The 40444-nt window shown below is 67.6% G+C and carries 25 protein-coding genes; 6 read left to right on the forward strand and 19 right to left on the reverse strand.

What is annotated here, in order from left to right:
- Window positions 1-410 precede the first annotated feature (410 nt).
- The 16 genes from SPK54_RS11065 to SPK54_RS11140 all read right to left on the reverse strand — a co-directional run bounded on the left by SPK54_RS11065 (window position 411) and on the right by SPK54_RS11140 (window position 29532).
- Window positions 411-3188: a DUF499 domain-containing protein gene (locus tag SPK54_RS11065; protein WP_330947957.1), complete on the reverse strand. Its 2778-nt coding sequence runs from the start codon at window positions 3186-3188 to the stop codon at window positions 411-413.
- Window positions 3189-3738: 550 nt separating this feature from the next.
- Window positions 3739-4791: an AAA family ATPase gene (locus tag SPK54_RS11070; RefSeq protein ID WP_330947958.1), complete on the reverse strand. Its 1053-nt coding sequence runs from the start codon at window positions 4789-4791 to the stop codon at window positions 3739-3741.
- A 10-nt stretch (window positions 4792-4801) separates the two neighbouring features.
- Window positions 4802-7720, reverse strand: a complete 2919-nt coding sequence (locus SPK54_RS11075; RefSeq protein ID WP_330947959.1) for a DUF1156 domain-containing protein — start codon at window positions 7718-7720, stop codon at window positions 4802-4804.
- A 17-nt stretch (window positions 7721-7737) separates the two neighbouring features.
- A complete protein-coding gene (locus tag SPK54_RS11080) occupies window positions 7738-9402 on the reverse strand; it encodes a hypothetical protein (protein WP_330947960.1) in 1665 nt (554 codons plus the stop codon).
- Window positions 9399-12158, reverse strand: a complete 2760-nt coding sequence (locus SPK54_RS11085; RefSeq protein WP_330947961.1) for an NERD domain-containing protein — start codon at window positions 12156-12158, stop codon at window positions 9399-9401. The genes SPK54_RS11080 and SPK54_RS11085 overlap by 4 nt, the downstream gene beginning before the upstream one ends.
- A complete protein-coding gene (locus tag SPK54_RS11090) occupies window positions 12155-15673 on the reverse strand; it encodes a helicase-related protein (RefSeq protein WP_330947962.1) in 3519 nt (1172 codons plus the stop codon). The genes SPK54_RS11085 and SPK54_RS11090 overlap by 4 nt, the downstream gene beginning before the upstream one ends.
- A gap of 380 nt (window positions 15674-16053) precedes the next feature.
- Window positions 16054-19161, reverse strand: coding sequence for an error-prone DNA polymerase (locus SPK54_RS11095; RefSeq protein ID WP_330947979.1), 3108 nt, complete (start codon window positions 19159-19161; stop codon window positions 16054-16056).
- Window positions 19137-20570, reverse strand: coding sequence for a DNA polymerase Y family protein (locus SPK54_RS11100; RefSeq protein ID WP_330947963.1), 1434 nt, complete (start codon window positions 20568-20570; stop codon window positions 19137-19139). Before SPK54_RS11100 ends, SPK54_RS11095 begins: the two co-directional genes overlap by 25 nt.
- Before the next feature lie 3 nt (window positions 20571-20573).
- Complete coding sequence (gene imuA, locus SPK54_RS11105; protein WP_330947964.1) at window positions 20574-21188, reverse strand: translesion DNA synthesis-associated protein ImuA; 615 nt, start codon at window positions 21186-21188, stop codon at window positions 20574-20576.
- 1 nt (window position 21189) lies between these two features.
- Window positions 21190-21798: a transcriptional repressor LexA gene (lexA, locus tag SPK54_RS11110; protein WP_330947965.1), complete on the reverse strand. Its 609-nt coding sequence runs from the start codon at window positions 21796-21798 to the stop codon at window positions 21190-21192.
- A gap of 217 nt (window positions 21799-22015) precedes the next feature.
- Window positions 22016-23380, reverse strand: coding sequence for an alpha,alpha-trehalose-phosphate synthase (UDP-forming) (gene otsA / locus SPK54_RS11115; RefSeq protein ID WP_330947966.1), 1365 nt, complete (start codon window positions 23378-23380; stop codon window positions 22016-22018).
- Window positions 23377-25173: a glycoside hydrolase family 15 protein gene (locus tag SPK54_RS11120; protein ID WP_330947967.1), complete on the reverse strand. Its 1797-nt coding sequence runs from the start codon at window positions 25171-25173 to the stop codon at window positions 23377-23379. The genes otsA and SPK54_RS11120 overlap by 4 nt, the downstream gene beginning before the upstream one ends.
- On the reverse strand, window positions 25170-25883 hold the full coding sequence (gene otsB, locus SPK54_RS11125; protein ID WP_330947968.1) for a trehalose-phosphatase: 714 nt from the start codon (window positions 25881-25883) through the stop codon (window positions 25170-25172). Before otsB ends, SPK54_RS11120 begins: the two co-directional genes overlap by 4 nt.
- Before the next feature lie 157 nt (window positions 25884-26040).
- On the reverse strand, window positions 26041-27177 hold the full coding sequence (locus SPK54_RS11130; RefSeq protein ID WP_330947969.1) for a DUF3182 family protein: 1137 nt from the start codon (window positions 27175-27177) through the stop codon (window positions 26041-26043).
- A 221-nt stretch (window positions 27178-27398) separates the two neighbouring features.
- Window positions 27399-28160, reverse strand: a complete 762-nt coding sequence (locus SPK54_RS11135; RefSeq protein WP_330947970.1) for a flagellar regulator YcgR PilZN domain-containing protein — start codon at window positions 28158-28160, stop codon at window positions 27399-27401.
- 46 nt (window positions 28161-28206) lie between these two features.
- Window positions 28207-29532: a dicarboxylate/amino acid:cation symporter gene (locus tag SPK54_RS11140; RefSeq protein WP_330947971.1), complete on the reverse strand. Its 1326-nt coding sequence runs from the start codon at window positions 29530-29532 to the stop codon at window positions 28207-28209.
- 106 nt (window positions 29533-29638) lie between these two features.
- Here SPK54_RS11140 and SPK54_RS11145 point away from each other — a divergent pair, with 106 nt between their 5' ends.
- Window positions 29639-31363, forward strand: a complete 1725-nt coding sequence (locus tag SPK54_RS11145; protein WP_330947972.1) for an alkaline phosphatase — start codon at window positions 29639-29641, stop codon at window positions 31361-31363.
- 111 nt (window positions 31364-31474) lie between these two features.
- Here SPK54_RS11145 and SPK54_RS11150 read toward each other — a convergent pair whose 3' ends face one another.
- Complete coding sequence (locus SPK54_RS11150; protein ID WP_330947973.1) at window positions 31475-31924, reverse strand: CopD family protein; 450 nt, start codon at window positions 31922-31924, stop codon at window positions 31475-31477.
- Between the two features lie 112 nt (window positions 31925-32036).
- On the opposite strand from SPK54_RS11150, the gene SPK54_RS11155 reads away from it, so the two are divergent.
- From SPK54_RS11155 to SPK54_RS11175, 5 genes are all read left to right on the forward strand, one after another.
- Window positions 32037-32630, forward strand: coding sequence for a class I SAM-dependent methyltransferase (locus SPK54_RS11155; RefSeq protein ID WP_330947974.1), 594 nt, complete (start codon window positions 32037-32039; stop codon window positions 32628-32630).
- A 91-nt stretch (window positions 32631-32721) separates the two neighbouring features.
- On the forward strand, window positions 32722-34011 hold the full coding sequence (gene phaZ, locus SPK54_RS11160; RefSeq protein ID WP_330947980.1) for a polyhydroxyalkanoate depolymerase: 1290 nt from the start codon (window positions 32722-32724) through the stop codon (window positions 34009-34011).
- Window positions 34012-34091: 80 nt separating this feature from the next.
- Entirely contained in the window at window positions 34092-34277 is a 186-nt protein-coding gene (locus SPK54_RS11165) for a hypothetical protein (protein WP_330947981.1), read from the forward strand.
- 57 nt (window positions 34278-34334) lie between these two features.
- Window positions 34335-35261, forward strand: coding sequence for a peptidylprolyl isomerase (locus tag SPK54_RS11170; RefSeq protein WP_330947975.1), 927 nt, complete (start codon window positions 34335-34337; stop codon window positions 35259-35261).
- Window positions 35262-35330: 69 nt separating this feature from the next.
- A complete protein-coding gene (locus tag SPK54_RS11175; protein ID WP_330947976.1) occupies window positions 35331-35624 on the forward strand; it encodes a hypothetical protein in 294 nt (97 codons plus the stop codon).
- Between the two features lie 84 nt (window positions 35625-35708).
- Here the strand turns inward: SPK54_RS11175 and SPK54_RS11180 are convergent, their stop codons facing one another.
- The gene (locus tag SPK54_RS11180) at window positions 35709-38234 is read right to left on the reverse strand and encodes a TonB-dependent receptor (protein WP_330947977.1); all 2526 of its coding nucleotides are present in this window, start codon (window positions 38232-38234) and stop codon (window positions 35709-35711) included.
- Between the two features lie 84 nt (window positions 38235-38318).
- On the reverse strand, window positions 38319-40364 hold the full coding sequence (locus SPK54_RS11185; protein WP_330947978.1) for a sulfotransferase: 2046 nt from the start codon (window positions 40362-40364) through the stop codon (window positions 38319-38321).
- Window positions 40365-40444: the final 80 nt, after the last annotated feature.

Consider the following 40444-nt stretch of genomic DNA (forward strand, 5'->3'; position numbering starts at 1 on the left):
GGAACATGCCAGAAAGTTCTACTTATGGGGTGTCTGCCGATCGGGGAAGCTTACGCAAGCACCCACCCACCGTTCAGCGATCTCCTTGTCAATGAAGTATTCGGGCCTTGGACAAGGTAGAGCCCGATGTATGCCTCCCTCCTATCTACCGCCCCTGCCGGGCCATCTGGTCCGGCAGGGGTCCAAGTCACTGTGATGACGCATGCCACTCACTGGCAGATGCACGAAGGCCTCGCATCCGCGAGGCCTCGGCGCCCGGCATTCCACATATCGAACATGGCGCCAAGCATAAGCAGTATGCACCTGTTGCCACCAAGGTGAAGAGGGGACTTTTGCTTATTTATCCAATACTTAAAAAATACTAGCCTTTGGAAAAGGTAGGCAAAAGGTAGGCAACCTCGGCGACGCCCTCAGTCAAACTCTGCCGTCTTGACCCCGAGCACCTTGGCGTTTTCTTTCGCTGCACGGACCGTCGTCTCACCGAAGCCTCGCGCATCGGACGCCTCAATATCCACGCGCAGCTTGACCGCGGTGCCCGGGTTGGCAGTGAACAGCTCCACCAGTTCCGATACCAGCTTCGAGAACCGCAGCGAAGCCGTGACAGGATCCAGCTCCACCGAGGCGTAGAAGCGCGTCAGGACTGCGGGAGGTGCCCCACCGCCCTCATGGGCAGATGCGGCCGTGGCGGGCGGGCTCGCCGAAGCAGACTGCCCTGCGTTGGCGGAACGCTCCCCTGCCGCCGCCTCGGTGGAGACTGCCTGCTGGCTCGCTGCTGCCTGTGCCAACCGGACCTCGTATGCAGCGGCAGCGCCCGGCTCGATCAGCAGCAGCCCATCCATGTAGACGGCAGCCGCTTGTCCGAACGAGAAGCCACGGTAGGTGTCGCCTTCCCGCGCACTGGCCAGGCCGAAAAAGTCGCGGCTGGTCGCACCCGCCCCTATCGTGGACTGCAGCACCGTGGATTTGGCCAGACGTGGCAGGTAGAGATAGCTGCAGCAGTGGCTCCACACGTCCATGGCGGAGACCTCGGCGACGTCCTCCTTCCAATACCAGCGCTTCAGTACGTGATACAGATGGATCGGCGCCCATTCCTGAATCACCAGCTCATTGCCGCGCAAGGCGCCATCCAGCTCCTTGCCCAGACCCGGCGAAGCGGGATTCAGCGGATAGGCCTCCCATTCGATATCACCCAATCCGCCATCCCGCTTCGGCGACTGGCTCGGCGCCACCAGCCACTTGTATGCGTCACGGACCAGCCGGTAGACCGTCTCGGCCGTCTGTTCACGGTTCTGCACGGCCTGGCGCTGCTGCAGCGCATCGAGGTTCAGGCGCAGGTCTTTGATATCCGCCTCGATGCTGCGCCAGGCCAGCAAGGCGCGCACGGTTTCCCGGAGGTGCATCACATGGTCGGCATCCGCAGCGAGGAACAGCAACCGATTAGGCCGCTGACGGGGCTGATCACCACGGAACTTCAAAATGCCGGCGGCGAGATCACGGGCCGGGTTGTGTCCCGAGCGGGCCCATGCCGCATTGGGCGGCAGAACGACCAGCCGCATCGCCCAATCGTCCGGCACGTCGCTATGCGGCGTGAAGTAGTGGACACCTTCAAACGAGTTCGGGCCCATGACGCGCTGCAGGGCCTCACGAATCCCTTCCGTGACTTGCGCGTCATCGAAGCGCCGCTTGCGCTCCTCCATTTCGCGCCGCAGGTTGGGACGCACATCCAGCCACCAACGGTCCTGCCCTTTATTGAGGAAGGTCAACCGGGTTTCCAACCGGCCTAGCGCATCGCGGAACAGATGCGGCGCCTGCCCCGGCTGCAGGCAGCCCAGGACGACGCGCTCCGTCTCCAGACCTTTGGCCACGCTGTTGCTGCTGGTGGGGGCACTCCCGAGGAAGATGCAGCGGGTGACGCGGCGGGCCGCCTGGACAGCGCCGAAGCGGGGTTCGCGCCCGTCCAATTCCGCAGGCTCGGAGCGATCGCCATCCACGTCATGCTCCAGCACGGGATCCCAACCCGGCGGCAGGTAGTTGGTCAGCTCGGTCCGCACCGAGGCGTCATACAGCGGCAAGCTGCCCGGCATCAGCAACGCGTCCTGGTTGCCGTCCTGCCATAGGCGATGGATCACCTTGGCCATCAGCTTCAGCACCCCACGGGTACGCTGGAAGTTGGGCAGCGTGGACCAGTCGGTGTAGAGGCGCTCGAACACCTCGGGGTGAATCGGATAGGCGGCCTGCATACGGCGCAGATAGTTGCCTTCCTGGGTCTCGCCCGGCAGATCGGCGGCATGGGTGACGTAGTGGTCGGCAAATGCACGGCAAGTGGCATCAGCCGCCGAACGATCCTTGATCTGCGCAAACAGGCGCCGGCGCACGATCTCGAATGCCTCTTCGGTAGCGACCGGCTTCCAGATCGCCTGCACACGGGCGAAATAGTGCTCCAGGGCTTCCAGCGCCTTGGCACCCTGCTGGTCGACGGTTTCCCGATGCGATTCGGGCAGCGAGCCCAGCAGCACCGCGTTCGGGACCATCTTCATGGCCTCGGTCAGCGACTGGATGAAGGACAGGTTCGAGCCGAACGTTCCTCCGCTCAACGCCTTGCCGTCCTCGAACTGGCGGATGTAGGCCACCATTTCGTCCAGCAGAATCACGCAGGGGGCGGCCGCGCCAATCAGCGCCGCCAGGACTTCCTTGCCGGGCGAGGTGCCCGATGCATCGGACTCGGCAAGGCGGGCAAAGCCTTCCGCACCACCCAACTGCCAGGCCAGCTCTCCCCACAGGGTGCAGATCCGCTGCCCGTCCAAAACGCGGGGTTGATTGGGTGCCAGCTTGGTTCCGTCCAGCACCGCCACGCGCGCCCTCGGCAGGGTCAGCACGCCCGCCGCATCCAGGATTGCAGGAATCCCCTGCAGCTCACTCGCCGGCGCCATTCCTCGGGCCAGATGCAGCACCGCCAGCATCGTGTGGGTCTTGCCGCCACCAAAGGCAGTCTGCAACTGGATCACCGGATCGCCGCCCTGCCCGGCCAGCCGCCGCACCACTGAATCCAGCAGCAGCCGCATGCCCTCAGTGATGTAGGTGCGCTGGAAGAACAGCACCGGATCCTGATACTCGGACGTCGCCTTGCCCTCGTGGACCCGGCTGATATCCGCTGCGAACTCGGCCTGCTGGAACGTGCCCTTCAGCACGTCATCGTGGGGAATGGCGACTTCACGCCAAGGAGTCATAGCAGCCATTACGTAACGGTCCAAGCCAAGTTCCCCATCCTTCCACGCTCAACAATCAGCGGGTGTGGATCAATAGGTCGGACAAGCTTTTTCAATTTCATACACAGCGCAGCCGGATCGATCGCTCGAGGACGCAAGCGAGAGTGCTTCAACGGCTGCTCCAAGTGAAGCACTACTCTTATGTCGCGGGCTTTGCACGCTCGTCCCGCGATTCCTTTCTCAGCAGGCTCGGTTGCGCGAACGCTAGCGGGCACCAACATCGCCAGAGTGTCAAAGACCTTTGCAGCGACTTCCTCCGCTAGGCACGAAGCCTTAGTGCGAGCATGCAAGCTATAGTCTTTAGCCTCGATCAGCCAAGCAGTTTGATTGGAGTCCACCGCGAGCGCATCGGCGGCCTTCACTCCATTACGTATCCGAGTGAATTGGTTACGATAAAAGGCCCAATCATCAGGCTTACCAACAAACCAAGTTGGCGGGAAGGTGAAGATCAATCCCTCAATGTCTATCGCTGTCACGAATTCACTCCGTGCAAATAACGATCCGACTGCGCTAGCTCTTCGTCTAGAGCAGCGATCTCCCCCACCTCGTCCAGGCTGTCTCCTTGTGTCACCAACACGCCGTCCGCCGTGCTCTCCAGTGCGAAGAAGCGGGCTTTGATGACATCGGGCTCCGACTCTGCCAGCAGCATTTCCAACTCGCGAAGCAGAAACAAGCTATGGGTCGCAATGAAAACCTGAATACCCGCCGCGCTCAGAGCAACGATACTGCGAGCAATTTTCTTGACGAGTCTTGGATTGAGGTTCGCCTCAGGCTCATCCCAAAAAAGATACCCCTTGTCGAGGAGCGCACCAGTGGCGATTAGACGCGCGAGCATCGCAAGCTTGCGGATACCTTCCGCGACGAGCGGCATCTCAAGGCGACCACTCGCGTTCTTCAGGTAGAAGCGGCCATTCCTGTCGAGCTCGATCGATCCACCCATTGCCTCTTCCAGCGGTGCAAGCAACTCATTAATGCGCTTCTCTTTCGGGCCCCGAGCCAACGGCTTTCCTAGTAGCAAAGATGTATCGCGCCAAGTTTCCTCGAACTCCAGGTAATGACCGTCGTACACCGATACAAAATTTGGATAAATGGTTAGAAGCTCTCTCGTCGGCAAATACGCGGGCGCGACCTCCAGCCATTTTTTCGGCGCGCGCTCCAGTGTTACTTCCGATTTACTGTTGGTTGCAAAGCTGAAGTCAATGTCAAGCTCCTTATTACTGAAGCGCAACTCAATATCACAGCGCTCGCGACCCTGCTTGCGCCTAGCCAAACGCCCAAGCGCCTCGGGACGAAATACGTTGACGAGCTTTTCAGCTAACCGGCCCTGCAAAGCGGCCTTGGTCGGCGCGGAATTGATGGGCTTGCGCCCCTCCTCCCAACTGACTGCAAGCACGCAATACGCCATCTTCAACAGATGAGTTTTCCCGGCACCGTTTTCCCCCACAACGATGTTGAGGTGCTTCGCGAAGTGAAGGTTCGCCTCCGGAAACACGGTGAGGTTTTTAATTGCCATCCGCTTGAGCACGGTCTAGTCCTCAGAAATCCATAGCTGATTGTGCCCCAAGCGCGCCTACCTCGTGGCTGGCCGCTTCAATGGCATGCCAAGCGGTGACCAGCTCGTTGTAGCCGCGGGCGTCTTCGGCCCAGCCCTTGCGCTCGCACAGGGTGTATAGCCAGAAGGCCAGGCGGCGGATGTCGGGGCTGCGTTCGGGCATGCGGGCCAGCAGCGCGCCGGCAGCGGCTTCGCCACCGTCGCTCAGGGCGCGGATGAGCTGGTGCAGGGCCTCCCAGACCGGGGTGCGGTTGTCGTCCTTCGGGTCCCAGCCGGCCGGGTAGTCGACGGGTTTGAGCAGGCGCACCTTGCCGCCCTTGGCGTCCAGCACTCCGGCGCTCTGCGCGCCTTCCACGCTGGTGGCCTTGGCGCGGGCCAGGACGTTTGCCACGCCGTATTCGCCGGCGGACCAGCCCACGTCCTGGAACCAGCCCAGGCAGAAGTTGGTGTCGGCGTCGAAGGTTTCGCCGCCCAGGGTTTCGTCCACCTGCTTGTTGATCAGGGTCAGCGCGGTGTGCACGCTCATCGGCTCGCCGTTGGCTTCCAGTACGGCGCTGTAGCGGGAGAACACCGCCATGCCCGGGCCGATGGCGGCCTGCGCCAAGTCCACCGGGGCGATGGGCGAGGCGTTGCCCTCGCCGCCCAGCATGGCTTCCAGCGCCTCGGCCAGCTCGCCTTTGAGTTCGCGCAGGAACTCCTTGCGGGAAATGCTGGGTGCGTCGTCGGGGCGGCGGCGGCAGACCAGAATGATGCTGGACGCCAGCGCGTTGGTGCCGCTGCCGATCATCCGGTTGCCGAGCTCGGTGCGCATCGGCCAAGTGCCGGTCAGCGCGAAGCCGGCGCGAATCACCGCGGCGAGGAAGGTTTCCCAACCGGTCGAGGACGTGCCGTTGTCCTTGGTCTCGGATTGCTTGAAGGCGTAGTAGATCGTGACGGGAAAGGCGCCGTGCGCCAGCTCGGCGACATTGTGCATGGCTGCAGTCATGCCGTCGAGGAAGAAGCGCTCAGCACCTTCCTTATTGCCGTGGCGATAAGGCGTGGCGACCAACTCCTCTGCTTTGGGTACCGCGAGCGTTGCAAACAGTGCGGGATAGGTGCTTCGGAGAGAACGGCGAAGCCACACGTAAAAGAAATCCGACAGATCGGCATAGCCGATATTGTCGTAATAAGGGGGGTCAGTGGACACTAGCTTGCAACTACTAATGCCCTGAGAAGCTGCATCAGCCTGATTTGACATAGCACGACCGCTCGCCGGGAGCATGGCGATGGACTTGGCCACCCATTCGATGCTGGGAGTCCAAGTTCCAGAGGACATGCAGAACGGATTTCCTTCGCCGAAGTCCCAAGTCATTGGTATAGCTTGCCTAGCAAAGGTGTTTCGCAGTTGGAGCTTGGAGGGGCTTGAATCCCAAGTAGCAATGCTTGAATGTCGATCAACTACGCGATCAACTGAGAATGCCAAGTACGTGGCCACCGCCTCCGCATACGCCGTAGCCCCAGTGCCGCCGGCGTCGAGACCGCGGCCGTCGTCGGGCATGCCGGCTTGCAGGGCGTCGGCGCGGATGCGCTCGCGGGCTTCGCCGACGAGGTCGGAGAAGGTGGTCAGGGCGACGAGCTGGCGTGGGGTGAACAGGTCGCCAAAGGTGTTCAGTCCGTAGTTTGGCGTCTTGAAATCGCGCGTGTTGTCGGGCAATGGCGTATCCGGGCGCCATGCCGGCTGCGCAGATTCCGCCAGCGCCTGCATGTCGTCGTTGGGCGACAGGTAAACCCGTCCCCGCGCGCCTTCGGCCACTACCGCCATTAAGCGAGCGCCCATGCGTCCCGCTTTGCCCTCGGTGCGGATGTGGTCATACGAAACGGGCACGTCTGACATCAAGCAGCGGAACGCGTGCCGCTTACCGGCGGTGGTGCCGCCTTTCGCGCTGCTGGGAGGCTTGCCATGCCCAGACGCGGCAGTACGCACCTCAAAGCGGTACTGGCTGCCCTCCACCACCGGTGCCACCCACGCCTCCTTCCCCGCCTTGGTGGAGAGCAGGAAGGTGGAGGCCAGCGGCACGTCCACATTGGCGTAGGCCGGGTTGGGGCTGCGCACGGTGCGCGCCCACAGCCAAGCGATCACGGTGAGCGCCTGCCCCACCAGCGGCTGCAGGTCCGGCCGGTCTTTCGCCATGGCGGTGGTGATGGTCACCTTGGGGTACAGGTGGCCGATGCGCGCCTGCGCCCGTCCGCGCATCCAGTGGCCGTAGCGGCGCACGTCCTCCGCCAGGCCGCGGGCGCCAGACCAGTCCTCGCTCAGCTTGCCCTGCCGGTCGCCGGGCGGCAGCGGGCCCACCGGCGCGCGGCCGGCGAACTTGGGCGGGATCTCGATCATGGCCTTGTTGATCAGCACGGCCACGGGGTTCAGGTCACTGGCGTGGCTCTCCAGCCCCAGCCGCTGCGCCTCCAGCGGAATGGCGCCGCCGCCGGCGAACGGGTCGTGGAAGGCGGGCAGCTTGTCCGGGTTGAACAGGTCGGCGGCCTGCGGGTGCTTCCTGTTTAGCTCGCAGGTCTCGCGCCAGCTCTTGGCGATTTCCGCGCGCGCCCTGGCCAGCACGGCCTCGTTGTTGGTGTTCTCCCACTGCACCAGGTCGCGGATGATGTCGAACAGGCGCTCGCGCTCCGCAGCCGCCTGCTTCTTGTTGACGCCGCGGGTGAACCCCTCGCCGGTCTGGTAGCCGGGGTCGTTCACCAGTTGGGCAAACAACACCGCCCGCGCCGCCGCCAGCGGCCGCCGCGCCCACCACAGGTGCAGCGTGCTGGGATGGCCGTGCCGGATGGACTTCTCGCGCGCCGCAGCGACGTTGATGTCGTCCAGCGGGAGTGCGACTTCGATGAGCTTGCGGGGGGATTTGATGGGGGTCATTAGGAGTATCGATCTCTTTATTCGGGACGCACGGTCACTGCTGACCAACCGTAGTCATCGCTCTTGGGCTTGCGTCCGTAAACCGCGATGCCGGATGCCCGCTCAGCGTCGGCAGGCAAGGAATTGACCAGCGGCGGAGCAATGAAAATATCCTCCACGAAGGCGAACCCGTTCGGGTGGCGCTTCAAGGAACCGGAGAACTGCTGCATGTCGGGATGTGGCGTCCACGGCCCCGGCTCCACCGTGACCAGGTCGATGCGATCACGCTTCGGATTGAATGCCAAACGCAACTTCACGCTATCGCCTGGCTGGAGTGGACCCAAGCCCTCCAAGGCGGACTTGCCGACCTTGACGAAGCCATTGTCGCGATCGACAAACACATGTGGGACGCCATCCTTTCCGAATGACCCCAGGAAGATGCCGGAACGCGAGTCCAAACAATCCCATGCACTGCCGTCGGCGCGCGGAGCCACTTGGACGATCGTTTGCCTTCCTTCCAGAGTGCCGCGGACCAGTGAAACCGGATCCCCCGGCGCGAGGTGCCGGATCTTCATCCCGGGCCCCACCAGACTCCAGACTTTGCCGGCTTTGTCGCGAACCGCGAAGCGGGGCAACGGGCGAGGCTTCCACCCTGGAGGAGGATCGCTATGCTGGGGAAGAATAGTACCGAGATACGTGCCCGATACCATCTCGACACTTTCAAAGCACAGCACCAGCGCTTCCGCCGCGTGCTGCGCATAGAAATGCTTCGGCTCCAACGCCCCGGGCGCGTCCGGGTCATACCAAGGGCTGTCGATCAACGCCTGAAGCTCAGCGGGAATTTTCCATCCGCGACCCTCACGGATATTGATAGCGACTGCGGTTTCACTGCTTGCCTGGGAAAAATCGTGCAACTCCGCCAGCAATGCAGCTAAGTCGACGTGGACGTTGACGGTAAACCCATCCTCCGCCGGACACGACAGCGCGCGACAGAAGCACGCCCTTGCCAGCTCCGGTTGCTCACTCGCGTACAGGCGACCCGCCTCCGCCCATACCCAGAACTCGTTCCGCTTGGACTTGAGCACTGTCGCCAGACAAGACGCAGCAGCCGTATGGTCGCCTTGGAGACGCAGCATCATGGCCAAGTCCCAATCAAGCCATTCTGGCTCCGGGCCACCGTGCCGACGCGCTTGCTGCAACCAACTGACGGATTCCGCCACCTGATCGGGATCATTGGGTGCGTGTGCGCGGACCCATTTGGCCAACCCTCTGGCCACCATCGCGCCAATGGCGGGATAGGTTTTGCCGTTGTACTCGTTGGGCATCCAATCTTCCGGGCGCAACCCGTCATCACGCACCCAGCGAACGAACAATCCGTACTGAGGAAAATGGGGCGCAATGGAAGACAGTGCCTGGAGAATATTGGAGCAGGCCATCCCCGGGATCTGGACCTCCGGCAGGTTCGAGAACTCCCTGAGTGTGTCGTCGATCTTGCGCAGGTCACGCTCATCAGGCCGCCCACCAGCCTGCAATGCAGACTTGACCGAGGCCACAAGCAACTTCAGGCGACTGTGGCACACCCATTCAATCTGGGAGCGCGTTTTGAAATCCGTGGGATCCCGCTCCAGGATGGACTGCCCCAAGGCCCAGGCCTCATCAAGCTTTCCAGCCCTGCGGAGTCTTTGAATTTCTTCCCAGTTCATTGCAGCAGATCCCTGATGGACTGCACATCAGCAGCCGGGCTGTAGTGCATGACGGAGCAGGACGTGGCGCGACCAGCCTTGTCGAAATTCATTTGCAGCTCGACCAACTCCTCTACCTCTCGTGCGACGACCAAGCTCAACCGCCATGCAGTTTCTCTCGCGGAAACGACGCACCATTCCGCCTTGGCAAGCCGTCCCCTCAGGTCAGCCAACAAGGTTTTGGCCAAGTCCGTGAATTCGGTCTCCAGTACACACTCCTGCGCGATCTTCGACAGCAGTGTCCAGTGGCTGGCCTCCTCAGCCCGCATACTGGTCACGCTCTTTTTTCCGTCGTAGCTGATACTGAGCCGGACCTGTTCCCCGCGCCCTTCAAGGGTGAGTTTTTCCAGGTACGCGGAGGACCTCACGGCCACGACAGTCCAGCCCAATGGCTCAACCACGCGTGCGATCTGCAGCCAGATTGCGACCGACAAGGACAGCCGGGTCGAATCGGCAAGCCCGGGCGGCACGTCTCGCTGCTCCTCTGCCGGCGTCAGCGCTCGCTCATTGATGCTCCAGCCATAGCCAACCTTGATAGCGGCAGAAGGCTTCGCGGCGTCGCTCTTCCACACCATGGTGCTGAAGCCATGGATGGGTACGTAGTTGAACAGCACCACCCCTTTCTCGGCCACTGTCAAAGCCGTATAGAGCCACCGAAAGTATCCGGCACTCTGCGCGTGCGCCTGATGGTGCCCATCGATAAAGCACCATGGCTGCTTCATGCCCTGGGCATGGTGCACGGTGGCACCATATCCATACTGCATCAGCGAAATGCCCTCGATCCCGCCCAGCCCGTCTTCGGGCTGATCATCTTTGCTTTCTTGCTCGGCATCTCTGACCTGCCGCTCCCGATCACCCCGCTGGGATCGGTACCAGACGCTGGCAGCGATAAAGGTGTCGGCCGACCTGGGGCTCTCATCGCGCTCGAAGTAGTCGAGCAACAGGTTCTCAATGCGGCAGGTCGCAGAAGTCAGGCCAGGGGCTTCCAACGCAACCTCGGGAAGGAGACTGAACGCGACAGGCTCCTTCCTACCTTTCAGCAATTGGGATAAACGCTGCACTGGCTCCATGGCAGCCACGCTGACCCGGCGTCCTCGATACAGTGCCGAGGTGTTCTCCAGCATGCCCACGCCGCGGAAGGGATGAATCGTCTCCAACAGTTCGCCTTGCGCCACAACCTGCTCACTTTCAGCACCAAGGAGCTGATGGCGAACCCATGTCGTGAATCGCCGGACCTGCTCATTCTGGAAGAAGAGCACCCAGATACCATAGGGGTCATGTCGATAAGCATCCACGATTTCAGCGGCCGCCTGCTCACGAGACACAATACGGAAGTCCTTGTCTTCCGAAAGCTCCACTGAGCCAAACCGTCCGGAACGGAGGCCATCGACCAACCTGATCGCGTTCTGGAGGCGCGCCCCTCCATTACCGGGATCGTAAACCTGGTCGAGTTCGAATACGACATGCCGGATTTGACGTGACGCCTGGTAAAGCCCACTGAGGAGATCTTCCTCCGACGACATTCTGGGCAACTGATAGGGATCACCAAAGAAGGCGAATTTACGCCGGGTATTAACCAGATCGGCATAAGAGAAGAAATCATTAACAAGGTGACCTGTTCCGAAAACTTTCCCGTCGAGCGTTTCGAAATAGCCGTTGCCGATCAAGTGGGCCTCGTCGACGAGATAGACCATATCCGGCGGATCATTGTTCGCAAGCAGGGGAAAGTGCTTGCCATTTCGCTTTCCCTTTGAAGATAATTTTTCTTGCGGCGCATTCTCACCCCGGACCAGTGGCCCATTGCCACTTAGATCTCCTCTAGAAGCCTGATCATTGAAGTACAGTTGCCGATAGACACTGTTGCATTCGATGTGACCAACGTCACTTTCTCTTGCGCTGTCAGCGAGTCGGCTATTTGGGTACAGCACCCTGTAGGGAATCCCCTCGGCATCAAGGGAAGCAGCCAGACGTTGCAGCACCAGCGTCTTTCCGGTGTTGGTCATCCCTGTGACAGCGATCGATCCCACCTCTGGACTTTGGAGGGCGCTCAGCGCGTTATTCAGGCAGTCCTGCTGCCCCTCCGTCAGCTTGAGCAAGCCTGACTTGACGCCGCCCTGCTCGCCAAGTGGATGAATGCGCGCAGGAGCCCAGCGGTAAGGCTCCACGCCAAGTGCGCCGATGATCCGGTCCGCCTGGTCCTTACTCACCCGCAAACCAGGCGATGCCAGAAGGTCAAGACGCTCAGCGCAACGACCCAGATCGATGATGTGGAACCAGCTCCTCACCTTTGAGGGGAGGTCGACCTTGTCCTCGATATCCCCACCGAAGACCACCATCGCCGAGATATGACCGAGCTCCTGGGCAACCAGCAAGTCGTGCTGCTTCAACCAGTTGATGACGTGGTACTTGTTCGTGCGTAACTGGACAAAGGGATTCGCGTGGGAGCCGCCCTTCACTTCCACGCCAGAAGCGCGCCAGCGGCCATTCTCGGCACCCGTCAGGCTTCCCCGGTGGCTTTTGAAATCTGCAACGACCACCATGCCCGGAAGAAGAACGACGAGATCGATCTCCGCACCATTCCACATGGCATTAGCGATGACGTAGATCCAATCGCTACTCTCTCCCCAGCGCGGGGCAAGCTGACACAGAAATTCCTGGAAGATGAGATTTTCATGCGTGCGCGAAGCCTTCTCGCCAATAAATGCATGGATCGTCACTTCGCAGACACCCCGATTCGGGACAGCAGACTGGAGAGCTCGAACGTCACCGCAGTCACGCCCGGCTCGGGCTCTTGGGTGAAGGGTTGCGGCACGTAGTGCGGCCCCTCCACCGTGTCCCCGTCCACCAGGACGATGGCCAGCCAGAACTTTTCGCCCTGGTTGAGCGCGGTGCAGATTTCGTTGCGGGTGATGACGACCACGTCCGCGCCCTTGGCACGCCCCTTGACCTCGATATGGCGGGCATCGGGTAGTTGCCCCTCCCTCGGCGGCGGCTGCGCGGTGATATCCCAACCGCATTTCTGCGCGGACACGTCCTTCACGGCGTGACCCATAGCCTGCTCGGCGGCCATGACGGCCGCCATGGCGCGGCGCTCCACTTCGGCACGGGCGGCGGCATCAACGCTGTACGGTGCAGGTGTCTCGCCGCGCAACTGCGCCAACAGGCCCGCGGGAATCACCAGCGCACCGCCCACGATGACCGGCGTGGCCGAGACGATGTGACGCATGGTCTCCAGTTCCCGCTCGCGGCGCTGCAGGCGGGCGGCCAGCTCCTCGACCCGGCGCTGCAGGTTTTCCGGCTGGATTCGGGGCTGCTTGCCGGCTTTGACTTCCATCTCCAGTTCGATGACGCGGCCGGAGAGGTAGTTGATCTCGTTAGTGAGCCGCCGGCGCACGGCTTCGTGGGTCTTGTCGATCTGCCGGATATGGCGGGTGCTCACCTCTTGGAAATGCTGCGGCGCCAGGGTGGCGGCAGCGTGCTGCAGGGCGCGTTGCTCGATGCCGGAGGCCAGCCAATCTTGGTCCAGCAGGGCCGCGACCCGCGCCTGGTCCGCGGCGTCCAGAGGTACCAGGTCAAGATGTGGCGCCCAGCCGGCGAACGCGGTTTGCCCGTTGGCGCCGATGCGCACGAACTGCAGGCGCCGGGACAACGTGTGAGCGTCGGGCCCCGTGCCTTCTCGGACGCTATGGTCCACCAGCAGCAACAGCGACGGCGTCAGTCCGGGATCTGCGGGATCCAGCAGGACGGTGCCTTGTTTCAGCCGAGGGCGCTGGTCGGTGAGGACCACGTCGAGCAGTGCCGCCATCAGCGGGTGTGCCGGATGCACCAGGTCGGCGTCACGGCGGCCGTCGACATGGATTTCCGCCTTGTCGAAGCAGATGCGCTCGTACTTGGGCAGCAGCGGGCGACGGGTATCGCTGATCTGGCGGTCGCGCTCGCGCAGCAACGCCGGGACATGCGGGATCTCGTAGCGGGCGCCCTCGCGCCGGCGGGCATCGCCACCAATGCGCTGGAATGCCTCCAGGAAGAAGCCACGCAGGAAGTAAGGCTGCAGCTTGCGGGCCTGGGCCTTGTCCATTTCCTCCTTGATGGCGAACAGGTGTTCCATCGACATCGCGGTGTCCACCAAGGCATTGCGCTCGATGATGTTGCGCAGGTGCTGGGTGTCCAGTGCGCCGTCGATGACCTGGTTCAGGCGGGCCTTGGTCTCCGGCAACTCGCTGTAACGGATGGCCTGCATCAGCAGGTCCTTCAGGGACACACCTTCAAACGCCTCGCCGAGGATGTCGAAGACCTGGCCGCCCAGTGCGGCGCGCTCGATCTCCAGCTTCTCGAACAGCTTCTGGAAGACCTCGCCCTCGCGGGTTTCACTGGCCACCAGGTTCCAGAGATGGCAGACCTCACGCTGGCCGATGCGGTGGATGCGGCCGAAACGCTGTTCGATGCGATTCGGATTCCACGGCAGGTCGTAGTTCACCATCAGGTTGGCGACCTGCAGGTTCACGCCCTCGCCTGCTGCATCCGTGGCAATCAGGACCAGCACGTTCTTGTCCTGGCGGAACAGTTCCTGCACCTTGACCCGCTCGTCGCGGTTGGTGCCGCCGTGGATCGTCACCACGGCTTCCGGCTTGCCCAGGAAATCCGAGATGCGCGCCTTCAGGTAGTTCAGCGTGTCGCGGTGCTCGGTGAAGATGATGAGCTTGCGCGGGTTGCCGCCGGCATCGCGCATGTCCGGCTCGTCGTGCAGCATGCGCGAGAGCTGCGCCCACTTGCTGTCGCTGCGGGATTCCACCACGGCGCGCGCGCGCGCCTCCAGATCCTTCAGGCTGAGAATCTCCGCCTCCAGCTCCAACGCCGTGCGGGCACTGGAAGCCTGATCCACCACCTGATCGGAGTACGCCTCGTATTCCTCGGCGCTCATCTCCTCTTCGGCCTCGTCTAGGTTGGCAGGCACGTCCAGGACCTTGCGGACGTAGAGCTCCGCCTCCTCGCGCACCTTGCGACCCCGGTCCAGCAGGCGGGTTTCCTCCAGTCGGGCTTCCAGCCGCGTGCGGCGGCGCTTCAGCGACTGGTAGATGGCCTCCGGGCTGGAGGCCAGGCGCCGCTGCAACTGGGTCAGCGCGAAGCCGACGATGTTACGGGCCTTGCCGTCCAGCTTGTCGGCGCGGTTCATCTCCTCGCGCACATACGTGGTGACGGCTTCGTACAGGGCGGCCTCTGCCGGTGAAAGCCGATAGTTGGCGGTGTAGGCGCGGCGCTCCGGGAACAGCGGGGTGCCGTCGAAGCGCAGCAGCTTCTCCTTCACCATGCGCCGCATCATGTCGCCTACGTCCACCTTGTGGGCGCCTTCGCGGAATTTGCCGTAAAAGCGGTCGCCGTCCAGCAGCGACAGGAAGAGCTGGAAATCCTCTTCCTTACCGTTGTGCGGGGTGGCGGTCATCAACAGGAAGTGGCGGCACAGGCCGCCGAGCATCTCGCCCAGCTCGAAACGCTGGGTCTTCTTGATTTCACCGCTGAAGTAGCTGGCCGAGAGTTTGTGCGCCTCGTCCACGATGATCAGGTCCCAATGGGTCGCCGCCAGCTTTTCGCGGTAGTCCTCGCTGCGGGCCAACTGGTCCAGGCGCGCGATCAGGCGATCCTGCTCGGCAAAGTAGTTGCCGCTAGCGCAACTCTCCTGTCGCTCGCGGCTGAAGATCTCGAAATCCAGGCCGAACTTCTCGCGCAACTCGTCCTGCCACTGACCAGTCAGGGATCCGGGAGAAACGATGAGGATGCGCTGGGCATCCGCACGCATGACCAGCTCGCGGATCAGCAGGCCGGCCATGATGGTCTTGCCGGCGCCCGGATCGTCCGCCAGCACGAAGCGCAGCGGCTGGCGCGGCAGCATGGACTCGTAAACCGCCGAAATCTGATGCGGCAGCGGCTCCACGTTGGAGGTGTGCACCGCCATCATCGGATCAAACAGGTGCGCCAACTTGATGCGCAGAGCTTCGGCCGCCAGCTTGAAATCGGCGCCGTCAGCGTCGAAGGCCCAGGGGCGGCCGGCAATGGCGATGGCCAGGCGGTCCTCGTCCTGCCGGAACAGCATGCGTTCCGCCACCGCGCCGTCGGGGGCGCGGAACACGAGACTCACGGCATCCGGACCCACCGCGGTCACGGCGACCACCTCTACGGCGCCAGACTGCGCCACGCCGAGGACGTGCATCCCGGGCGCAAGTTCGTCAAGCTTCAAACCCCATCCCCCTATCGGCTATCCGTTGCCAAACCCGAGTCTACCCTCGAACACTCCTGGGAAGACCCGCAGGCCCATGAAGTCAGGCATCAGGTCGGGTTGCCGCACCGTAGCAAGGCACACATCGCGCAACGCGAACGTGCTCCTGCAAGCTCAGTTCGCGCAGGCAAATCGTTGGGATACATGAAGGGATACCTAGAGAGTTACGAACAACAATATTTCATTTAAATCAATTAGATAGAATTATTTATCGAGTCCTCTCCTGGCACCACAGTGGTTCTGAAGAAGCCCGCGCAAGCGGGCTTTTTTGTTGCCTGCAGCACGCCGTGCGGCAGTTGCAATGCCGGCACGGTCGCCGGTCCGCCGCCCGCCGCGCGCTCTCAGTAGAAATCGCGGCTGCGCACGTCCAGGCTGCCGAGCAGCGGGGTCAGGTCATGCAGGCGCCTGGCGATCAGGTGGCGCACCCCGTGCTGGGCCTCCAGCCGGCCTTCCACCATCATCAGCTTCGACTCCAGGAACGGCTGCCGCTGCCGGTCGGCCACCTGTTTCCAGACCACCACGTTGATCATCCCGTGTTCGTCCTCGAGGGTCACGAAGGTGACGCCGCTGGCGGTCTGCGGACGTTGGCGCCCCACCACCAGCCCAGCCGCGGCGATGTGCCGGCCCGAGGGAATCCGCGGCAGGTCCCGCGAGCTGCGGCAGCGCCGCGCGCGCAGCTGCGCGCGCAGATGCGCCAGCGGGTGCCGGCCCAGCGTGGTGCCCACGGTGGCGTAATCGGCGAACAGGTCTTCGCCAGCCGTGGGCAGCGGCAGCGCCACCCGGTCCTCGCGTGGCTGCGTCGCGGCGCCCAGCAAGGGGCGCTGTTCCTCCACGCCAGCCACCTCCCAACGCGCGCGATGCCGGTGTCCCGCCAGTCCACGCAGCGCGCCGGCATCCGCCAGCGCGGCGCGTGCGCGGCTGTCCAGCCCGGTGCGCCCGGCCAGGTCGGCGACATCGGTGAACGCCTGCGCCGCCCGCGCCCGTTCGATCCCTCGCGCACTGCATTCGTCGAGGCCTTTCACCATGCACAGCCCCATCCGCAATGCGAACGCGCCGCGCCGGCCGAGTTCCAGGCCGCACTCCCAGCCGCTGTGGCGCACGTCGACCGGGCGCACCTCGACCCCGTGCCGGCGCGCGTCCTGCAGCAGCTGGTCGGGGCTGTAGAACCCCATCGGCTGGCTGTTGAGCAGGGCGCAGGCGAAGGCCGCCGGATAGTGGCATTTGAGCCAGCTGCTGGCGTAGGTGAGCAGGGCGAAGCTGGCCGCGTGCGACTCCGGGAAGCCGTAGCTGCCAAAACCCTTGATCTGCTCGAAGATGCGCGCCGCGAATTCCGCGTCGTAGCCGCGCGCCAGCATGCCGGCGGTCAGCTTGTCGCGGTGGTGTTCCAGCCCGCCGTGGCGCTTCCAGGCCGCCATCGACCGACGCAGGTCGTCGGCCTCGCCGGGCGTATAGCCGGCGGCGACGATGGCCAGCTCCATCACCTGCTCCTGGAACAGCGGCACGCCCAGCGTGCGCTCGAATACGCGCTCCAGCTCCTTCGACGGATAGCGCACCGGCTCCTCGCCGGTGCGCCGGCGCAGGTAGGGATGCACCATGTCGCCCTGGATGGGCCCCGGACGCACGATCGCCACCTCGATCACCAGGTCGTAGAAGGTGCGCGGCTGCAGCCGCGGCAGCATCGCCATCTGCGCGCGCGATTCGATCTGGAACACGCCGATGGTGTCGGCGCGGCAGAGCATGTCGTAGGTGGCGGGATCTTCCGCCGGGATCGTCGCCAGCGACAGGTCGCGCCCGTGGTGGGTGCGCAGCAGGTCGAGGCAGCGCCGCAGCGCGGTGAGCATGCCCAGCGCGAGGATGTCGACCTTGAGCAACCCGACCGCGTCCAGATCGTCCTTGTCCCATTGCACCACCGTGCGCCCGTCCATCGCCGCGTTCTCCACCGGCACCAGCGTGGACAGCGGCTGCTGGGAGATCACGAACCCGCCCGGATGCTGCGACAGATGGCGCGGGAAGCCCACCAGCGCTTCGGCCAGCACCAGCACCCGCCGCAGCAGCGGGCTGTCCGGGTCGAAGCCCTTTTCGCGCAGGCGCTCCGGCGGCGGCAACGCATCGCTCCAGCGGCCGACGCAACCGGCCAGAACGTCGATCTGGTCCGGCGGCAGCCCCAGCGCCTTGGCCACGTCGCGGATCGCGCCGGCGCCGCGGTAGGTGGTGGCCACCGCGGTGAGCGCGGCGCGATCGCGGCCGTAGCGCCGGAAGATGTACTGGATGACTTCCTCGCGCCGCTCGTGCTCGAAATCGACATCGATGTCCGGCGGCTCGTCGCGCTCCTTCGAGACGAAGCGTTCGAACAGCATGCCGATCCGGTCGGGGTCGATCTCGGTGATGCCCAGCGCATAGCAGACCACCGAGTTCGCCGCCGAGCCGCGGCCCTGGCAGAGGATGCCGAGGCTGCGGGCGTGGCGCACGATGTCGTGCACGGTCAGGAAATAACCCTCGTAGCGCAGCTCGGCGATCAGCGCGAGCTCCTTCTCGGCCAGATCGCGCGCCTTGCGCGGAACCCCCTGCGGCCAGCGCCAGCGCAGGCCCTGCCCGGTCAGTTCGCGCAACCAGCTGGCGGGCGTCTGCCCGGCCGGCACCAGCTCGTGCGGATACTGGTAACGCAGCTCGCCGAGGTCGAAGGTGCAGCGCCGGGCGATGCGCGCGGATTCCGCCAGCAGTTCCGGCGGGTACAGCCCGGCCAGTGCGTGGAGTGGGCGCAGGTGGCGCTCGCCGTTCGGGAACAGCCGCAGGCCGGCCTCCGCCACCGTGGTGCGATGGCGGATCGCGGTCATCACGTCCTGCAGGGCGCGCCGCCCGCGCGCGTGCATGTGCACGTCGCCGGCGGCGACCAGCGGCAAGTCCAGCGCCTTGCCGAGCGACTGCAGGGCCGCGAGTTTCTCCGCATCGCGCTGGCCGTGGTGCAACTCCACCGCGATCCACAGCCGCGCCGGAAAAATCCCCCGCAACCAGTGCCCGTCCCGCGAATCGGTCGGATCGTCCGGAATCCACAGTGCGGAAAGTCCGTCCAGCGGGTGGGAAAAGTCCTCGCGCAGCAACCGGTATCCGCCCTTCGGTGCGCGCCGGCGCGCGGTGGTGATCAGCCGGCACAGCGCCTGGTAGCCGGCCAGGTTCTCGACCAGCAGCACCAGCTTCGGGCCGTCTTCGATGCGCATCTCGCTGCCGACGACCAGCGGCAGGCCCACCGCCTTCGCCGCCTGCCAGGCGCGCACAATGCCGGCCAGCGTGCACTCGTCGGTGATCGCCAACGCCGCGTAGCCGTGCCGGCGGGCGCGTTCGAACAGTTCGCGGGCGCTGGACGCGCCGCGCTGGAACGAGAAGTTCGACAGGCAGTGCAGCTCGGCGTAATGGCTCCGGCCCGGGCTCATGCGAACCAGCCGTGCAGCCAGTAGTCGCCATGATCGCCCACCGGCCGGTACACCCAGGCGCGCTGGCCGGTGGCCAGCCGGGCGATGGCGTAATCGCGGCGGATGTCGCCGTTCCACCAGCCGGACTCGATGCGCTCGGGGCCCGCCAGCAGCCGCGGCGCTGGGCCACGCAGCGGGATGGGCCGGGCCAGCAGCCAGCCCGGGCGCAGCGGCGCCAATGCCTGCGCGACACGCCCCGCCTCGCCGCGCCTGGACGTTGGGGGCACGACATCGCGCCACGCCGCCTCCGGCCGGTGGTCGTCATGGACGGACAGGCCGTGGACGGCGCGCTCGCCCAGCCGCGCACGCAGGCGCTCGCGCAGCTGCTCCCAGGAAGTGGCCTGCTGCGGGCGCGCATCGAACAGCTCGCGATGGGCCGGCACGAACGCCGGCAGCTCCTCCGCCACCAGCGCCAGCGCACGCACCGGCGCAGCGACCTGGGCTTGCTCCAGCCGCCCGCGCGACACTTCGAACAGCAGCGCGGGATCGCGCTCCGGCGCCAGCAACCCGACCGCCACCACGGTTGCCGCGCGCCCCTCGTGCTCCAGCTGCAGGGTGAACCGCTGCACGCCGCCATCGCGGCCGGCCAGGAACGCGGCCAGGTCCGCGGTCAGCCGCTTCAGCGGGAACAGCAGCGCCTGCGAGGATTCGACTTCGTAGCCCAGTTCGATCCGCATCGCGAACCGGTCCGGCGGGCGGTACCAGGCCAGTGCCGGTGCGCTCACCCCCAGCAGCGCATCCAGATGGTCCGGGACGTCGGCGGGGAAGCGCCGCGCCAGCGCGGCGCGCGGCAGCGCCATGACCTGGCGCAGCGTGCGCAGGCCCATGCGCTGGAAGGCGATGACGACGTCCGGCGCGAAGCCGGCGCGCTGCACCGGCAGCTGCCCGAGGGCATGGCGCATCGGTTCGAGGCCGGCCACCGCCAGCCCGTCGTGGGCGTTGGCCAGCGCCCGCGCCGCTGCCGGGGTCGGCGCGGCGACGATCCGATGGCGGAAGCCCAGCTGGTCCAGTTCTTCGCGCAGCCGCGCCTCGAAGCGCGGCCAGGGCCCGAACAGGCCCAGGCTGCCTTCGATCTCGACGATCAACGCATGGCCGTATTGGGCGCTGACCTGCGAGCTGAAGCGGTAGGCCCAGGCGGCGAGGAAACGGTGCCAGCGGGCCTCTTCGTGCGGATCGTGTTCGATGATGGCAAACCTGCCGGGGAGCGCCTGCGCTGCGGCCAGGCCCATGCCCCGGCGCAGGCCGAGCGCGCGGGCAGCCGGGTTGACCGCATGCAGCACGCGCCGCTGCGCCGGGCCCGCGACCAGCGCCAGCGGCGCCTCGGGCTCGGCGCAACGCCGCAGCACGCCATCCAGCGCGAGCTGCGGCAGCAGGATGCAGGCCCAGCGCATGGCCTAGCCCGGCAGCGGGATCGGCCGCGGCGGGGCCAGCCCGCCGCGGCATTTGAGCACGCGCAGCTGCGCCGGGCGCGCGTCGATGGCGATGCGCAGCGCCGCCGGCGAGGGATTGCGCGCAGCCGCCAACGGGCGGGTGGCGAATGCCAGCGTGCGCCCCGATTCGGCGGCCACCTGCAGCCGCCGCAGCGCGCGGTCGTCGGCGGCCTGCGGCCAGCACAGCACCGCGCCGCAGCTGCCCGAGCGCAGGCACTGTTCGGCCGCCCACAGGGCATCGCGGTGCGATCCGGCTTCAACCACCTGCAGCTGGCGCAGTTCGACCCCTGCCGCCTGCCAGGCCGGGGCGAACGGGATATAGGGCGGTGCCACCAGCACGATGCGCTCGCCGGCCTGCGACAGCCGCGCCAGCGCCGGCCACAGCAGCTGCAGTTCGCCGACCCCGTCCACCGGGATCAACAGTTCGCTCAGCGCCGCCTCCGGCCAGCCGCCGGTGGGCAGCGCCGCATCCAGCGCGGCCTGCCCGGTGGGCTGTGCGCTCGGCGGCAACGGCGCCGGCTGCCCTTTCCAGACGCGCCGCTGGTGCAGCAGCGCATCGATGGCCACCACTGCGCCCATGTCATCCCCGCCGGACCAGGCCGCAGAACACGCCTTCGACCGCGAAGTCCTGCCCCGGCTGGACTTCGATGGGCGCATAGGCCGGATTGCGCGGCAGCAGGCGCAGCAGGCCCGCGGCGCGTCCCAGCCGCTTGATGGTCAGCTCGCCGTCCAGCCGCGCCACCACCACCTGGCCGTCGCGGGCCTCCGCGGTGCGCTTCACCCCGACCAGGTCGCCGTCGAGGATGCCGTCGTCGATCATCGAATCACCCTGCACCCGCAGCAGATAGTCCGGCGTGGCCGAAAACAACCGGGTGTCGAGGGTCAGGGTATCGGCCAGCCCGGCATCGGCGCCGATCGGCACGCCCGCCGCCACCCGGCCCAGCACCGGCACCCGCAGGAGGTCGGTGCGCGCGCGCATTCCGGCCGGGCGGATCCCGCGCGCCTGCCCGGGGGTGACTTCCACCAGCCCGGCGTCGGCCAGCGCCAGCACGTGCTTGCGCGCGGACGCCCGCGTCGCCAGCCCGCAGGCGGCGGCGATCTCGGCCAGGGTCGGCGGCTGGCCGTAGCCGGCCACCCGGTCACGGATGAAACCGAGGACAGCGGCGCGGCGGGGAGGAAGGCTGGACATTGGATACATTTGTATCCCAGACGCCGGGATTCCGCCAGCCCCCCAGCAGCGAATGCGTAGCTTCGCGCGCCAGGCCCGTTTCAGGTCGCGTTGATGGGCGCTGCGGCCGGAACTTCCCGGCATCCTGTCCGTGCATCGCCGGGGCGACAACCAGGCGCAGGGACCCGGCTGCGACCAGCGGCGCGCCGGGCAGGGCCGCTAGCGATCCCCGCGGCCCTCAGCTGCGCAGCGCGGCGAGAAAGTCCTCGCACCAGGCGTGGATGTCGTAACGCGACACCGGCGCCATCATCGATCGCCAACGTTCGCGGCGTTCGGCCAGCGGCATCGCCGCCGCGCGCGCGAACGCGTCGGCCACACCGTCCAGGTCGTACGGATTGACCAGCAGCGCCCCCTCCAGCTCGGCGGCGGCGCCGGCGAACATCGACAGCACCAGCACGCCCGGATCCTGCGGGTCCTGCGAGGCCACGTATTCCTTCGCCACCAGGTTCATGCCGTCGCGCAGCGGCGTCACCACGCCGATCGCGGCCAACCGGTAGAACCCGGTCAAGGTGGCGTGGGCGAAGTTGCGGTTGACGTAGCGCAGCGGCGTCCATTCCGGGTCGGCGTGGGTGCCGTTGATGTGGCCGGCGATGCCCTCCAGCTGGTCGCGCAGCAGCCGGTACTCCTGCACCTCGCCACGCGACACCGGCGCGATCTGCAGGAAGGTCAGCCGACCGCGCTCCTGCGGGTAGCGCTCGAGGTAGCGCGCGAAGCCGCGAAAGCGCTCGGGCAGCCCCTTGGAATAATCCAGCCGGTCCACGCCGATGGCGAGCTTGCGGTCGCTCAGGCTGGCCTGCAGCTGGCGCACGGCCGGCTTGCCGGCGGCCGCCCGGGCCTGCCCGGCGATGCGCGCGGTATCGATGCCGATGGGGAAAGCGCCGACGCGCACGCTGCGCCCGTCGGGCAGGCGCAGGCCGTCGTCGCCAACCAGGGTCGCGCCGCCGAACAGCCGCGCGTAGCTGCGGAACCGTTCGGCATCCCGCTGGGTCTGGAAGCCCACCAGGTCGTGCGCGAACAGCGCGCCGAACAGCTGGGCGTGGTCCGGCAACGAGGCGACGATGTCCGCCGACGGCATCGGCACGTGCAGGAAGAAGCCGATCCGGCAGCCCACGCCGCGTTCGCGCAGCATCGCGGCCAGCGGGATCAGGTGGTAGTCGTGGATCCACACGGTGTCGTCGTCGCGCAGCAGCGGGGCCAGCCGGTCGGCGAACAGCGCGTTGACGCGGCGGTAGCCGGCGCGGGTCTCGCGCGCGTAGTCCACCAGGTCCAGGCGGAAATGCAGCAGCGGCCACAGCGTGCGGTTGGAGAAGCCGTTGTAGTAGGCGGCCACGTCCTGCCGCGACAGGTCGAGCGTGACGTAGCGGATGCCGCCCTCGCTCTGCTCGTGCAGCGCGTCGCTGTCCTCGCGCGCGGTCTTGCCGCTCCAGCCGAACCACAGCCCGCCGCGCGCCGCCAGCGCCGCCTGCAGCCCCACCGCCAACCCGCCGGGCGCGCTTTCGCCCGGCAGCGAGACCCGGTTGGAGACCACCACCAGCCGGCTCACAGCGCCTCCGTCCACGGCCGCGACAGCCGCATCGCCGCCATGATCAGCCCGACGTGCGAATACGCCTGCGGGAAGTTGCCCCAGGCCTCGCCATCCTCGAACGCCATGTCCTCCGACAGCAGGCCCAGGTGGTTGCGGCGCGCCAGCACGCGCTCGAACAGCTGCCGCGCCTCGTCGTGCCGGCCGATCGACGCCAGCGCGTCGATGTACCAGAACATGCAGATGGTGAAGCTGGTTTCCGGCACGCCGAAGTCGTCCGCCGCGACGTAGCGGAACAGCCCGTCGCCGCGCTTGAGCTCGCGCCCGATCGCCTCCACCGTGGCGATGTAGCGCGGGTCCTGCGCCGGCAGCAGGCCGATGTCGGCCAGCAGCAGCAATGAGGCGTCCAGGTAGGTGCTGTCGAAGGAGGCGCTGAACCAGCCGACGTCTTCGCGCCACGCGCGCGCCAGCACGCGGGCACGGACGATTTCCGCGCGTTCGCGCCAATATCCCGAGCGTTCGGTCAGTCCCAGTTTCGCCGCCACCCGCGCCAGTCGGTCGCAGGCCGCCCAGCACATCGCCGCGGTGTAGGTATGCACCTCGGCGCGGCCGCGGAACTCCCAAAGCCCGGCGTCGGGCACGTCGTGCAGGGCGAACGCGCGCTCGCCCAGCGGTTCCAGCCGGGCGAAGGTGGCGATGTCGCCGGGATCGGCCAGGCGCTGGTCGAAGAACAGCTGGGTGGTCGCCAGCACCACGCTGCCGTACACGTCGTGCTGCTTCTGCAGCCAGGCCAGGTTGCCGCGCCGCACCGGGCCGCAGCCGCGGTAGCCGTCCAGGGATGGCACCTCCTCCTCATGCAGCGCCGCCTCGAAGGCGATCCCGTACAGCGGCTGCAGGCTGCCGTCGTGGGTGGCGATGTCGAAGATGTAGCGCAGGAACTCCTCCATGCTGCGGGTCGCGCCCAGGCGGTTGAGCACGCGCACCACGAAGCCGGCGTCGCGCAGCCAGCAATAGCGGTAGTCCCAGTTGCGCGACGATCCCGGCGCCTCCGGGATCGAGGTGGTCATGGCCGCGATGATCGCGCCGCTGTCCTCGTACTGGCACAGCTTCAGAGTGATGGCGCTGCGGATCACCGCGTCCTGCCATTCCAGCGGGATCGACAGGTAGCGCACCCATTCGCGCCAGTAGTCCAGGGTGCGGTTCAACGCCTCCTCCACATAGCCGTCGATCGAGCGCGCCAGCGGCTCGTCCGGCCCCATCACCAGGTGCAGGCGGTGATTGAGCACGAACGGCAACTGTTCGCGGACGAAGCGCACCGGCACGTCGGTGGTCAGGCGCACGGTCATCTGTGGCAGCAGCCAGCGGATGTGGTTGCTGCCCCAGGTGCTGTCCGGGATGCGCGCACCCCAGTCCGCCAGCGGCCGCGCGCGCACCCGGATGCGTGGCGTGCCGGCCAGCGGCGTGACCCGGCGAATCAGCGACACCGGGCGGTAGAAGCGTCCGTTCTGGCGCCAGCGCGGGGCGAAGTCCAGGATCTCGACCGAGCCGCCGCGACTGTCGTGCAGCACCGTGCGCAGCACGGCGGTGTTGGCGATGTAGTGCTGCTCGGCGCGTTCGAAATCCTCCAGCTCGATGGCGAAGTCGCCGCCCGGATGCTCGCGCGGGGACAGCAGCGAACAGAACGCGGGATCGCCATCGAACGCCGGCAGGCAGGCCCAGACCACCCGCGCCCGCGCATCGATCAGCGCGGCGAAACTGCCGTTACCGACCACGCCCAGATCCAGCGTCTGCACGGGTGGGATGTCCTCGCTCATGCCGCCTCCTCCAACCATTGGCGCACCGCGGCCGGGTCGGCCAGCCGGTGGGTTGCCAGCGTCGGCCGGCGATCGCCCACCACGATGCTGATGCCGTCGCGCCGGTTGACCAGTGCGAAGCCGTGCTCGTCGGTCAGGTCGTCGCCGGCGAATACCGGCCGCCGCCCGGCGAACGGCGGCTCCTCCAGGAACGCCGCGATCGCGGTGCCCTTGTCGGCACCGGCCGGCCGCAGTTCCAGCACGCAGTTGCCCGGCTGCAGCCGGTAGCCCGGCAATCGCGCAAGGGCGTGGCTGGCGAAGGCATGGGCATGCGCCTCGGCCTGCGGTTCGGCGCGCCAGTGCAGCGCCAGAGCGCGCCCCTTGTCCTCCACGCGCGCGCGCGGATGCGCGGCCATACGGGCACGCGCCTCCGCCACCAGCGCGGCCCACGCCACCGGATCCACCGCCGCGGGGCCGGCAGCCTGCCGCGTCGCCGCACCGCGCCGCTCCAGCCCGTGCAGCCCACCGACCGGGAACCGCGCGGGCGCGAACACGCGATCGACGCTGGCAATCCCGCGTCCGCTTACCAGCGCCAGCGCACCGCCCAGGCGGCGCGACACCGCGGCCAGCTGCGCCGACAGCGACGCGGGCGCGCGGACCCGGTCGGGATCCTCGTCGAATTCAAGCAGGCAGCCATCCACATCCAGGAACAGCGCCCAGTGGGCGGACAATGGCGGAGGCGCGGGAAGCGATGCGGCGGGTTCTGCGGCGGGCATGGGGATACCGGGAGGGAACATGCTGCGGCGCCGGCGCGGGCAGGCGGCACGCAACCGCTGTTGTACCCGCCCCGATGTGCAGGAAATGTCATCCCGCGCGGGGCCACGCCGCTCACGCCGCCATGCCTGCGCTGGCCTCCTCCACGATCCGCGCGTACTTGCGGGGCGAACCGGCGTCGCCGCGCCATGACACCACCGCTCCCGCGGGGACCCGCCCGCCGGCGAAGGTTTCCACGGTTTCGGCCACCACCCGGTGCACGCCCGGCGCCCGGGTGAAGCGTTCCATCGCCAGCAGCTCCGCCATGCTCGCCCCGCCGAACCGCCAGGACTGCTCCAGCACCCCGAGATGGCGCCGCCCCAGGCGGTCGACGCCGGCGATCACATCGTAGTTGCAGCGGGTGGCCACCACCCCGTAGGCATGGCGGATGACCGCGTCGTAGCGGCTGGCGGCCTGCACGGCGGCGCGCGGCTTGCCCGGCCGCAGGGTGGCCTCCAGGTCGGCAAGCGTGCCGCGCACGACTTCCAGCCGCGAGCCGCCATAGGCGCAGGCGCCCTGCGGCGTGATGACGGTGCGCTGGGTACCCACGTAGGCGATGCGATGCCCGCCGGGCAACTGGCTGAAACCGACGCTGTAGGTGGTCGATTCCACCAGGTCGCGCTCCAGCACCAGCCCTTCCTCCAGCAGCCGTGTCGGCGCCGCGTCCAGCCAGTTGGCGAGCTCCTCCTCGCTGCGCACCACGCGCTGGCCGCGCCCGCCGCGCTCGTGCGGCGGTTTCAGCCGCACCGGACCGCCGCGCAGCAACCCGGATCCGGCGGCGATGGCGTCCTCGCGCGAAAACACCGACCAGCCCGGCAGCGTGCAATCCTCCAGCCCGATAATGTCGATCCAGCCGTTCGGCGCCGCGGCGCGGCGCCCCGGCCGCGGATGGCTTACCAGCTTGGTCGCGACATAGGCGGCCGGCACGATGCCGCCCCACAGCTGGCTGCCGTCGCCGACGCCCAGCGCAGATGCCTCGCGCCGCGACAGCGTGGAGGAGGGAATCCAGTAGCGGCCGCACGGCGGCGCCGCGGTTGCCGCCGCCACCCGCCGGGCGCCGAACAGCGCGGCCAGTCGGCCCGCGGCGCACTCCAGCTCCGCCAGCTCATGCGGATCCCGCCCGCCGCCATTCTCCGCCACCGCAATCTCGACCGGCAGCGCCGACCACCGGATTGCCGTCGTCCTTGTTTGCTCATGCCGCAGGGTTGGCATCATTCCCTTTCCTCTTCGCCGGTGACCTCCGGATCCCGCCCTTGCCTCCGGATTGTGGGACGGCGCGGGTGACGGAAACCTCTTCGCGGCGAGGCCGGCGTTGCGGAATGCGCGCACATTTTTCACAACTGCGCAGGATATGCCCGGCATCGGCGGCCAGTTCCGGCCACGCACGACGGCGGCCTCCCCGCCTGCCGGGACCCACTGGACCGCGGACGGGGCTACTCCAGGCCCCGCCGGCGTGCCAGCTGGTCGCGGTCGAGCTGCATCAGGTAACGGAACAGCTTGCGCTGGGCTGCGGGGGTCAGCCCGACGAATTCGCAACCGGCCTGCGCAGCGTCGTAGCCGATATGGCCCCGGACCAGCACATGGCGGACCTGCAGGTTGACTTCCACCTCGCCGATTTCCGGCAGCTCGATGCGGCAGTCCTTGAGCACATCCCCGGTCTTGAAGGTCACTTCCGAGCGGGTGGCGACGATGGCCAGCCCGCCGCCGCCGATATCGCGGATGCTGGCCTGGATTTCGCGATCGCTCTCGGGCAGGCGCAGGTAGCAGACCAGGCTGCCTGCCGGCGGCTCGCGCCGCATGAATTCGCGGCGCTGCAGATACAACATGCGGGCAGGCAGGGCCAGCCGCAGCGCCGGCTTGTCCTCGAAGCTGTCCAGCCAGGCAGGGCCGGCGGAAAAACGCAGCGCAGCGCGGTCGATGCTGCCCTCGATGCGCAGCTGGTGCGCAGCCAGCCACGCGTCCAGCAGTTTGCGGGTGGACGGCACGTCGATCCACAGGGACCCCTCGTCCACCCGCAGCAGCATGGTCGCCATGCTGTCGGCGCTGCCTTCCGCGCGCACCGTCAGCGCGCAGCGTTCGCCCGCCAGCCGCTGCAGGTGATGGCGGATCTCGCCGATGTCGTGGACGTAGAACTTGTCGTAATAGCCGTCCAGATCGGCTGCGTCCAGCTCGGCAGGGGGCGGAACTTCGCTCATCCGGCAAGCTTAACGGCTGGCAGATGCCGATGCTTGATGGCGATGTTCACTCTGCGTCGGCCAGGTCGCCCTCGCGCACGCCGACATTGGTCGGGGCGGCATCAAACACCTTCCTGTCCAGCAATCCTGTTTCCCGCGCCACCAGCACCGGCACCAGCATCTGCCCGGTCACGTTGGTCATGGTGCGCATCATGTCCAGCACCCGGTCGATGGCGTACAGGTAGCCGATGGTCTCCAGCGGCAGGCCGGCCGCGGACAGCACCACCGTCGCCATGATGACCGCCGTACCGGGCACCCCGGCCGTGCCGAAACTGCCCAGCACCGAGGCCAGCGCGATGATCAGGTATTGCGACAGCGACAGGTCGATCTGCATGTACTGCGAGATGAACACCGCCGCCAGCGCCGGGTAGATCGCGCCGCAGCCGTCCATCTTGATGGTGGCGCCCAGCGGCACCGCGAACGCGGCGTAGTCCCGGTCCACGCCCAGATTGTGGGTGGCGCTGCGCAGCGACACCGGCAGCGCGGCGAAGCTGCTGGAGGCCACGAACCCCACCTGCATGCCGGGCGCCGCGCCGCGGAAGAACTTCAGGGGATTCAGCCCGTGCGCCAGCAGCAACCCGCCGTAGACCACCACGATATGGAAGGCGCAGGCCGCGTACAGGGCCAGCACGAAGCTCAGCAGCGGGCGCAGCTGCTCGAAGCCGTAGCCGCCCACCAGCGCTGCAATCAGGCCGAAGGTGCCGAACGGGGTGAACTCCAGCACGTAGCGGGTGACCTGGATCATCACGTCGCTGGCCTCGCCGACCAGCTTGCGCACGCCGGCGACCTTCTCGCCCAGCTTCACCATCGCAAAACCCACCAGCCCGGCGAAGAAGATCACCTGCAGCACGGTGCCGCTGCGCGGGACCAGCACCTTGGTGCCGTCGGCCAGCTTGGCGGTGGCTGCGCCGCCCAGCGCCTGGAACGGGTTGGCCGGCACCAGGTTGAGCAGCATGTCCAGCGCGCCCGGCACGTCCTTCGGGGTGTAGTCGGCGGCCACCGTCAGCTTCGCCACGCCGCTGCCGGGCTGGATGATCCAGCCGAACAGCAGCCCCACGCCCACCGCCAGCACCGCGGTGATCGCGAACCAGGCGAACGTGCGCCCGGCCAGCGCGGCGATGGACTTCTGCCCGCTCAGCGACGCCACCGCGTTGATGACCGCGAAGAACACCAGCGGCACCGCGATCATCATGATCAGGGTGACGTAGAGGTCGCCGATGGGCCCGAACCAGGTTTCCGCATCCTTGCCGAACGCCCAGCCGGCCAGCGCGCCCAGGACGAAGCCGAGGACCACGCGCTTCCAGAACTTGATGCGGAACCACCAGTCGAACATGCGGGCAACCCGGGGTAAGAATCGACGCACGATAACCGAGCGCCGCACCCGGCGTCAGCGCCATCCGCGCAACACTGCGGACATGGTGAGCATTCATAATACGGGCATGACGAATCCACATCTGCGCTTGCTGTCGCTTGCCTGCGCCCTCACCCTCGCCGCCTGCGCCAGCGGGCCGACCCTCCCGGCCAGCCGGCCCTCCGACCTGCCGCAGGCGGCCCTCCGCGTGGACGTGCCCGCGATCCAGCGCCCCGGCGGCGAGACGCCCGCCTGGTGGTACCGCGACGGCGCCGCGCAGGCCGCAGAACGTGGCGCGATGGTCGGTCGCACGAAGAACGTCATCGTGTTCCTCGGCGACGGCATGAGCCTGCCCACCGTGGCCGCCGCGCGCATCCTCGAAGGCCAGCGCAAGGGCGGCAGCGGCGAAGAGCACCGGCTCGCCTGGGAAGACTTCCCCGCCACCGCGCTCAGCAAGACCTACAACACCGACGCGCAGACGCCGGACTCCGCCGGCACCATGACCGCCATCACCACCGGTGTGAAGTCGCACATGGGCGCCATCGGCGTGTATGCCGGCGACAAGAACGACTGTGCCGACAGCCTCGGCAAGCACGCGCAGACCTGGCTGGAGCTGGCCGACGCCGCCGGCATGGCCGCCGGCATCGTGACCACCGCGCGCATCACCCATGCCACCCCGGCCGCCACCTACGCCCACGTGCCCAACCGCAACTGGGAGAACGACGCCGCGCTGCCCGCCCGGGCCGTGGCCGAAGGCTGCAAGGACATCGCGCAGCAGCTCATCGAGACCACCCGGAGCGGGCGCGGCCCGTCGATCGTGCTGGGCGGCGGGCGCAAGGAGTTCCTCACCACTGCGCAGAGCGATCCGCAGCAACCGGACAGGCGCGGCCTGCGCCGCGACGGCCAGGACCTCGTCGCCGCGTGGCGGCAGGCCCGCCCGCAGGGCGCCTACGTGACCGACGCGGCCCAGCTGGCGGCCGCGGCCGGCGCCCCCAGCGTGCTTGGCCTGTTCAACTACGACCACATGCAGTACGACCACGACCGCCTCGCCGCCGGCGCGGTCGAGCCCAGCCTCGCGGACATGACCCGGGCCGCCATCGCCCACCTGTCGCGCCGCGACGAAGGCTACGTGCTGATGGTCGAGGGCGCGCGCATCGACATGGCCCACCACGAGGGCAACGCCTTCCGCGCCCTGGACGAGACCGTCGCGCTCTCCGACGCGGTGCGCGCGGCCATGCAGGCCACCTCGGCCGAGGACACGCTGATCCTGGTCACCGCCGACCACGCGCACACCCTCAACTTCGTCGGCTACCCCGCGCGCGGCAACCCGATCCTCGGCAAGGTGCGCGGCAGCAGCAGCTTCGACGGCACCCCGGGCAAGCTGGCGCTGGACCTCAACGGCCAGCCCTACACCACCCTCAGCTACGCCAACGGCCCCGGTGCGGCCGGCGCCACGGACGCCCAGCCCGCCGGCACCAAACGCTATCCGCACTGGCCGCGCAAGCAGCTGGCGCCGGCCAACGGCCGTCCGGACCTGGCCGACGTGGACACGACCGATCCGGACTACCTGCAGGAGGCGCTGGTGCCGCTCTCCAGCGAGAGTCACGGCGGCGACGACGTCGGCATCTGGGCGCGCGGCCCCGGCAGCGCGGCGGTGCGCGGCTCGCTGGAACAGAACGCGATCTACCACATCGTGGTGCAGGCCACGCCGCGCCTGCGCGCCGCGCTGTGCGCGAAGGGACTGTGCGACGCCAACGGCGTGCCGGTGGAACTGCCGAAAATCGAGGCGTTCCGCCAGCCGGCGCAGCCCTGACCAGTGCCGGCCGGCAACGGTGCCGGCTCGCGCAGGTGGATCGCACCTCGACACGGAGCGCCACCCGGCTCCCGCATCAACGGCAAGCCGGGACCGGCGAGACGCGGGCGGTCAGAACGGCTTGGCCAGCACCAGCCACACGATCGCCACCAGCGCCAGCAGCGGCAGCTCGTTGAACCAGCGCAGCGCCGTGCCCGATGGCAGCGGACGGCCGCGTTCGGCGCCCTTCAGCCAGCGCCCGGTGACGATGTAGAACGCGAGCAGCAGCAGCACCAGCCCCAGCTTGGCGTGCAGCCATGCCGTGCCGGCGCCGACCATGGTCGGGAACGCCGGCAGTACCCGGTAGCCCAGCCACAGCACCAGCCCCAGCACGAAGGCGATGCCGAACATGACGTGGCCGAAGCGGTACAGCCGCCGCCCCATCAGCAGCAGCCGCGCGCGCACCTCCTGCGACTCGCCCGCTTCGGCGATGTTGACCAGGATCCGCGGCAGGTAGAACACCGCCGCCATCCAGGCAATCACGAACACGAGATGGAAGGTCTTGGTCCACAGGTAGGCCATGCGCTTGCTCCGTAATGCTTCAATTCCCCATGCCCGCGCGGGCGATGGCCGATGCGCCTTCGCCGCCGCTGCGCGGCCACGACGATGACAACTGGCGGATGATACGCACACCATGACCAAGACCTACGACCGCGCCTATTTCGACCGCTGGTACCGCCACGGCGGCATCGGCCACGCCGCGCGGCTGGCGCGCAAGGTGGCGCTGGCGGTGGCCACCGCCGAATATCACCTGGAGCGGCCGATCCGCAGCGTGCTGGACATCGGCTGCGGCGAGGGCGCGTGGCGCGCGCCGCTGCTGAAGCTGCGCCCGAACGTGCAGTACCTCGGCTTCGACAGCAGCGACTACGCCATCGCCCGCCACGGCCGCCGCCGCAACCTGCACCACGCCCGCTTCGCCGACTTCGCCCAGCTGCGCCCCTGCCCGCCCGCCGACCTGCTGGTCTGCAGCGACGTCCTGCACTACCTCGACACCCGCGAACTCGACCGCGGCCTGCCGGCGCTGGCCGAGCTGTGCGGCGGCGTGGCCTTCATCGAGGTGTTCGCGCGCGGCGACGGCGCCGAGGGCGACGAACACGATTTCAGGCAGCGCAGCGCCGCGTTCTACCGTGACCGCCTGCGCGCGCTGGGGCTGCACCCGCTGGGCTCGCACTGCTGGCTGTCGCCGGCGCTGGTTCCGCACGCCACCGCGCTGGAACTGCCGGACTGATCGGCGAAACCGGGATAGCGATCACGGACCCGTCAACCCCATGCGTTATGCTGCACTGCCGCAACCCGGGGCGATCCAAGATCTCGACATGCTGCTGTACCAACTGCACGAATTCTGGCGCGCGGGCCTTGCGCCCTTCACCTACTGGGCCGACGCCGGCGCCAAGATGTATTCCGCCCACGACAGCTGGCTGGCCAACCTGCCCGGCGCGCCGCGCACTGCCGCCGCGTTCGAGCTGATGTACCGGCTGGGCAAGGATTACGAGAAGCCCGAATTCGGCATCCACCAGATCGAGGTGGAAGGCCTGTCGATCCCGGTGGTCGAGCGCGTGGCGCTGGAAAAACCCTTCTGCCGGCTGCTGCGCTTCAAGCGCTACCACGACCAGGCCGACGGCCTGGCGCGGATGAAGGACGACCCCACCGTGCTGGTGGTGGCGCCGCTGTCCGGCCACCACGCCACCCTGCTGCGCGACACCGTGCGCACCCTGCTGGCCGACCACAAGGTCTACATCACCGACTGGACCGACGCGCGCATGGTGCCGGCGGCTGAGGGTGCGTTCACCCTCGACGACTACATCGCCTACGTGCAGGAATTCATCCGCCACATCGGCGTCGAACGCCTGCACGTGATCAGCGTCTGCCAGCCCACCGTCCCGGTGCTGGCGGCGATTTCGCTGATGGCCGCGCGCGGCGAGCGGCTGCCGAAGTCTATGACGATGATGGGCGGCCCGATCGACACCCGCCAGTCGCCCACCTCGGTCAACAACCTCGCCACCCGCCAGCCGCTGTGGTGGTTCGAGAACAACGTCATCCACACCGTGCCGGCCAATTACCCGGGCGCCGGCCGCCGGGTGTACCCGGGCTTCCTGCAGCACCTGGGCTTCGTGGCGATGAACCCGGAGCGGCACTCGACCTCGCACTGGGACTTCTACCAGGACCTGGTCAAGGGTGACCTCAGCTCGGCGCAGTCGCACCGCAAGTTCTACGACGAGTACAACGCGGTGCTCGACATGCCCGCCGAGTACTACCTCGACACCATCCGCACCGTGTTCCAGCAGCAGCTGCTGCCGCGCGGGCTGTGGGACGTGGCGGGCGAGCGGGTCGATCCTTCGAAGATCCGCGGTTGCGCGCTGCTGACCATCGAGGGCGAGCTGGACGACATCTCCGGGCAGGGCCAGACCCGCGCGGCGCACGACCTGTGCACGGGGATCGCCAGCGCCGACCGCAAGCACCTGACCGTGGCCGGCGCCGGCCATTACGGCATCTTCAGCGGGCGCCGCTGGCGGACCCAGGTGTATCCGCAGGTGCGCGACTTCATCGCCGCGCATGCCGTCAGGCCGGAAGCGCCCGCCAACCGCAAGCCGGCGCCCAAGCGCCGCTGACCACGCCCCCCCCACCGCGGCATTCACGTGCCGAAAACGGCGCCCGCTCCAGTCTCGACCTTCCCGACTGGAGTACGGCCATGCCCCGCGGCGACAAATCCGCCTATACCGACAAGCAGAAGCGCCAGGCGGCGCACATCGAAGCCAGCGAGCGCAAGGAAGGCCGCTCGCAGGAAGACGCCGAGCGCATCGCCTGGGCCACCGTCAACAAGCAGGACGGCGGCGACAAGCAATCCGGCAGCGGCCGCAAGGACACGAAGCATTAGCCCACGGGCTGCGGCACCCCCGGCGTGCGGCGGCTATGCTTGCCGCTTTCGCCGAGGATGCCCGCCATGCGCCACGCCCTGCTCGCCTTCGCCGTAGCCACCCTCATCGCCGCACCCGCCATCGCGGCGGACGGCGCCCAGCCGCCCAAGCGCAAGTCGGCGCAGGAGATCATCGACGCCGCCCCGGCCAGCGCCTGGCGCGACCTCGATCCGGCCAACACCCTGTACATGGAGTTGCCGAGCGGGCGGGTGGTGATCGAGCTTGCCCCCGGCTTCGCACCTGAGCACGTCGCCAACATCAGGACGATGGCGAAGGGCGGATTCTGGGACGGGCTGACCATCTACCGCTCGCAGGACAACTTCGTGGTCCAGTTCGGCGACCCCGAAGGCGAGGAGGCCGGCAAGGCCAAGCCCTACCCCACCGGCACCCGCACCAAGCTGCCGGCCGAATTCACCCGCAGCGACAAGGGCATCCGTTTCGACAGGCTGCCCGACGTGGACGGCTGGGCGCCGCAGATCGGCTTCATCGACGGCATGCCCGCCGCGCGCGACCCCAAGGCCGGCAAGGCATGGATCGCCCATTGCTATGGCGTGGTCGGCGCCGGCCGCAACAGCGCCCCGGACAGCAGCATCGGCGCCGAGCTCTACGTGGTGATCGGCCAGGCCCCGCGCGCGCTGGACCACCAGCTGACCGTGGTGGGCCGGGTGGTCAAGGGCATGGAGCTGCTCAGCGTGACCCCGCGCGGCCCGGCGCCGATGGGCTTCTATGCGAAGCCCGAACAGCGCGCGCCGATCCTGTCGGTCAAGCTGGCCAGCGACGTACCCGAGGCCCAGCGCACCCGGCTGCAGCTGCTACGCACCGACAGCCAGGCGTTCATCGACGCCACCGAGGCGCGCCGCAACCGGGTGGACGATTTCTATACCCAGCCGGCCGGCCACATCGACCTGTGCAACGTCAGCCTGCCGGTGCGCGAGGCGCCGTAAGCGGCGCCATCACCCGGCGTTCGCCCGCGGTCGCCTAGCCTGCGTTTCCCTACACCGGAAGCCACACCCATGCCCATGATGCGCATCCGCCTGACCGGCAGCGAGGACGATGTCCGCGCGATCACCAACCTGCTGCAAAGCCTGGACGGCATCGAGCACGTCGAGGAAATCGACGACCTGATGCCGCACATGGACGACGCCGATTCCAGCTCGGCGGGGTTGAGCGATGTCGAAGGCCCCGACACCCACGAACTGGAGATCGAGGCCCCCAACGCCGCCACCGCGCAGAAGGTGCGGCAGACGGTGGAGGCGCTGGCGTTCGACCTCGACGTGGTGGCCGAATTCGAAGAGGACGAGGGCTGAGCGCAGCCGCGGCGGGTTTCCCTGCGGCGCAAATGGAGCAGGCGGCCGCGGCCGCCTTCTCCATTGCAGCCAGTGGTGCTTGGATCAGAACTCCCGGCTGACCCGCACCCCGAACGTGCGCGGCTGCGCGATCACCGTGTAGGGCTCGTTGCCGCAGGTCAGCGCGGCGCACTGGGCGAACCGGCTCATCTGCGCGCGCTCGTCGAAGGCGTTCTTCAGGAACACGTCCACCGACCAGCTTTCCCTGCGCCAGCCGGCCGAGAGATCGACCAGCGTGTAGCCGTCCAGGTGGCCCAGTAGCGCGGTTTCCGCGCCGCGCATGTCCACCCGCCGCTTGCCCGCATGCGACAGCGATGCCTGCCAGTACGCCTCTCCTTCGCCCAGCTCGAAGGTGTATCGGGCATTCAACGCCCCCTTGAAGCGCGGGGTCACCGGCAGCTGGGTGCCGGCCGCCGCCTGCGGGCCGTCCACCACGTCGCCGTTCGGGTCCACCGTGCCGAACGGGCACACGGTTTCCGGCTTGCCATCCGGCTTCAACCAGCCGCAGTAGTTCGCGGTCAGCTTGGCGTCGTACCAGGCGAAGCTGCCGGTGAACTGCAGGTTGTAGGTGGCCGCCCAGCTCAGGTCAAGCTCCATGCCGTCGATCCGCGCCTGGTTGGCGTTGCGGATCTCGGTGAGGCCGTTCTGGCCGAGGTAGGAGAACTGGAAGTCCTTCCAGTTCTCGCGGAACACCGCGCCGTTGAAGACCAGCGTGCCGCCCGCCCACGAGGTCTTCCAGCCGGCCTCGTAGTTGGTCAGGAAGTCGGACACGTACGGCGGCAGCGTGCCGCGGCGGTTGATGCCGCCGGGCCGGTAACCCTGCGACCAGGTCGCGTAGACCAGCTTCTTGTCGTCGATCTTCCAGGTCGCATTGAGCCGGTAGGTGGCGTCGTTTTCCTTGACCCGCTTGTCCACCACCTTGCACGGCGCGCCGTCGTACGGCACCCAATTCGAGGGCGCACCGTACTGCGCCAGGCAGCCAGCCTCGCCATAGCGATCGGCCGGATCCAGGCTGCTGCCCGAGGAATAGCCGTTGGCGAACCCGAAGTAGCCCTTCAGCCCGTTCTCGGAACGGAACCAGCGGCCGCCCGCCGTCAGTTCGAGCTTGTCGGTGGCGTCGAAGCTGACCTGGCCGAACACCGCCTGGTCGCGGTCGCGGCGATCCTGCTGGGTCAACCAGATGGTTTCGGGCCAACCGCTCACCGACAGATCGCTCGCCAGGCCGTCGACGCGATAGCGCTGCTCGATGTCGTGGCCTTGCTGCTGCCAGAACAGGCCCGCCACCATCCGCACCCGGTTGTCCTGCGGGGAGGCGATGCGCAGCTCGTGGCTGGTGCGCTTGTAGCCGTCCTTGGCATCGATGTGCTGGGCCGGATTGATCAGGTTGCCGTTGTCGTCGTAGAAGTAGGCGCCGTAACCGGCCAGCGCGTCGTACCAGTAGCCGTAGTCGCTGTAGTCGGACGCGGAATCGACGTCGCGCTTGAGGTGCGAGAACACGTAGGTCAGGTCGAAGTTGCCGATCTTGCCTTCCACCGTCATCGCCGCCTGGTACCAGCGGTCGTCCGAGAACTCCGGATAGAAGTGCTTGACCGCCATCTCGCCGCCGGACGCGTCGTAACCCGCGTCGGCGCTGCCCACCAGCGGGTCGATGCCGGCGCTGCCGTAGGCCTTCTGCTTCTGCGCGATGACGTGCGGGGTGATGGTCCAGCGGTCGTTGATGTCGAAGCGCAGCGCCGCGCGCATGCCGACGGTGTCGGCGGTGTTGTAGTTGTTCTCGGCGAGGTCGTTGTTGTCGTCGACGATCCCCGAGGTTGGATAGGTGCGGGTGCCGCGCAGGTTGTCGACGTAGCCGGCGTCGTGCTTCTGCCAGCCCACCAGCCGCACCGCCGCGGTGTTCTCCTTGATCGGCAGGTTGACGAAGCCTTCCAGCACGTGGCCGATGCCGCCGCCGTCGATGGCGTTGGCCTCCACCGCAACCCCCGCCGAATAGCCCGAGGGATCCGGCTTGCGGGTGATGATGCGCACCGTTCCCGACTGCGAACTGGCGCCGTACAGCGTGCCCTGCGGACCGGCCAGCGCCTCAACCCGGTCGATGTCGTACATGTGGATGTCGAGCGCGCCCTGGATGGTGGTGATCGGCTGCTCGTCCAGGTACATGCCCACGCTGGGCTGGGAACCGGAGTGGTTGCCGTCGCCGCCGCTGGCAACGCCGCGCATGTACACCTGCACGAAGCCCGGCCCGGAGAATACGCCGCCGCCAGCGGTGCCATAGCTCAGGCTGGGGATCATCTTGGCGTAGTCGCTGAACGAGGCGACGTTCTGCTGCTCCAGCTGCTGGTTGCCCAGCACCTGCAGGCTGATCGGCACCTTCTGCAGGTTCTCCTCGCGCTTCTGCGCGGTCACCGTGACGGTGTCGAGGGTGCGCGCCTCGCGATCCTTCTGCGGCGGCGCCGCATCCTGCGCCCATGCCGGCGCGGCAAACGCCAGCGCCACCGCGGCGGCCAGCGGGATCCTGCGGAAACTTCGGGATGCGTCGCCCTTGCGGTGACGGCTGCATTTGCTTGCTTGCATCGTGGACTCCCCTCCAGTTGTGGCACTCGTTCGTTGTTGTGCGGTTCCGCGGCCCCCCCTGGCCGCTCGACCGATGACGCACCCTCAGCGCCGGGCCGGCAATTCCTCCGCCGGCGGCACGGCCGGATAACGGGCCAGTACCGGCCCCAGCGCTTCTTCCAGCGGGCCCAGCCACGGCGCGAAATGCCGCCACTGGTCCAGCCCGTCGCGGTAGATCGGCCGGCGCACCTGTTCGGAACTGGCGGTGCGGACCGCCCGCTCGTTCTCGAAGAAGCGCAGGCAGCGGTCGTCGAACTCCAGCCCGCAGTAGTCCAGCAGCGCGCGCACCTGTGTTTCGGTGTCGGCCACCATGTCCTCGTAGATGACGCGGTGGACGCGTCCCGGCAGCACCTCGTCGAAGTGCGCCATCAGCGCCACGTAGTCGGCGTAGTAGTGGCCCATGTCCGCCAGGCCGTAGCTGAAGGCCTGGCCGCGGGCGAAATGCTGCTTGAAGTTGGAGAAGCAGCAGGCCAGCGGATGGCGGCGCGCGTCGATGATCTTCGCGTTCGGCAGGATCGCGTGGATCAGGCCGACGTGGGCGAAGTTGTTCGGCATCTTGTCGATGAACAGCGGCCGGCCCTCGCGCCGGTGCGGCTGCGCCCGGCGCAGGTAGTCCCGGCCCAACGCTTCCAGTTCCGCCCGATCCAGGCCGGCCAGCACGTCGTGGTAGGACGTGGTTTCCGGGCTGCCGTCGCGCTGGCGCAATTCGCGGGTGATCGCGATCAGCGCAGGCAGCTCCATCGTCCCTTCCACCTGCGGGTGGCTGGACAGGATCTGCTCGATCAGGGTGGAGCCGGCGCGCGGCATGCCGACCACGAAGATCGGATCGGGAGCGGCGCAGCCCGCGCCTTCGCGTTCGGCGAAGAAGGCGCGGTTATAGGTGCGGGTCGCGCGGCGGGTGCGCTCGCGCCCCAGCTCGGCGTCATGGGGCAGCTGCCTGCGCCGCAGCGCGTTGCCGCGGGCGTAGTGCGCGAACGCGTCGGCGTGGTCGCCGGCATCTTCCAGCGCCTTGCCGAGGGCGAACTCGAAGTGCAGGCGGGCGTCGTCGTCGAGATCCTCGCGGCGCAGCTGGGCGCGCATCGCTTCGATGTCGGCGGCATCGAAGCGCACCGTCTTGAGGTTGGCCAGGCTCCACCACGCGGCGCCGAAGCCGGGGTTCAGCGCGATTGCGCGGCGGTAGGCGGCCACCGCGTCGGCGGTGCGGTTGGCGGTCTTGAGCGCATGGCCGTAGCCCAGCCAGACCTGCCACTGCCCCGGCGCGCGCGCGAGCACGGCCTCGTAGGTGGCGATCGCGCCGTCGAAGTCGCCCAGCTTGCCCAGCACCACCGCACGCATGTTGCGCAGCGGCTGGTTGCCGGGATCGCGCTCAAGCAGGCGGTCGATCTCGGCCAGCGCCTCGGCGTGGCGGTTGCCGCGGTTGAGCACCACCGCGTAGTTCTGGCGCGCGGCGTCGAAGCCCGGCGCACGCTCCAGCGCGTGCTCCAGCAGCAGCGCGGCCTCGTCGTTGCGGCCCAGCCGCGCCGCCAGTTCGGCCAGCATGCGCAGCGCCGCCACGTCGCCGGGCAGGCGCGCCAGCCGCGCGCGCAGGCGGGTTTCCGCCTCGGGCAGGTCGCCGCGGGCCAGCGCATCGGCGGCGGCCATCAGCACGGGGTCGCGGGCGCTGTGGCGCAGGTGCTGGAGGTAGGCGACGTTGGCGCCGTCCTCGTCGCCCGCCGCAAAGCGCAGGTCGGCCAGCGCCAGCCACGCACCGGGCAAGGCCGGCTGCAGCGCTACCGCGCGTTCGGCGCAGGCCAGCGCGTCCACCCGCCGGCCGGCACCGGCGCTTGCCCGCGCCAGCTCCAGCCAGGTCATCGCCGAGCGCGGCTGCGCGCGCGCCAGCCGGTCGAGCCGCTGCTGCGCGGCGTGGAAATCACCTTGCGCGGTGTCGGCCATGCCCAGCACCAGCTCCGCGCCGGGGTGCCCGGGGGCGGCCGCCAGCACTTCGCGCGCCTGCTCCGCGGCCAGCGCGGGATCCGCCGCCAGCAGATGCAGGGCGTGGGCCAGCGCGGCCTCCACGCCGGCGGTCGGGGCCGGCGCGATCAGTGTTTCCATGCCTGCCCCCATGCCATGTCTGCGGCTAGTTGTGATCTCTCAGTAGGTTGTTCATCCGGGGCATCTCTGGAAGATGGGGG

Source organism: Thermomonas sp. LB-4, from assembly GCF_036409385.1.
Classification (GTDB): domain Bacteria; phylum Pseudomonadota; class Gammaproteobacteria; order Xanthomonadales; family Xanthomonadaceae; genus Thermomonas.

What these genes read in the sequence shown, in the direction of transcription:
- SPK54_RS11075 (WP_330947959.1), bottom strand. Translation starts at nt 7,720, where the DNA reads ATGACCCCCATCAAATCCCCCCGCAAGCTCATCGAAGTCGCACTCCCG.
- SPK54_RS11080 (WP_330947960.1), bottom strand. Translation starts at nt 9,402, where the DNA reads ATGAACTGGGAAGAAATTCAAAGACTCCGCAGGGCTGGAAAGCTTGAT.
- SPK54_RS11100 (WP_330947963.1), bottom strand. Translation starts at nt 20,570, where the DNA reads ATGCGCTGGGCCTGCATCCTGCTGCCGCAGCTCGCGCTGGATGGCGTG.
- imuA (WP_330947964.1), bottom strand. Translation starts at nt 21,188, where the DNA reads ATGGGCGCAGTGGTGGCCATCGATGCGCTGCTGCACCAGCGGCGCGTC.
- lexA (WP_330947965.1), bottom strand. Translation starts at nt 21,798, where the DNA reads ATGTCCAGCCTTCCTCCCCGCCGCGCCGCTGTCCTCGGTTTCATCCGT.
- SPK54_RS11120 (WP_330947967.1), bottom strand. Translation starts at nt 25,173, where the DNA reads ATGAGCGAGGACATCCCACCCGTGCAGACGCTGGATCTGGGCGTGGTC.
- SPK54_RS11130 (WP_330947969.1), bottom strand. Translation starts at nt 27,177, where the DNA reads ATGCCAACCCTGCGGCATGAGCAAACAAGGACGACGGCAATCCGGTGG.
- SPK54_RS11135 (WP_330947970.1), bottom strand. Translation starts at nt 28,160, where the DNA reads ATGAGCGAAGTTCCGCCCCCTGCCGAGCTGGACGCAGCCGATCTGGAC.
- SPK54_RS11140 (WP_330947971.1), bottom strand. Translation starts at nt 29,532, where the DNA reads ATGTTCGACTGGTGGTTCCGCATCAAGTTCTGGAAGCGCGTGGTCCTC.
- SPK54_RS11145 (WP_330947972.1), top strand. Translation starts at nt 29,639, where the DNA reads ATGACGAATCCACATCTGCGCTTGCTGTCGCTTGCCTGCGCCCTCACC.
- SPK54_RS11150 (WP_330947973.1), bottom strand. Translation starts at nt 31,924, where the DNA reads ATGGCCTACCTGTGGACCAAGACCTTCCATCTCGTGTTCGTGATTGCC.
- SPK54_RS11155 (WP_330947974.1), top strand. Translation starts at nt 32,037, where the DNA reads ATGACCAAGACCTACGACCGCGCCTATTTCGACCGCTGGTACCGCCAC.
- SPK54_RS11165 (WP_330947981.1), top strand. Translation starts at nt 34,092, where the DNA reads ATGCCCCGCGGCGACAAATCCGCCTATACCGACAAGCAGAAGCGCCAG.
- SPK54_RS11170 (WP_330947975.1), top strand. Translation starts at nt 34,335, where the DNA reads ATGCCCGCCATGCGCCACGCCCTGCTCGCCTTCGCCGTAGCCACCCTC.
- SPK54_RS11175 (WP_330947976.1), top strand. Translation starts at nt 35,331, where the DNA reads ATGCCCATGATGCGCATCCGCCTGACCGGCAGCGAGGACGATGTCCGC.
- SPK54_RS11180 (WP_330947977.1), bottom strand. Translation starts at nt 38,234, where the DNA reads ATGCAAGCAAGCAAATGCAGCCGTCACCGCAAGGGCGACGCATCCCGA.
- SPK54_RS11185 (WP_330947978.1), bottom strand. Translation starts at nt 40,364, where the DNA reads ATGGAAACACTGATCGCGCCGGCCCCGACCGCCGGCGTGGAGGCCGCG.